28 protein-coding genes and 2 pseudogenes are annotated in these 43,623 nt (G+C 63.5%); 16 read left to right on the forward strand and 14 right to left on the reverse strand.

Annotation, left to right across the window (positions count from 1 at the left end):
• A pseudogene (locus HEP69_RS22165) lies at window positions 1-134 on the reverse strand (IS3 family transposase); the annotation flags it as partial.
• 180 nt (window positions 135-314) lie between these two features.
• On the opposite strand from HEP69_RS22165, the gene HEP69_RS22170 reads away from it, so the two are divergent.
• Complete coding sequence (locus HEP69_RS22170) at window positions 315-1,289, forward strand: MBL fold metallo-hydrolase (RefSeq protein WP_290560696.1); 975 nt, start codon at window positions 315-317, stop codon at window positions 1,287-1,289.
• A gap of 155 nt (window positions 1,290-1,444) precedes the next feature.
• A pseudogene (locus HEP69_RS22175) lies at window positions 1,445-1,735 on the forward strand (integrase core domain-containing protein); the annotation flags it as partial.
• A 196-nt stretch (window positions 1,736-1,931) separates the two neighbouring features.
• On the opposite strand, the gene gyrA reads toward HEP69_RS22175, so the two are convergent.
• Window positions 1,932-4,670: a DNA gyrase subunit A gene (gene gyrA, locus HEP69_RS22180; protein ID WP_290560697.1), complete on the reverse strand. Its 2,739-nt coding sequence runs from the start codon at window positions 4,668-4,670 to the stop codon at window positions 1,932-1,934.
• Between the two features lie 196 nt (window positions 4,671-4,866).
• Here gyrA and HEP69_RS22185 point away from each other — a divergent pair, with 196 nt between their 5' ends.
• Window positions 4,867-5,136, forward strand: coding sequence for an usg protein (locus HEP69_RS22185; protein WP_290560698.1), 270 nt, complete (start codon window positions 4,867-4,869; stop codon window positions 5,134-5,136).
• A gap of 201 nt (window positions 5,137-5,337) precedes the next feature.
• On the opposite strand, the gene HEP69_RS22190 is transcribed toward HEP69_RS22185, so the two are convergent.
• Window positions 5,338-6,285 (reverse strand): radical SAM protein, encoded by a 948-nt coding sequence (locus HEP69_RS22190; protein ID WP_290560699.1) that lies wholly within the window; start codon window positions 6,283-6,285, stop codon window positions 5,338-5,340.
• Window positions 6,286-6,459: 174 nt separating this feature from the next.
• On the opposite strand from HEP69_RS22190, the gene zwf reads away from it, so the two are divergent.
• Genes zwf through HEP69_RS22210 form a run of 4 tightly spaced genes read left to right on the forward strand, consistent with a single transcriptional unit; the run spans window position 6,460 to window position 10,601 of the window.
• Window positions 6,460-7,914 (forward strand): glucose-6-phosphate dehydrogenase, encoded by a 1,455-nt coding sequence (gene zwf / locus HEP69_RS22195; RefSeq protein WP_290560700.1) that lies wholly within the window; start codon window positions 6,460-6,462, stop codon window positions 7,912-7,914.
• Window positions 7,911-8,582 (forward strand): 6-phosphogluconolactonase, encoded by a 672-nt coding sequence (gene pgl / locus HEP69_RS22200; protein ID WP_290560701.1) that lies wholly within the window; start codon window positions 7,911-7,913, stop codon window positions 8,580-8,582. Before zwf ends, pgl begins: the two co-directional genes overlap by 4 nt.
• 3 nt (window positions 8,583-8,585) lie before the next feature.
• A complete protein-coding gene (pgi, locus tag HEP69_RS22205) occupies window positions 8,586-10,190 on the forward strand; it encodes a glucose-6-phosphate isomerase (protein ID WP_290560702.1) in 1,605 nt (534 codons plus the stop codon).
• Window positions 10,191-10,193: 3 nt separating this feature from the next.
• Window positions 10,194-10,601 carry a GFA family protein gene (locus HEP69_RS22210; protein ID WP_290560703.1) on the forward strand — a complete coding sequence of 136 codons (408 nt, stop codon included), beginning with the start codon at window positions 10,194-10,196 and terminating at the stop codon, window positions 10,599-10,601.
• Window positions 10,602-10,830: 229 nt separating this feature from the next.
• Here the strand turns inward: HEP69_RS22210 and HEP69_RS22215 are convergent, their stop codons facing one another.
• Window positions 10,831-11,310 (reverse strand): thioesterase family protein, encoded by a 480-nt coding sequence (locus tag HEP69_RS22215; RefSeq protein ID WP_290560704.1) that lies wholly within the window; start codon window positions 11,308-11,310, stop codon window positions 10,831-10,833.
• Between the two features lie 173 nt (window positions 11,311-11,483).
• Between HEP69_RS22215 and HEP69_RS22220 the strand changes: the two genes are divergently transcribed.
• The 7 genes from HEP69_RS22220 to HEP69_RS22250 all read left to right on the forward strand — a co-directional run bounded on the left by HEP69_RS22220 (window position 11,484) and on the right by HEP69_RS22250 (window position 20,180).
• Entirely contained in the window at window positions 11,484-13,103 is a 1,620-nt protein-coding gene (locus HEP69_RS22220; protein WP_290560705.1) for a long-chain-fatty-acid--CoA ligase, read from the forward strand.
• Between the two features lie 244 nt (window positions 13,104-13,347).
• Entirely contained in the window at window positions 13,348-13,521 is a 174-nt protein-coding gene (locus HEP69_RS22225) for a hemin uptake protein HemP (RefSeq protein WP_290560706.1), read from the forward strand.
• A gap of 63 nt (window positions 13,522-13,584) precedes the next feature.
• Window positions 13,585-15,363, forward strand: coding sequence for a gamma-glutamyltransferase family protein (locus HEP69_RS22230; protein WP_290560707.1), 1,779 nt, complete (start codon window positions 13,585-13,587; stop codon window positions 15,361-15,363).
• 66 nt (window positions 15,364-15,429) lie between these two features.
• Window positions 15,430-16,074, forward strand: a complete 645-nt coding sequence (locus tag HEP69_RS22235; RefSeq protein WP_290560708.1) for a glutathione binding-like protein — start codon at window positions 15,430-15,432, stop codon at window positions 16,072-16,074.
• Window positions 16,075-16,659: 585 nt separating this feature from the next.
• The gene (locus HEP69_RS22240; RefSeq protein ID WP_290560709.1) at window positions 16,660-17,412 is read left to right on the forward strand and encodes a sugar transferase; all 753 of its coding nucleotides are present in this window, start codon (window positions 16,660-16,662) and stop codon (window positions 17,410-17,412) included.
• A gap of 146 nt (window positions 17,413-17,558) precedes the next feature.
• Complete coding sequence (locus HEP69_RS22245; protein WP_290560710.1) at window positions 17,559-18,725, forward strand: exopolysaccharide biosynthesis protein; 1,167 nt, start codon at window positions 17,559-17,561, stop codon at window positions 18,723-18,725.
• 141 nt (window positions 18,726-18,866) lie between these two features.
• The gene (locus HEP69_RS22250; protein ID WP_290560711.1) at window positions 18,867-20,180 is read left to right on the forward strand and encodes a Wzz/FepE/Etk N-terminal domain-containing protein; all 1,314 of its coding nucleotides are present in this window, start codon (window positions 18,867-18,869) and stop codon (window positions 20,178-20,180) included.
• Between the two features lie 214 nt (window positions 20,181-20,394).
• On the opposite strand, the gene HEP69_RS22255 is transcribed toward HEP69_RS22250, so the two are convergent.
• Complete coding sequence (locus HEP69_RS22255; RefSeq protein ID WP_290560712.1) at window positions 20,395-21,753, reverse strand: oligosaccharide flippase family protein; 1,359 nt, start codon at window positions 21,751-21,753, stop codon at window positions 20,395-20,397.
• A gap of 235 nt (window positions 21,754-21,988) precedes the next feature.
• Between HEP69_RS22255 and HEP69_RS22260 the strand changes: the two genes are divergently transcribed.
• Window positions 21,989-23,203 carry a glycosyltransferase family 4 protein gene (locus HEP69_RS22260; RefSeq protein WP_290560713.1) on the forward strand — a complete coding sequence of 405 codons (1,215 nt, stop codon included), beginning with the start codon at window positions 21,989-21,991 and terminating at the stop codon, window positions 23,201-23,203.
• On the opposite strand, the gene HEP69_RS22265 is transcribed toward HEP69_RS22260, so the two are convergent.
• From HEP69_RS22265 to HEP69_RS22300, 8 genes are all read right to left on the reverse strand, one after another.
• Window positions 23,200-24,045: a glycosyltransferase gene (locus HEP69_RS22265; protein WP_290560714.1), complete on the reverse strand. Its 846-nt coding sequence runs from the start codon at window positions 24,043-24,045 to the stop codon at window positions 23,200-23,202. The two genes, HEP69_RS22260 and HEP69_RS22265, sit on opposite strands and share 4 nt — an antisense overlap.
• Window positions 24,042-25,775, reverse strand: a complete 1,734-nt coding sequence (locus tag HEP69_RS22270) for a hypothetical protein (RefSeq protein WP_290560715.1) — start codon at window positions 25,773-25,775, stop codon at window positions 24,042-24,044. The genes HEP69_RS22265 and HEP69_RS22270 overlap by 4 nt, the downstream gene beginning before the upstream one ends.
• Window positions 25,772-26,725 (reverse strand): hypothetical protein, encoded by a 954-nt coding sequence (locus HEP69_RS22275; RefSeq protein WP_290560716.1) that lies wholly within the window; start codon window positions 26,723-26,725, stop codon window positions 25,772-25,774. Before HEP69_RS22275 ends, HEP69_RS22270 begins: the two co-directional genes overlap by 4 nt.
• 19 nt (window positions 26,726-26,744) lie before the next feature.
• Window positions 26,745-27,356, reverse strand: a complete 612-nt coding sequence (locus HEP69_RS22280) for a 4'-phosphopantetheinyl transferase superfamily protein (RefSeq protein ID WP_290560717.1) — start codon at window positions 27,354-27,356, stop codon at window positions 26,745-26,747.
• Between the two features lie 83 nt (window positions 27,357-27,439).
• A complete protein-coding gene (locus HEP69_RS22285; RefSeq protein WP_290560718.1) occupies window positions 27,440-31,987 on the reverse strand; it encodes a MupA/Atu3671 family FMN-dependent luciferase-like monooxygenase in 4,548 nt (1,515 codons plus the stop codon).
• Entirely contained in the window at window positions 31,984-33,009 is a 1,026-nt protein-coding gene (locus HEP69_RS22290) for a glycosyltransferase family 2 protein (protein ID WP_290560719.1), read from the reverse strand. The genes HEP69_RS22285 and HEP69_RS22290 overlap by 4 nt, the downstream gene beginning before the upstream one ends.
• Before the next feature lie 3 nt (window positions 33,010-33,012).
• Window positions 33,013-39,429, reverse strand: a complete 6,417-nt coding sequence (locus HEP69_RS22295) for a type I polyketide synthase (RefSeq protein WP_290560720.1) — start codon at window positions 39,427-39,429, stop codon at window positions 33,013-33,015.
• 298 nt (window positions 39,430-39,727) lie between these two features.
• Entirely contained in the window at window positions 39,728-41,182 is a 1,455-nt protein-coding gene (locus tag HEP69_RS22300; protein ID WP_290560721.1) for a hypothetical protein, read from the reverse strand.
• Between the two features lie 240 nt (window positions 41,183-41,422).
• Between HEP69_RS22300 and HEP69_RS22305 the strand changes: the two genes are divergently transcribed.
• Window positions 41,423-42,172, forward strand: a complete 750-nt coding sequence (locus HEP69_RS22305) for a WecB/TagA/CpsF family glycosyltransferase (RefSeq protein ID WP_290560722.1) — start codon at window positions 41,423-41,425, stop codon at window positions 42,170-42,172.
• 3 nt (window positions 42,173-42,175) lie between these two features.
• Here the strand turns inward: HEP69_RS22305 and HEP69_RS22310 are convergent, their stop codons facing one another.
• Window positions 42,176-43,144 (reverse strand): glycosyltransferase, encoded by a 969-nt coding sequence (locus HEP69_RS22310; protein ID WP_290560723.1) that lies wholly within the window; start codon window positions 43,142-43,144, stop codon window positions 42,176-42,178.
• Window positions 43,145-43,623: the final 479 nt, after the last annotated feature.

Genomic DNA, 43,623 nt, shown 5'->3' on the forward strand with positions numbered 1-43,623 from the left:
CCTCCCCCCCCCCGGCGTAGCCCCCGTGCATGCACCATCCAGTCCTTGGATGCCTGCCCCCCCCTCACACCGCGAGCAGTTACAAGCTGTGCTGCCTCGCGCTTATACTCTCGACTGTAAACTCTTCTCGTCATTGCTGTTCTCCAATCCCATAAACACCCTATCTCGGTGTCCACGAAACCGGCAGCAGCTCAGCAGTTGCAACCGCGTTGATCGATTTTTTTGAAAACAGGCTGAGCGTTGAGTGAAACCGGCCCGGGCACCAGCAATCTTGCGTGTAACTTCGATATCTAGAATCTGGAAGGTGGATTGTCATGCTCAGGTTTGATTCCCTAATGGCCGCGTTGTTTTTTACCGTCTTTTCTGCCGGTCTGATTAACAATGCGCACGCTGAAGAGCGCGCTTTGCACCAGATACAAACGGACGACGTCGAAATTCCCGCCAACGGATATCTTGTCGAGGAGATCGGCGACCGCCTGTTCTGGTTTTCGGACGGTTTTCAGCAAAGTTTCTTCATGACAACAGGCGAAGGCGTCATCGTGGTCGATGCGCCCCCCTCCATGATCGACAAATATCTTGACGCCATCGCCCAGACAACGCGCGAGCCGATCACCCATGTCATCTACTCCCATGCTCATACCGACCATATCGGTGCTGCCGACCGCATGCCGCAAGACGCAATACGCATTGCGCATCAGCTCACCCATGAGTCGCTGGCCCGAGCAAATGATCCACGGCGTCCGTTGCCCACCCAGACCTTTGTTGACCGCATGGTGCTGACCATTGGCAACCAGGTTTTGGAACTCAGCTATGAAGGGCCAAACCATCTCTCGGGCAACGTCATCCTCTATGCACCCCGTCAGAAGGTCCTCTCGTTGATGGACTTTCTGTTTACCGGGTCATCTCCATTTCCCTATCTCGGGCATGCGGAAGACATTCCCGGCCTGATGCGCCACCACGACATTTTGCTCGGCTATGATTTTGATGTGTTCGTCAGTGGCCATATCGCCCGGGCGGCGACGCGCGCCGACATTGAGCTTCAGCGGCAATATCTGCACGACCTCCGCGACCACACGGACGCCGTTCTGGCCGAAACATCGGTCTTCGATACGTTCCAGCGGCTTGGCCCCGAGACGGCGATGATGTCCGCAATGTCGATGTGGCTCGACGAGATGGCTGAGGAGGTTTCGAACCGCATGCTCGAAACCTGGGCGGGGAGAATGCCGGGTATAGAAACGACCACCAGATACAATGCCGTCCCCATGATACAAAGCAGGCGCGTCGATTGAATGTCGAGGTCCAATGGACCTGTCGCGGTTTGATGCCGCTCCTTTGAGAGCGTTTACTGCAACAAAGGAGACTGACTATGGGACTGAAACGGACGGACGCATTCCGCAAGGATGCGGTGCGTAGTGCACTGACCAGCGGGCCTGCGCGCAAGCAGGTGGCTGGTGCGCCGTATCATCCGCAAACCCAAGGCAAGATCGAAAGATGGCACCAACTCTTGCAGAACCGCATCTTGCTGGAAAACTACTTCCTGCCTGGTGCCCTCGAAGCGCAGACCGCAGCCTTCATCGATCACGACAATCACCAGCGTTACCACGAGAGCCTGAACAACGTCACACCTGCCGACGTCTGCTTCGGCCGTGGTAAAGCCATTCTAAAAAGCAGGGAAAGGATCAACCCAAAAACGTTCAAAGCGCGATGCTTGCAGCACAGCAAACACGCCGCATAATCAAACCAGCCAGACCCTCAGTTAGCTTAGGACCCCACCTGTCCCAAAATTCCTGACAACGGACCGTCGCTCAATCTGCTTCAGCACAAACGCCATCTGCGCCTCTGTAAACTTGCCTTTCTTCATGGAACCCTGCGGGGCCCTAAATGGACACCTCCAGCCCCGATCGGTCCGGCTCTGCGGAACAAGGTTAAATTCAGGTGTCTTCCTCAGCTTCCCCCTGATCGGCGATCCAGGCGACGCTCACCACCTCTTCACCTTTGCCGGTATCGAACACCTTCACGCCGCCCGCACTGCGCGAGCGGAACGAGATCCCCTCGACCGGCACCCGGATCGATTGCCCCTTCGAGGTGGCGAGCATGATCTGATCGTCCATCTCCACCGGGAAGGAGGCCACCAGCGCACCGCCGCGCATCGCCTTGTCCATCGCCGCGACACCCATACCGCCACGCCCCCGCACGGGATAGTCATGCGATGAGCTGAGCTTGCCTGCGCCATTCGCCGTGATGGTCAGGATCAGGTTTTCGGCTGCCGACATCTCGGCATAGCGCTGCTGGGAGATCGTCGCGTTCGCGTCGGTTTCCTCTTCATCCGTTGTCTCGCCATCGTCCACCAGACCGGCCACCGCGCGGCGCATCTTGAGATACGCGGCGCGTTCATCGGCGGTGGCATCGAAATGCCGGATGATCGACATCGACACCACGCGGTTGCCATCGTTGAGCTTGATCCCCCGGACGCCCACGGAAGCGCGGGAGTTGAACACCCGTACATCCGTGGCCGGAAAGCGGATTGCGCGGCCCGAATTGGTCACCAGCATCACATCGTCATCGTTTGACGCGATCCGCGCATTGATCAGCGTGGTGTCGGCATGCTCATCCTCGAACTTCATCGCGATCTTGCCATTGGATTTCACATTGGTGAAATCGCTGAGCTTGTTGCGCCGCACGGTGCCGGCCGATGTGGCAAAGACCACTTGCAGATCGTCCCAGTCCTTTTCATCGCGATCCACCGGCATGATCGCGGCAATCGACACACCCGGCGGGATCGGCAGGATGTTCACGATCGCCTTACCCTTGGATGTGCGTCCGCCCAACGGCAAACGCCAGGTTTTCAGCTTATAGACCATCCCATCGGTGGTGAAGAAGAGAAGCTGCGTATGGGTGTTGGCCACGAAAAGCGTGGTGACCACATCCTCTTCCTTGGTGGCCATGCCCGACAGCCCTTTGCCGCCGCGTTTTTGCGCGCGAAAATCCGAGAGCGCCGTGCGTTTGATATAGCCGCCGGAGGTGACGGTGACGACCATATCCTCCCGCTCGATCAGGTCCTCGTCTTCCATGTCGCCGGACCAGTCGACAATCTCGGTGCGGCGCGGCACCGCGAACTGGTCGCGCACCTCGCGCAGCTCATCGGCGATGATGCCCATGATACGGTCGCGGCTTCCCAGGATTTCCAGGTATTCGGTGATCTTGCCGGCCAGCTCTTCGAGCTCGTCTGTGACCTCCTTGACGCCGATCTGGGTCAGGCGTTGCAGGCGCAGATCCAGGATCGCGCGGGCCTGCGTCTCGCTCAGGTTATAGGAGCCGTCCTCATTCGCGGTATGGGTCGGATCGTCGATCAACGCGATATAGGGCAGGATGTCCTGCGCGGGCCAACGCCGCGTCATCAGTTTTTGGCGCGCCTCGGCGGCATCCGCCGACTGGCGGATTGTGGTGACAACCTCGTCGATATTGCTGACCGCGACGGCCAGACCACACAGGATGTGGCTGCGTTCGCGGGCCTTGCGGAGCTCAAACGCGGTGCGCCGGGCCACCACTTCCTCGCGGAAGTCGATGAAGGAGGTCAGGAACCGACGCAGGGTGAGCTGCTCGGGCCGCCCGCCATTCAGCGCCAGCATATTGCAGCCGAAATAGGTCTGCATCGGGGTAAAGCGGAACAGCTGGTTCAGCACGACTTCGGCCGTGGCGTCGCGCTTGAGCTCAACCACCACGCGCACGCCGTCGCGATCCGACTGATCCTCGACATTTGAAATGCCCTCGATGCGCTTTTCACGCACGGCGTCGGCGATCTTTTCGATCATCGAGGCCTTGTTCACCTGATAGGGAATTTCATTCAGGATGATGGCATAGCGGTCCTTGCGCACCTCTTCGATGCGGGTCTTGGCGCGCACGATCACGCTGCCGCGCCCCTCAAGATAGGCTTTGCGCGCCCCCGACCGGCCCAGCATGATGCCGCCGGTGGGAAAATCGGGGCCGGGGACATACTCGATCAGCTTTTCGGAGCTGAGATCGGGATTGTCGATCAGCGCCAGCGTGGCATCCACGACCTCGCCCAGGTTATGGGGCGGGATGTTGGTCGCCATGCCGACCGCGATACCGCCCGCCCCGTTGACCAGCATATTGGGAAAGCGCGCGGGCAGCACCGTCGGCTCACGGTCTTTCCCGTCGTAATTGTCCTGAAAATCGACCGTGTCCTTGTCGATATCGGCCAGGATATAGGCGGCGGGCTTGTCCATCCGCACTTCAGTATAGCGCATCGCGGCGGGGTTATCGCCGTCCATCGAGCCGAAATTGCCTTGCCCATCCAAAAGCGGCAGCGACATCGAGAAATCCTGCGCCATCCGCACCAGCGCATCGTAAATCGCACCATCGCCATGCGGGTGGTACTTACCCATCACGTCTCCCACCGGCCGCGCCGATTTGCGATAGGATTTGTCATGCGTGTTGCCGGTTTCCGACATCGCATAGAGGATACGCCGATGCACCGGTTTCAGCCCGTCGCGCAGATCTGGGATCGCGCGGCTGACGATGACCGACATCGCATAATCCAGATAGGATGTGCGCATCTCATGCTCGATCGAGACGCTGGGCCCGTCATAGGCGGGGCGCTCGGGCGGCATTTGTTCTTCGTTCTCAGGGGGTTCCGGCGTATCGTTCACTTGTCGTGCCCAATCATTCAGCAGGGTCTATATTTTGTGTCCGTACTCTATCAGAACCCGCATATAAGGTGCAATGCCTGAGGCTGCCTGCGATTGGCAGCCACCCGCAGGATTTGCTAACACACTGTTTTTATTGAAATGTTCATGAATTGGAGGGATCATCGGTCTGAGCGAGCAAAAAAAGGGAAAAAGAGACATGCAAATGACCGAGACCGAAATGATGCTGAAGGGCTATGGGTTGACCACTGCGGAACTCTATTATCGCATGCCCGATTACACCCATGTGCTGAACACCTTCATCTGGCAGGATTACGATCTGGCGCCGGATCATCCCAAGCTGTTTGAGTTCATCGGGTTTTGGCAGGAAGAAATCGACGGACCGCTGCATTCGGTCCGCTTTGCCCATCGCAAGATGATCTCGCCGGGCGAATGGCAAAACTCGGTTGGGGAATTTCGGGTTCACTGACGGCGGGCCGACGCGGACCTGGCGGTATTGCTTGGTGGCAGGCCGATATGAAATGGCCCTTGCGGGCCATGCCTCCGGCGGGCGTATTTTGAGCAAGAAGAAGATGCGAGCGATGCGCAGTCAGAGCCTGCTGTCACCTGGCTTTGACGCCGTGCCTGCGCTGAGGAGCCTGGCGGACAGATGTACCTCCGGGCGACGGCTTCAAGCCGAACAGCTCGCTCCGCCCAGCACGCAGAATTTCGCGCAATGGGGGTGGTTGAGCTGCACGTCCCGCTCGGCTTGGGCCAGGGTCTCGCCCAGCTCGAATTGCGGATCATAGGGCAGGAGGGTGCAGGCCAGAACCGCCGGTTTTTCGGCCCCCTTGCGTTTGACCACCATGCGCGAGGAGGAACACATCACCGCATCGGGCGATTTGCCCAGAATACCCCAACACGCGGTCGTGATCTCGGGCACCTCGACGCTCATGTCCATCTCGGGGAAAATCACCGTCTCGCCGGGGTTACGCGCGTCGATCTCAAAGCCATGCCGGGCATAGAGGGCGGCAAACCCTGCACGGGCCTCGGCGTCGCTTTCGTCCCACATGCTGCGGCCCGCCACGGCCATGCGAATGCCATTGTCGCGCAGCCATTCCATGCCTTCAATCGTCTTGGCGAAACTGCCGACGCCGCGTTCGGCATCGTGATGGGCGGCGGTGTAGTGATCGACCGAAATCCGCAGCGTCAGCTTGTCGCCATAGGAGGCGTGCAACTCCAACAGCCCCTCGCGCATGGATTTGCGCATCATCGGGCGCATCGCGTTGGTCAGGATCAGCACCTCATACCCGCGCGCCAGCGCCGCACGTGTCATCCCGATCATCTGGGGGTTCATGAACGGCTCGCCGCCGGTGAAGCCGATCTCGCGCACGTTCCAGCGCCGCGCCTCAAGCTGGTCGAGATACGCCATGACCTCGGTCTCGGTGATATAGACCAGCGCGTCGTTGCTCGGGCTCGATTCGATATAGCAATTGATGCACTCGATGTTGCAGAGCGTACCGGTGTTGAACCACAAGGTCTCGGGCTTGGTCAGGCTGACACGGGCGCGCTCGTGCCCATCCGCCGTCACAAAGGGGTCGCGGAACTTGCCGATATTGGCGCGGGCGGTGTCTTTCATGGACCTGTCACATTCTTGCTGGCGTCTGGCGGGGCAAGACCCCCGGTCTTTGCCTTAAATCAGAGCGGGCAGGCGGGGAAAACCCGGCATCGCCGCTTTGACACAGTTGTGAAGCGCCGCCATCCTGATAGGCTGCGGCGCGAGCGGCCCCGGTCGCATCAGAAAGGCCCCGTCATGGTATCGCGCATCATCCCTGTGGATCCGTTCGATCTGGTCGTCTTTGGCGGCACCGGCGATCTGGCCCGGCGCAAGATTATCCCGGCGCTGTTCCGGCGGTACTGCGCGGGACAGATGCGGACAGGCTCTCACCTGATCGGGGTGGCCCGCTCCGCGCTTGAGACCGCCAGCTATCGCCAGCTTGTCGCCGAGGCGATTCGCGAGTTCAGCGGCGGGCGCGCCTGCGAGGACGGCACGCTGGAGCGGTTCTTGGAATTTGTCGAGTATATTCAGCTTGATGCGCAGGGCGAACAGGGTTGGCCGGCACTTGGTGAGCTGTTGCAGGGCGACCGTACCCGGGCGTTCTATATGTCCGTTGGGCCGTCGCTTTTTGGGGATATTGCCGGGCGGATCCGGGTCAACGGTCTGGTCAACGACGCCACGCGTATCGTTGTGGAAAAGCCCTTTGGCCACGATCTGGAGAGCGCGCGCGCGCTCAACGCCACGCTGGCCGAGCATTTCGGCGAAGCGCAGATTTACCGGATCGACCATTACTTGGGCAAGGAGACGGTGCAGAACCTGATGGCCGTCCGGTTCGGCAATGTGCTTTTTGAACCGTTGTGGAACTCGCAATATGTCGATCACATCCAGATCACAGTTGCTGAAACCGTAGGCATCGGCGGGCGGGGCGCGTATTACGATAGCGCAGGTGCGATGCGGGATATGATGCAGAACCATCTGATGCAGCTTTTGTGCCTGATCGCGATGGAGCCGCCGGCGCGGTTTGAGCCCGATGCGGTGCGCGATGAAAAGCTCAAGGTCATCCGCGCGCTCGACCCGGTGGAGCCGCATCACATCGTGCGGGGCCAGTTCGCGGCCGAGGGGGATACACCGGGCTATCGCGATGAAGTGGGCGCGCCGCGCTCGACCACAGAAAGCTATGTCGCGCTCAAGGCGCATGTGTCGAACTGGCGCTGGTCGGGCACGCCGTTCTATCTGCGGACGGGCAAACGATTGGTGGCGCGGTCTTCGGTGATCAATGTTGTCTTCAAGGACGCGCCGCATTCGATTTTCGGCGCCGAGGCAGGCCAGCATTCCAACATCCTGTCGATCCGGCTTCAGCCCAACGAAGGCATCACCATGCATGTGACAATCAAGGAGCCGGGCCCGGGCGGCATGCGGCTGATCGACGTACCGCTCGATATGTCCTTTGCCGAGGCTTTGGGACCGGACGGCCAAGATCCGCCCGATGCCTATGAGCGGCTGATCATGGATGTGATCCGTGGCAATCAGACCCTGTTCATGCGCGGCGATGAGGTCGAGGCGGCCTGGGCCTGGACCGATCCGATCATTGCAGGCTGGCAGGCGCGCGGCGAAGTGCCCAAACCCTATGACGCCTTCGGCAAGGGACCCGAGGATGCAGATCATCTGATGCGCCGCGACAAACGGGACTGGCGGGGGATCAAACCGTGACCTTTAAGGAATACCCCGATCGCGATCTTCTGGCCATTGATCTGGCCAATGCGCTTGCAGGCGAGCTGGAGAATTGCCTCCTTCGACACGAGCATGCGTCCTTCGCGGTGCCGGGCGGCACCTCGCCTGGGCCGGTTTTCGACGTGCTTTGTGCCGCCGATCTGGATTGGGGACGGGTCCATGTGATGCTGACCGATGAACGCTGGGTGCCTCAGGATCACGCCCGGTCCAACGCGCGCCTGATCCAGGACCGGCTGCTGACCGATCGTGCCGCGCGTGCCGTGTTTTTGCCGTTCTATGCTCCGGCTGAAGATCCCGAGGCGGTGCTGGCCGAAGTGACCGCGCCGCTGGTGCCGGAGCTGCCGCTCTCGGTGCTGTTGATGGGGATGGGGACGGATATGCATGTGGCCTCGCTTTTCCCCGGCGCACCGGGGATTGAGGCCGCACTGGCGCCGGACGCTCCGATCCTGGTGGCGCAGAGCCCGCCGACCCAGCCCGAGGCCCGTGTCAGCCTCAGCGCCCGCGTTCTGGACGGCGCGCTGTCAAAACACCTGCTGATTACCGGAGAGGAGAAGCGCGCCGCCCTTGAGCGGGCCATGGCATTGCCTCCGGAGGAAGCGCCGATTAACGCCGTTCTGTCAGAAACAACAATACATTGGGCCCCATAATTCATGTTCGACGACCTCCATGGCCACCACGCAAGGCTGAGCGAGACACGGATCACCGATCTTTTTGCCGCCGATCCCCGGCGCGCGCAGGTTTTTCGCGCCCAGGCCGGTGATGTACTCTTTGATTATTCCAAGACATGCCTGGACGCACCCGCCCGTGCCGCGCTGCTGGCGCTGTGCGACAGCGCGCGCCTTGCCGAGAAACGCGCGGCCATGTTCCGTGGCGACCGGCTGAACAGCACCGAGGGGCGCGCGGTTCTGCACACCGCGCTGCGCAACCTCGACGGCGGTCCGGTTGAGGTGGACGGTGCCGATGTGATGCCCGCCATCCTCGACACGCTGAGCGCGATGGAGGTGTTCTCGGACGCGGTGCGGGACGGGCGCCATGACGGTGCCGGGGGGGCCATCACCGATGTGGTCAATATCGGGATCGGTGGCTCGGATCTGGGTCCGGCCATGGCAACGGCGGCCCTTGCGCCTTATCACGACGGTCCGCGGTGCCATTTCGTCTCCAACGTCGATGGCGCGCATATCGCCGATACGCTGCGCCCCCTCGATCCGGCCCGGACGCTGATCATCGTGGCCTCCAAGACGTTCACCACCATCGAGACCATGACCAATGCCCGCACCGCGCGCGCCTGGATGCGCGACGGGGGCGGCGATCCGGTTCGGCAGATCGCGGCGGTGTCCACCGCGCCGGATAAAACGACCGCCTTCGGGATCCCGGACACCCAGGTCTTTGGCTTTGCCGACTGGGTCGGCGGGCGCTATTCGGTCTGGGGGCCGATCGGGCTGCCTGTGATGCTGGCGGTTGGCGGTGCCGCGTTCCGCGCGTTTCTGCGCGGGGCTCAGGCGATGGATGTGCATTTTCAGTCGGCGGGCTGGGCCGACAACCTGCCGGTCATGCTGGCTTTGCACGGCATCTGGCACCACCAGATCTGCGGCTATCCCACCCGTGCGGTGCTGCCCTATGATCAGCGGCTGAACCAGCTTCCGGCCTATCTCCAGCAGCTTGAGATGGAGAGCAACGGCAAAGGCGTCGCTGTTACGGGAGAGGCTCTCCCGCAGCCGGCAGGACCGGTGATCTGGGGGGCTGCCGGTACAAACGGTCAGCACGCCTTTTACCAACTGATCCATCAGGGCCAGCAGGTCATACCTTGCGAGTTCCTGCTGGCGGCGCAGGGGCATGAGGATGATCTTGCGCATCATCACCGCTTGCTGGTTGCCAATTGTCTCGCCCAATCCGAGGCGCTGATGCGGGGGCAGGACCTTGCCGCAGCGCGCGCCAAGATACAGGATCGCTATGATGACGCCGAGCTGGAACGCCAGGCGCGCCACCGTGTCTTTCCCGGCAACCGACCGTCTACGACGCTGATCTACCCGCAGCTTACCCCCTTCACGCTGGGTCAGATTATCGCCGCGTACGAACATCGGGTTTTCGTCGAAGGGGCGATCATGAATATCAACTCCTACGACCAATGGGGGGTTGAGTTGGGCAAGGAGCTGGCGACGGCCCTGGGCCCCATTGTCGATGGCGCGCAAGACGCGAAGACCAAGGATGGGTCCACCCGCGCCCTCGTCGATTATGTCCTCAAACACAGGAGCTGAGATATGCAAGGTGGGTGTTACTGCGGCGCGCTGCGCTATCAGGCCAAGGGCGCGCCGTTCATGGTCGCGCAATGCCATTGCCGCGAATGCCAGTACATTTCGGGCGGCGGGCCGAATTACTTCATGGTCATGCCGGGCGATGGGTTCAGCTTTACCAAGGGCGCCCCGGAACGATTTGCGCGCAGCGATCTCGACACACCGGTCACGCGCGAATTCTGTTCCACCTGCGGCACCCATATCCTGACCCGCCGCAGCGACACGCCGCATGTGATCCTCAAGGTCGGTACGCTGGACGATCCGGCGGCTAACTATCCGGGCCCGGCGTCGGCGATCTACACCAAGGATCAGCAACCCTTTCACGTCATCCCCGAAGGCCTGCCCTGTTTCGAAGGGCTTCCGCCAAGGCGCTAGCTCAGAGCGCCCGCATCCCAGCTGCCGAGCCTGACGGGAGTTTCATCTAAGACCCCCACCGCCGCAAAAGGCGGTCGCGCGCCTCTGCGCCACAGAGATGGCATTGAAGGTGCGGCATCCCCCGTTCCTGGCGTTAAGCCCCGCGTTCTTCTCGCCAAAAATACGAAGGGGGTTTGGGGGTGAAACCCCCAAGAAAACCAAAACCTCGCGCCAAAGGCGCCCATCCGGATCACGCTTCCGCCCGGGCGCCATCGATGTCGGCAAAGCGCGCGCGCAACGCCGCGGGGAGGGGATAGCGCCCCGATCCATCCGGCCATAACGTCACGATCACACAATCGAAACTGGCCCGCAGCCGCCCTGCGGCCCACAACTCCTGATGCATGCTGTAGGAGGTGGTCCGAAACGCGCGCACGCCCGCGGTGGTGACGTAATCCTCGCCCATCAGCATTTCTTCGACATAGCGCACCTCGCCGGATCGGATCACGATCCGCGGCATCGGGCCCTCTTGATAATGGGGCAGTCCGTAGAGATCCATATAAGCCACCCGCAACGTTTCGAACCAGGTCATGTATGCCTTGTTGTTGACATGGCGCAGCACGTCCAGCTCGGCGAAACGCACCTTGTCGGCCATGGCAAGCGGTTGCGGCGTCGCAAGGCCCAGGGCCCGTTGCTCATCCGCGCTCAGCGGGGTGTGATATCTGATCGTCATGGCCCTGGGGCTACGCCCCGGGACCGCTCACCGCAAGTCTCTTTGTGATCGTCGGATGCGCGCGCCGCCTGCCCAAAATAAGCAGGGGACGCAGCGTTCGGCTGCGTGCTCTTCGGTTGCATAGCGGCGTGTGATTTGGCAGCAAGACACAAATCATATTGGGAGGATTGCGTATGTTGGGCCAGATGATGACGGCGCCGCTTTTGATATCGTCGCTGATCGACCATGCCGCGAGATATCACGGCGGCACGTCGATTGTGTCGGTCAACACCACCGGCGGCATTGAACACACCACCTGGGCCGAGGTCGCCCGGAACGCCCGCCGCCTGGGCTCGGCGCTGACCAAACTGGGGCTGGAGCCCCAGGCGCGCTGCGCCACCATCGCCTGGAACAACCGGCGGCATCTGGAGATCTATTTCGGCACATCGGGCGCGGGCTTTGTCTGCCACACGATCAATCCGCGGCTTTTTCCAGAACAGCTTGTCTATATCATCAACCACGCCGAGGATCGCGTCCTGTTTATCGACGAGACATTCGTGCCGCTGGTGGCAGCGATCCGCGATCAGCTCCCCGCGCTCGACCATATCGTGATAATGGGGCCGCGCAGCGAGGCAGCGGTCGAAAAACTGCCCGGGATCACCTTCTATGACGAGCTGATCGCAGGCGGAGACCCGGATTTCGACTGGCCCAGCTTTGACGAAAACACCGCCTCCAGCCTGTGTTACACCTCGGGGACCACGGGCAACCCCAAAGGCGTGCTCTATTCACACCGCTCGACCCTGCTGCATTCCTTTGCGGGCAATACCGCCGATGCATTGGCGATCACCGCGCGCGACGTGGTGCTGCCGGTGGTGCCGATGTTCCATGTCAATGCCTGGGGCGTGCCCTATTGCGCGGCGATGGTGGGCGCACAGATGGTGATGCCGGGTCCGGGGCTCGATGGCGAAAGCCTGGTGGGGCTAATCGACACCTATGGCGTGACCCTCGCGCTGGGGGTGCCCACGATCTGGTTGGGCCTTTTGGGACACGCCAAGGCCGTCGGCAGCAGCCTGACCAGCCTCGAACGCACGGTCGTGGGGGGCTCGGCCTGTCCGCCATCCATGATCACCCAGTTCCGCGAGGAATACGGCGTGGACACGATCCACGCCTGGGGCATGTCTGAGATGAGCCCGCTTGGATCGGTCAACATGCCGCTGGCCAAGCACCGCGATCTGCCCATCGACCAACAGCACAGGCTGCGCGAAAATCAGGGGCGTCCCCCCTTTGGGGTGGAACTGAAGATCATTGATGAAGACGGCGCCGATCTGCCCTGGGACGGCGAAGCCCAGGGCGATCTTCTGGTGCGCGGTCATTGGGTGCTCGACAGCTATTTTCACATCTCGGATGAGGGTCTGCTTCAGGACGGCTGGTTCGCCACCGGCGATGTCGCGACCATCGATCCCGATGGCTATATGACCATCAAAGACCGGTCCAAGGACATCATCAAGTCGGGCGGGGAATGGATCAGTTCGGTTGAGTTGGAGAACATCGCCATTGCCCATCCCGCCTTGCAAGACGCCGCCGTTGTCGGGGTGGCGCATGCGAAATGGGACGAACGGCCGATCCTGATCGCGGTTCCGGTCGAAGGGCAAACCCCCTCCGAAGACGAGCTCTTGGCGTTTTTCGAGGGTAAGATCGCCACCTGGCAGGTCCCCGACAAGGTTGTCTTCAAGGACGTTCTGCCCCGTAACGCCACCGGCAAGGTGCTCAAACGCACCCTGCGCGAGGAGTTCGGGCAGGTTCTGACCGGTTAAGGAGACGCGACTACAAAACCCGTTGACATGCCTGATTGAAATAGTCAGGTATGGGGCAGCTACACCGCGCCGGGCGGTCAGCCATTCAACCACCGATGGAGGTTTTCATGACTGACCGCGCCCTGCGGACACGTGCGTCCCGTATGATCTGCCCAATCACCCAGCCGCAAGGCCGGGCCTCTCTTCTGTGCGATCGCGCATCGGGCACGGCCCTGTTGCACCGGCCCACATGGAGGAGGGGGCAATGAACCAGATGACGACAGTGATCCGCTCCGGCGAGGATGACGCCCCCAAACGCCCCCCCATCCACCGGGCCGAGGTCCTGACGGGCGGTGGCCAGACCGCGCGCATCTTGCTGGGCGATCAGGTCTATCAGCTGCGTATCACCAAACTGGGCAAGCTGATCTTAACAAAATAGGGCGTATTCAGGGTTAGGCGGGGCGCCATGTGGAGTCCGACCGCCTGACAGGAGCGCCGGATCATGCCCTTTACAACACGACCCGACATCACCGGCACGTTTGGTGTTGTTACTTCCACCCATTGGATTGCCAGCGCGGTCGGGATGCGGATACTGGAACGCGGCGGCAACGCATTCGACGCGGCGGTGGCCACCGGATTTGTTTTGCAGGTGGTCGAGCCGCATCTGAACGGCCCCGGCGGGGAATTTCCGGCGATTTTTCAAAAGCCTGGTCAGACGCCTCAGGTGCTCTGCGCGCAGGGCTGTGCCCCGGCGGGTGCCAGCATCGCGCATTACCGCGATCAGGGCCTGACCGAAGTGCCCGGTTCTGGCCTTTTGGCAACGGTGATTCCAGGGGCGTTCGACGGCTGGATGCTGATGCTGCGCGATCATGGCACCAAACGGCTGCGCGAGGTGTTGGAGCCTGCGCTTTACTATGCCCGGCACGGCCACACGATTCTGCCGCGCGTATCCGCCACGATCGAGGGGCTGGCGGAGTTCTTTCGCAGCGAATGGCCCGGATCGGCGCAGATCTGGCTGCCCGGCGACCAGGTGCCCAGGGCGGGTACGCTGTTTGCCAACCCGACCCTTGCCGACACCTGGGACAGGCTCCTGTCCGAGGCCGAGCGTGCCAAAAGCCGAACGGCCCAGATCAATGCCGCGCGCCGGATCTGGCGCGACGGGTTCGTGGCCGAAGCGGTGGACCGCTTTATGCGCGACACAAGCGCCATGGATGCCTCGGGCGGGCGCCACAAGGGCGTTCTCACCGGGCAGGATATGGCCGGGTGGCAGGCCGGGTATGAGGCGCCCGCGCGGTTCAATTATGAGGGGTGGGACATTTTCAAGACGGGTCCGTGGGGGCAGGGGCCTGTGCTTTTGCAATCTCTGTCGTTGCTGGGATATCACGACATCGCCGCGCGCGATCCCAACAGTGCCGATTTTGCCCATCTGGTGATCGAGGCGATGAAGCTCGCCTATGCCGACCGCGACGCGTATTACGGCGATGGCGCCGATGTTCCGCTGGATCTGTTGCTGGATCCGGCTCACACGGCGGCAAGGGCACGCATGGTGGGTCCTCGCGCCGCGCTGGAGCAGCGGCCCAGCCGGATCCCGGGGCTTGAGCATCTGGCCGACGCGGCCATTGCGCGGGCGGCGCCCCCGTCGGCCTCGGGCGGGATCGATGCGGGAGAGCCGACGCTGGCCGCCCTCGGAGACCGGCGCGGCGATACCGTGCATCTGGATGTGATCGACCGCTGGGGGAACATGGTTGCGGTGACGCCGTCGGGCGGGTGGCTGCAATCGAGCCCGGTGATCCCGGAACTGGGCTTTTGCCTGAACACGCGCGCACAGATGTTCTGGCTTGAGGAGGGGGCGTCGCAGTCGCTGGCCCCGGGCAAGCGGCCGCGTACGACTCTGTCGCCCAGTCTTGCCCAAGGGCCGGAGGGAGAGGCGTTGGTGTTCGGCTCGCCCGGCGGCGATCAGCAGGACCAGTGGCAGCTTATCTGGTTCCTGCGCATGGCCCATCATCGCATGGGACTGCAGGAGGCCATCGACTCCCCGCTCTTTCACACCAGCCATTTCACCAGTTCCTTTGCCCCGCGGCGTGCCGATCCCGGCGCTGTGATGATCGAGCCGGGCTTTGGCGCGGATGTGATCGCGGATCTCAGGACCATGGGCCACCGGGTCACCGTGGCCGAGCCGTGGACCGTGGGCCGTTTGACGGCGGCGCGCCGGACCCACGACGGGGTGCTGACTGCGGCGGCCACCCCGCGTCTGATGCAAGCCTATGCGGTCGGTCGTTAAGCGACGGGACTTGTAGCCGGGCGCGCTTTGCCGCCTTACTGGGTCCTCTCAAGGGAGGGCAGGATTATGATTACGCAGTATAACTGGAACACCTCGAACGGTTACAAGATCGCCATCGCGCTCGAAGAGCTGGGGCTGACCAACACCATTCACCCCGTTGATATCGGTGCGGACGAACAGTTCTCCGAAATGTTCACAGGCCTCACGCCCAATGCAAAAATCCCGGTGATCACCGATGCGCAGGGACCGGGTGGTCATCCGATCACAGTGTTTGAGAGTGCGGCGATCTTGATCTATCTTGCTGAAAAGACGGGCCGTTTATGGCCGACCGAGCCCAGGGCCCGTCAGGAAGCGCTGCAATGGATGTTCTGGCAGGCGGCCGGGCTGGGACCGAATTTCGGGCAGTTGCACCATTTCAACCGCGTGGCGCCGGCCGATCAGGACTATGCGCGCGCGCGGTTCACGACCGAAACGCGCAGGCTCTATCGGGTGCTTGACGCAAGGCTGGCCGATCGGGCCTGGGTGTTGGGCGCGCAGTACAGCATCGTCGATATCAACATCTGGCCCTGGGTGGCGCGACATGGCTGGCAAAAGATGGACCTGGCCGACGTCCCGCATGTGCAGCGGTGGTTCGACACGATTGCCGCGCGGCCTGCGGTCCGGTCCGCCCGCGCCGCGCTCGACACGGCCTGTCTCGCGCAAAAGATCTGATCCGCCCATTCGCGTTTCGCGGATCTTCGCCCATTGCGCCGATCAGGACCCGATCTGCTGGACAGCGGGGCCGCGCGCAACTGCGACAGAGAATCACCTCCGCCCCCCTGATGCCCTCAATGCGCCACTTTTCCCGTAAAAGCCGAGCAAATGAGGCAAAACTCGTCCAATAGAGCGACTTACGCGTGTCACATTTATGCCAAGCTGGCTTGCGGCAAACGCGTGTTCCTCACAGATATGATACAGGATTGGCGCAATAATGGCGACAATGATCCGCAAATTCCTTGGTTGTGACAGGAAACAGGCGGTTTTCGTGCAGTTATTAACCCAGCATCGGAAACACTTTGTTTTGCCACAAAGTCCTCTAAAAAACTGAGAACATGTTAAAGTGATCGTGGCGAAACTGTGTCGTGTTTCAGACGGGTTTGCCGGCCAGGGTCCGCAGGATGGAAGGCGGAGATTTGGCGTAGTGAGTGTCGGCAGATTGCTCTGCCGTTGTTTGTGGATAGGTCCGCCGTATCGCGCTGGTGTTCGCGATTTCCGATAGTTCGGCACGGCTGCTGACCATTGCTTTGGGGGGCAATGATGAAGGATTTTGCGCGCGAGCACGCGATTGCGTCTCGTTTTCCTGACGTAGGCGTACCGTCGTCGGTAGGCGTAGCGGGCCTGAGCGCCGTCGGGCTTGGTGCGGTTCCGTTTCGCCCTGCCTTACTGCCCGACCGCTACCAGGGGCGCTACCGGGGCTGGGGCAAACGCGTATTGGATGTGGCCATCGTCGTATTCAGCCTGCCGGTCACGCTCTTTGTCGTAGCTGTCTGTGCCATCGCCCTCTGGATCGAAGGAGGGCAACCCTTTTACACCCAAGATCGTCTGGGCCGGAACGGCAAACGGTTCAAGATCCTCAAACTGCGCACGATGGTGCGCGATGCCGATACACTCCTCGAAACCTGCCTGGCCGCTGACCCGCAGCTGCGGCAGGAATGGAACATCACCCAAAAACTCAAGCAAGATCCGCGTGTTACCCGGTTGGGAGCGGTTTTGCGCGCGACGTCTCTGGATGAGCTGCCCCAGCTTTGGAACGTATTGACTGGCGAGATGAGCCTGGTCGGACCGCGTCCCATGATGCCCGACCAATTGTCGATTTATGGCGATCCGCGTGCCTATTTCGCCTTGCGCCCCGGCGTCACCGGCGCCTGGCAGGTCAGCGCCCGCAACGAGCGTGGCTTTGAGACCCGCGCGCCGATTGATGCCGATTACCACACCTATGTCAGCCTGCGCGAGGATCTGTTGATCCTCTTGCGTACGATTGGCGTTGTTCTGCGCCGTACTGGCTACTGATAACCCGACCGAAACCCGATCCAGGACATGGTTGAACCAAAGGACCGATGCAGCGACCCACAAAACCCACGCACCCCGATCATCGCGATGATGATCCTACGCGTCAGGCGGATCCGCTGCACAGCACAAGAAAGGCTGAGAGAGCCATGAAAGACACATTTTCGCATCAGTCCGACGTTGAGTTCGATCAAGATCTTGCAGCGGACGAGGATTGGGTCGTGATCCGCCGTCGCAACTCCCCGATCGACATGTCTGATGTCCTCCCCGCCCAGGCGCCTCTTGACGACATTCAGATGGAAGAGCCCGCCCCAGATGTGGACGGGCAGGGCGATGTCGACCCCATGTCGGCAGAGGCCGCAATCGACGCGGACCGCATCTCTGAGCCTGTCGCGTCCGGCAGCCCCGATGAGGGCGATCTGGAGGACATGGCGCCCGCAGCCGATCCCGAACCCGTCCCGGTGGAGGCAAAGGGCTCGGTGGAGATGCCCGCGGATCACGCGCCTGAAAAGGCCGCTGAACCCGCCGAGGCGACACTCTCTCTGGGCGCACGCTATGCTCTTCCGGTCACGACGATCCCGCATCGCACCGGTGCCCATGTCTGGGCCGATCTGCCACGCATTTCGATTGGGGCCCAGGTCGAGGGCAAGCTGGCGCGCCGCGCCGTGCCGTCCCTGATCGAATACTTCCGTGCCGACCCGATTGCCAAGGGGTTCGACCTGCTCAGAACCCGCCTGGTGCGCACCATCCGGGCCTATGGCTGGCGCCGCATCGCCGTTGTCGCCCCCGGCACCCAGAGCGGCGCGACCTTTACCGCCGTCAATCTCGCGCTCAGCCTGTCTCGGGTGCCCGGCAGCCGCACGGTCCTGATGGACATGAACCAGCGCGCCCCCGGTGTGGCGGACGCATTGGGTGTGCGCAATCCCGGACGCCTGGACAGCTTTCTGAGCGCCGAAACCCCGTTGGAGGATTATCTGGTGCGCGTCGGCGACACGCTGGCCCTGGGACTGGCCGATGCGCCCTGCGACTATGCGGCGGAAATGCTGCACGATCCGCTGTCGGGTGAAGTGCTCGATGACATGATCGAGACATTGGACCCCGATCTGGTGATCTATGACATGCCGCCGATGCTGGCCTATGACGATCTGGCGGCCTTCCTGCCGCAGGTCGATGCGGTGTTGTTGGTGACCGACGGAACCCAGACCACGCCCGAGCATATATCGGCCTGCGAGCGTATCCTCGAAGGGCAGAGCCAGCTCTTGGGTGTGGTGCTGAACCGGGCGCGCGCCTCGGCTGATATGGATGGCGTCGCCTAAGTCCTGCCGATTATGCCGCACGGTTTTTTCTGATTTGTCATAGTTTCGCCCGTTTGTTTTACTACCCATCCCGAAACGCCATTTGATCAACACGTGGTTTCGGGCAGGCAAAACGCCGCAAAGGCTGTTAGGGTAAGGCGCATGGGGCCGATTTACTCATTGGAAGATGTCATCGACATGGTGCGGCGCCGCATCATGATCATTTTTGCGGTGACCGTTCTGGGCGCGTTGGCGGGTGTTTTTTTCGCGCTGTCGCAGCCGCATGCTTATGAAACCGCCGAAGTGATCCAGATCGAGCGGGCCAAGATCGCCGACGATCTGGCGCCGTCAACTGTCGAGGGATCCTCGGCGCGCCGGTTGCAGGCGGTCCAACAGCAGCTGACCACCCGGGGCGTGATGCTGGAGATCATCGACAAGCACCAGATCTTCGCCGATCTTCCGGGGCTGAGCGCGATGGAAAAGGCGCAGATGCTGCGTGAGGCGATCAGCATCGACGGGGTCGCCGCCGCCCGCGAAGGGTTTGCCGATGACGGTGAGATCTCGGCGCTGACCATTTCCGTGCGCCTGGCCACGGCCGAGCAGGCGCATATCGTGGCGCGGGAGCTGTCGGCCCGCACGATCGAGCTTTATGCCACCCGTCGGATCGACGAGGCGCGCACGACCCTGCAGTTCTTTACCGAACAGCAGGATCAGATCATTGCCCTGGTGCAGGCCCTTGAGGATGAGATCACCGGCTATCGCGCCAGCCATGAGTTGAGCGTCGCAGGCAGTCTGGAGTTCCAGCGCTCGCAGATGGCTGCCCTCAGTTCGGCGATTCTGGATATCGAGCGGGAACAGATCTCGGCGCAGCGCGCGTTGGACCAGGTCAATCGCGACGGTCAGCGCCAGGCCACGCGCGAGCGCGAATTGACCGCGCTGCGGACCCAGTTGGACAGTCTCGATGCGCAGCGCAGACTTTTGCAGTCGCGTCTGGAAAGGTTGTCGGCCAGCATCGAGACCTCGCCCGAGGTCGAGCGGCAGCTTGGAGCCTATGACCGCGAAATGGACCAGCTGCGCGAACAGCTTTCGGTGATCAACACCCGCCGGGCGGAGGCCGAGGTGGGCCTGCGTCTGGAGACCGAGCGCAAGGCCGAGCGGTTGACCGTTCTGGAGCCCGCGGCCCTGCCGCTCTATCCTGTGACGCCCAGCCGGAAGCGGACTGTGATCCTGGCAACGGCGGGATCGGCCCTGCTGGGGTTCGTGATCGCCTTTGTGATGGAGCTGCGCAACCCGGTGATCCGCACCGCCCAGCAGATGGAGCGGGAGGTGGGCATCGCGCCGGTCATCACGCTGCCCAACGTGACCGTTCACCGCCGCAAGCCCGGTCGCCTGACCCGCCTGATCGCCTGGTTCAATGGCCAGGTCCCGGTCGAGACGACAACGGACAAGCCACGCAAGTTGCAGCGCCACTCCTGAGCTCTCCCACCGGAGGCCGGGGATGGTCCGGGCGATGGGTTCAAGAGGCTGTTGCCGGGATAGGGGCAAAGCGCCAGACCGGGCCGGGCCGTGCAAGCCGCAAAGCAAAGCGACGTGAGACGCAGCAAGATCCGCCCCTCCCACGACTGCCGGTCCTCTGTCGAACGGCGCATGCCACCGGCTTTACAGGAAGCGCCTAAGCGTAAGGCCCTGATTAGATCATTTGCTCCAACGCGCGGATGGCACCGCCATTCAACCACAGCACCGCCGTCGCGAGGCAAATCAAGATCCCGAACCAGATCAGGTCATGTTTGGGATCCCAGGCGCGGTGTTTGCGTGACAGCCAGATCAACACAGGATGGGTCAGCATCGCGGCACAGGCCAATCCGATCAACGCCCCGATCAGGCCGAAATTGATCACACCGATCAGCAGAAAGGTCACCTGAAAGGTCGCACGGCTGGCCGTATAGACAAAGAACGCGCGCGAATTGCCCGCGGCGAGCGCCGTGTTGTCGTAGGTCAGCCCGATGGACTGGATCATCTTGGCCATGGAGATCAGAACCACGATGCCGCCTGCCAGCGCATAACGGTCATCGTAAAGCACGCCGATCAGCCACGGACCGCTCAGTGCCATCACCGCCAGCATCCCCATGATCAGCAGGGTAATCAGATGCCGCATGCGCGATATCTTGGCCGCGTTCTCCGCGCTCTCCCAGGGGGGACACTCGCGATAGATCGGGATCAACAGCTTGTGTGTCAGGTTCATCCCCAAAGCGAGGGGAAAGTTGGCCAGGAAAAAGCCGATATTATAGATCCCCAGGCTGGAAAGGCTGAGATATTTGCCCAGGATCGCCTTGTCGCCCTGCGAACTGAGGAAAAAGAACGCGGTGGACAGAAAGATCCACTTGCCGAACCCGATCAACTCCTGTCCTGAGCTCTTGTCCCAGCGCAGGCGGTTGCGGTGACCGGGCAGGTATCTGCTGGTCAGGATCAGCCGCACAATGGTCTGCACCACGGTTCCCAAGACCAGCGCAAACACCGACCCTGTCAGCAGCGCCAGCCCGATCATGACAGCCAGGCCGATCACCTGCGCGGTCAGATCCAGTCCCGTCAGACGCCCCAGCATCAGATGCCGGGTTGCCGTCTCGACCCGCGTGGGAATGAATCCCGCAACAAGGAGCGACAACCCAGCCACCGGCAAATAGGTGGCCAAGAGCGGCTCGTCATAAAACTCGGCCATCGGTCGGGCGAGGAGGAAGGTGATCACCGTCAGGATCACACCCCGGATCACCTGAATGGTCCAGGCCGTGTCCAGAAACTCCGGATCGTCGCCGCGCTTGCTCTGCGAGATCGACGGGCTGATCCCAACGTCCGAGAACAGCGAAAGGCCGATCGTCACCACCGTGATCAGCGCCATCAGGCCAAACGCTTCGGGAAAGAGGATGCGCGCCAGGATCAGGTTCGACGCAAGCCGGAGCGCCTGGCTGGTGCCATAACCGACAATCACCCATGAGGCGCTGCGCATAATCCGCGCCATCAGCCGATTGCCGTGAATAAGCTGTGTCAGCTGCACATTCTTGTCCCTTACCCTGATTGATCGGGACGCTATTGGCGCAAGGGGAACGCGTCAATCATGGCCATGGAAAAGGGGGGCTTTGTGTCTTTCGGGTCGGCCTTGGCATCGGTTCGTCGGGCGAGGTGAAACAGTAGAGGGTGGGATGGCGGATTGGTGCCCGCACGCGCCATGAGTCTTTCCACACGCGTCCGCACCCGCTAGGACTGGGGCTGCAACGAACGGACACGCCCCGGTGAAGCTCGCCTATATTCTGAACACCTATCCGCAACCCTCCCACAGTTTCATCCGCCGCGAACTGGCCGCGATCGAGGCTGAGGGCACGCCTGTTTTGCGGCTGGCGATGCGCCGCGCCTCGGTTCCATTGGTCGATCCGCTGGATCACGCAGAAGCGGAGCGCACCGGCTATATCCTGGATGCCGGCGCATTTGGGCTGACGAGCGGCCTTCTCAGGCAGGCCCTCAAGGCACCGCGTGTCTTTGGCGCGGCGCTGCGCCTGGCCCTGCGGTTGGGCGCCAGATCCGAAGCGGGGCGGTTGCGCCATCTGATTTATCTGGCCGAGGCCTGTCTGGTCGCGCGTGCCGCGCGCGAGGCGGGGATTGACCATATGCATGCGCATTTCGGCACCAATGCCGCGGCGGTGGCCTGCCTGACCCAGGCTCTGGGCGGTCCCGGTTACAGCTTTACCGTACACGGGCCGGAAGAGTTCGACGCGCCCCGCGCGCTGTCGCTGGGGACCAAGATAGAGCATGCAGCCTTTACCGTTGCGGTCAGCGAATTCGGCCGCAGCCAGCTGTGCCGCTGGGTCGAGGCCACGCATTGGCCGCGCCTGCATGTGGTTCATTGCGGGATCGAGACCGCGCGTTTCACCGAGCCGACACCGGTGCCGGAGGGGCCTGTTCGGCTCGTCTCGATCGGGCGGTTTTCGGAACAGAAGGGCCAGCTTGTGCTGATCGCCGCCATGGCGCGTCTGCGCGCCAAGGGGCTTGATGTGTCATTGCATCTGGTGGGTGACGGGGAGATGCGCGGCGTGCTGGAGGCGGCAATTGCCGAGGCCGGTTTGAACGATCACGTGACGCTTACCGGCTGGTTGGACGAGGCAGGCGTGCGGGCCGAACTGGACGCCGCCACGGCGCTGGTGATGCCCAGTTTCGCCGAAGGCCTGCCGATGGTCATCATGGAGGCGATGGCCGCCGCCCGGCCCGTGATCGCGACCTATATCGCGGGCATTCCGGAGCTGGTGCAGCCGGGAAAGACCGGGTGGCTGGTGCCCGCGGGCGATGACGCGGCGCTGGCGCAGGCGGTCGCAGATATGGCGCGCGTGCCGATCTCGACCCTGCGGGAGATGGGGCAGGCGGGGCGCGACCGCGCAATGCTGCGCCATGACAGTGCGCGCGAGGCAGGCAAGCTCTTGCGTTATATGCAGGCGGTGTCCGGACCTGCCGGTTAACGCCCGCGGGCCCAGCGATGGGCGCTGGAGAAAAGCGGGCTGCGTACGCCCAGTCTGACCCCGGCATAGACCCCGAACCCCAGTGGATCGTTGAGGGCAAGCCGCGCCAGTTCGCCCATACCGGGGCCGGTCGTGTCCTCATTGCGCATCAGTTCGGGATAGGCGCGCGCCAGTTCGGCATTGCCTGCGTTCTGCCTGCGCCGCACCCGGATCAGATTGCCGAACCCTTCGACCGGAGGCCAGTCATAGCGGGCGCTCACACGCATGCGCTCATCGGGCGTGAAATTCAGCCGCGCGAACATATCGTCGGCGATGATATCGGGCCATTCCTGCCATCGGGCGCGTCCCGCTGCATTGACGGCAAAAAGACCAAATCCCGGCGCTCCGCTTCTGACAAAAGGCAGGCGTTCCCAGAACCGCGCGTAGGCGCGGCTGATCCTGCTGGCGGCGCGCGCGATCCGCGGGCTGCCGGTGGCATAGCGGGGCAGATCTGTGGTCAGCACCCCGGCCAGTTCCGCGACAAGGCCGGGTCCCACCAGAACATCGGCGTCGAGATACACCCGGATGTCGCCAAGCGCGGCGCTGTCGCCAAGATTGAGCGCGTTGAGCTTGCCCGGCGTGTCGGTCTGGATCACGTTCAGGATCCACCCCGCGACGTCCAGTGCGGGGCGCATGGCAAGAGCCTGGTCGGCGGTGCGGTCACGGCAGGCATTGGCAATCACGATGATCTCGCGGGCCGGCAGATCGCCCTGTGAATGCGCCACGGCGTCAAGACATCGTGGGATCCAGCCCGCCTCGTCATGGGCCGGGATCAGCACGCTGAGGACTGGTTTCTGGCTCATCCGTCCGGGCCCTTCAGGAAAAGCTGGATCGCGTCCCATCTGGGGTTTTCATCCGTCAGATGCCGCAGGGCACCCCAACTGCCCCATTTCAGCGGGCGATAGACATCGTTGTAGATATTGAACGGACCATCCGTGTTGGCCGCCCAACCGGCCAGCAGATGGGTATAAAGCGCGCCCATCTCCTCGCTGTAATTGAACGCGCGAAAGAACGCGTCGATTTCGGTGTCGTCCATGACCGGACCCAGACCCACGATATGGGTGCCGCCCTCATACATGATCAGCTCCATCCCGTAGCGATCCGCGATCTCGCGGTGATAGGGCAGCACCCGGGTCACCAGATCCTGGATCGAATTCTCAGGGTTACCGCTGATGCTGCCATCCAGCATCTCGGCGCCCGCCAGCGCAAAGGCGAGGTCATAGCGATGCGTGTCGATAAAACGGGTGCGCGCCGCCCCGGTCAAACCTTCGGCATCTGCGGCGGCTTCGGCCCGCGCGGCACTTTCGTCCAGCCACTCATGCACCATGGGTGCGCCCTGCTCGGTCCCGATATTGCCGGAGAAATAGCCGGTGATCGCATAGGCATCGAAGAACCCGTGGGGCGGGCGGTTGTCGGGGCTTTCGCTGAGCCAATGCTCGGCTCTCAGCGCCTGATCCTCCAGCCCCAGCCAGGCGGCTTGGACGGCCATCACGGTGACCAGCCGGTCCGGCGCGTCGGCAAAAACCTCGCGCCAGATCTGCGCCATTTCCATGGCGCGCATGCCGTAGAAATTCAACCAGCGATGCTCGATCCCCCAACGTGCGCGGGCCTGCTCCTCGGCCCAGTGGGCCTGCTGAAACGACCAGTTCCAGACCTCGTTGGAATATTCCACATAGACCGGCAGATCCGGGTCCAGCTGTGCCGCGATCAGTTCGGCCATGCCGCGGAAATAGCCGTCATCAGCCAGATGCGGCAGCGTCACCCAAGGCATGGTGCCGGTTCGGTTCGACAGCTCGATAACGATCTCGGCGGGGATACCGCGCCAGACATAGGTGTAATCGCCCGGGCGGGGGCGCTCGGCCCACTCCGACAGGGTGGAGTTGTTGGTGTGCATCCAGTCCATGTATCGCAGGCCCTCGAACCCGTCGATCACCGCCAGGAAATCGGGGTTGAAGATCGCGCCCTGATCGAAGGTCTCCACCCGGTCCTCGCGCACCACGGTGATGTTGCGGACATAGTCGCCGTTGCGCGCCCGGTCCGAACGCTGGATCTTGACCTCCACCCCGCCGGGGCCGGGGGTGAAATCGAACGACACCTGGTTTTTGCCATAACGTTGATTGCTGGCCCGCCCGCCTGCCTCGACAATGCCGTCGCCCTCGAACCGCAGCACATAGCGACCGGCAAGCGAGGTGGCCTCGGCCGGCAGATCGACCATGATCAGCGTCGCAACCGAGGTCACATCATGCGGCACCTGGGTGGGCCAGCCATCGGCATCGAGCAGACCGCGGGCAGCCAGATCGTCGTGGGTGACACCGCCCCAGCGGCGCGGCAGATGCCCGATCCAGGGGCGCGCCACCTTCATGCGGTCCATGAAGGGTTGCTGCACCCCCCAATCGGCGAGCGGCGCCAGGTTGACCATCATCGGGACCGCTGCCTGAGGGCTGACGGGCGTGACCGGCTCAAACCCATCGGCGCGGGCCACGCCCCCTGCAACAAATAGCGCAAGCCCCATCGACCGGAGCCAGCCCCTCATGACCCAACCCCAGTTTCTGGCAAGCGCCGCACGACGCGCCAAACGATTTCCTGCATCAGCCGCGCCGCCTCGGGAGAGGGGGCGTCGGCGGGCAAGCCATCGGCGCGGCTGAGCTGGGCGGGCAATCCGAGGGGCGAGCGCTTGTAAAGCACCGCATAATGGGTGAGGGCGACCAGGTATTTGCCCGGATCGCTCAGATGGATCATGTCCTGTTCTCCATTCGCATCGCGCGCAAAAAGCGCCGTGCGGTCGCCGATATTGCCGACACCGCCTTGGCTCTCGATGGCACGCACGAACTCGGCCATGACCTGCCCGGCGGGGATGATACGTGTCGCGCGTTCGGTGCCCGAGGCGGTGATATCGCCGGCCAGCAATTCACCTCGCCAGAGCGCGTCGAAATCCTGATCCAGCCGGTCGAGCCAGCCGTCGGGATCATCCAGCCTGTGCCAGGTCTCATAGAGGTAAACCCGCGTATCGGGCGAGGCGGCACGCGCCAAATCGGCCCAGATATGCTTGTAGGTCGGGCTGTCATGGTAACGGATCGCATCGCGCAGCTCGACCATCTCGGTCAGGATCACCGCGTCATACTCGCCCGATCCGACAGCGTCGCGCGCGGGGCGAAAATGGTCGTGATCGTTTTCCTGTTCAAACCCGTTGACCGGCTGATCGGGGTACCAATGTTCGCGCAGGGACGTACCCCAGCCCAACTGGCTTGCGTGGGTATGGCCGGGGCCCGCAAGCTGTTCCAGCATCGCGGGCATGTCTCGGCCCACCAGCGAATGGCCCAGATGAAAGACCCGCATCGGCTCCAGCGGCGGCGTCAATGAGGTCGCATGCGCGGCCTCCAGCAGTGCCTGACGCTGGTGCTGTGTCCAGGTCTGATAGACAAGAACGCCGGTCAGCAGAACAACCATCGCTGCCGCCACTGTCGTGAGCCGAATTGGAGCCATACGCGTTACCCCCTCTGTGTCACGCCGGTATCCGCGTGGCCGTGACAATGTGACCTGCCACCCGATCCATCCGGCCGTGGATCCGGTCTCCGACCGTGAAACTGGCCACGGGCTGACGGATGGTGGCAAAAAACCGTTTACCATCTGCAAACGTGATCTCGAAGGCGTCAAAATCAAGCAGCACGCCAGTGAGGGCGTATTGACACTTATAGGCGGCCTCTTTGGCACAGAAGATCTGCTTGGCCAGAACACCGCGCTCGGCCTCGGGCTGCGCTGCCAGCCAGCCCCGCTCGGCCCGGGTGCAAACGGTGGGCCACAGCCCACGATCAAGCGGTGTGGCAGGCTCCAGATCCAGGCCAAGCCCGACCGTGGTCTCAAGCCGGTCTGCCACAGCAACGCACAGCGTCCGGCTGTGCGACAGGCTGGCGCAGATGCCCACAGGCAGATCCGGGGCGCGATCGGCGCGGATTGGTATCGGCTGCGGCGCCCATCCCAGACCGGCGATCGCACGGTGCAACGCCGCGCGACCGGCCAGAAACTCATGCCTGCGCGCTTCGCGCATCTGGGGCAAATGCGCCGCCTCCTGCGGGAACGCGGCGGGGCGCGGCTGGGTCGGATCAGTCGCCGCCACCGACACAGAGCGCGGAAAGAGCGCACATATACGCGTTTCCAGATCAGAAAGGCATTTAGTGACAGGGCTTTGCAGCGGCATCATCATCCTGTTCGGGCGCCACGATTTGCGCGCATTGCCTTGCGTTTCGACATCACATCACCGCGCGATGGCATCGTGATGGCAGGCGCGGCCTCCTCCGCGGCATCAGCTCCGTCGATATGCTGGACCAAACCGCTCAGAGTGGGAAAGCGGAAGATGTCGGTGATCGAAATGTCCGACCGGCCCAGCCCCGCCTTGATCTCGCGATGCGCCTGGACAGCCAGCAGCGAATGACCGCCCAGAGCAAAGAAATTGTCATCCGGCGCGATCTGGGGCACGCCGAGGATCCGCGTCCAGATCTCGGCGATTTGACGGGCGGTGCCGACCGGATTGGCCACAGCAGCGGGAGTGGCCATTGGCATTGGTCGTGCGGGCTGCGGATCGGGCAGGGCCTTGCGGTCGACCTTGCGATTGGGGGTCAGCGGAAACTGCGCAAGCTGGGTCAGGGTCGTGGGCACCATGATCTGGGGCAGGCATGCGGTGAGGTGATCGCGCAGCGCGGCCTCCTCCGTTGGACCCGAAGCCGTGAAATAGGCGGCCAGGGCGGTATCTCCGGTGGGTGTTTTTCTATCCACAACAATGGCCTGAGTGACAAAGCTCATCTCGGTCATCACGGCCTCGATTTCCCCCAGCTCGATCCGCTGGCCGCGGATCTTGACCTGGTTGTCATTGCGCCCAAGGAAACTGAGACCACCGTCGGCGTCCCGACAGACCAGATCGCCCGTGCGATAGAGCCGCTCGGCGCCGAAGGCGATGAACCGTTCCGCGGTCAGATCGGCGCGCTGCCAATAGCCCGGCGTGACCCCGTCGCCACCGATGCACAGCTCACCCGGCACGCCGATGGGTGCGGGATGCGCGTCGGCATCCAGGACATGCAGGGTCGTGTTGGCAATCGGTGTGCCGATGGGAATGACCGCGGGGCTGTCATCGCTCACCCGTTCGACCGATGACCAGATCGTGGTTTCGGTGGGTCCGTACATATTGGTGATCCCGGCCCGTGTCGCGCGGCGCAGATCGCGCACCAACGCTCCGGGCAGCGCCTCGCCTCCGATCATCATCTGCTTGACCCCCGAAATCGCGAGCCGCGCCTCGTCGTTCATCGCAATGATCTGCGCCATCGACGGGGTACATTGCAGATGGCTGACATGGTGGCGAATGATCTGGGCCGCGAGCGAAAAGTCATCCTCTGCCAGCTCAACCGGCGCGTTGGCGGCCTTGAGCACCCGTGCCAGCGGTTTGAGCCCCTCCATCACCTGCGCAACGGGGATGCCATAATCAATCAGGCAGGCCACTTCGGTCACGCCGATGCGCTTGACCTGCTCGACCCGTGCGAGGGCGTCCTCGACCATGCCGAAGAGGCCCGAATCCTCGAAATACCGCTCAAAGGCGAAATCGAGGATCGCTTCGAGCTCGTCACCGTCCAGAGAGCCGAGATCCATATCGAACGCATTGTTCACGCCCTGGGGCCGTTTGAAGGCCGGAAAGGCCCAGGCATATTGCTTGATCAGCCCGGCAGCCGAGCGCAGGTAGTCCTTCATTGGCTCGCGCGCCACATCGCGCGCGGCCTCACGGTCTGCCGCCAGATAGGTATGCAGCATCAGCGTGACCTGGAAGTCATCCGGATCATGGCCCGCGCCGCGCAACGCGTCGTGATAGATCGCGATCTTGTCGGCCACCTCGTCGATGCTTTGGCCCAGCAGGTGGGTCAGGACGTTGGCACCGATCTCCCCGGCCTCGCGCCAGGTGGCGGGGTTGCCTGCGGTCGTCACCCAGATCGGCAGGTCCGAGGATACCGGGCGCGGCTGCGTCAGCACGGCATGCGGCGTGCCGTCGGCCTTGGGGAACTCCACCGTTTCACCGCGCCAGAGCCTGCGCAGATCCTCGATCGCGCGGTACATGGCGGGTTTGTTCTGGGGGGGCGTGTTTTCGGGGCGCAGCACGAAATCATCCGGCTGCCAGCCGCTGGCGATGGCCAGGCCCGCGCGCCCGTTGGTCAGGTTGTCGATCACGGCCCATTCCTCGGCGATGCGCGCGGTGTGGTGCAGCGGGGCCACACAGCTGCCCGCCCGTACGCTGAGATTGCGGGTCACGGCGGCGACCGCAGCGCCCGTCACCGACGGGTTGGGGTAGGGGCCGCCAAAGGCGTGAAAATGCCGTTCCGGTGTCCAGACCGCGTTGAACCCATGGGCATCGGCGAATTTCGCGCCCTCCAGCAGCAGCGTATACTTGTCCCGGCCAACACCATCGTCATTGCCCCAGTAAAAGAGGTTGAAGTCGATCTTCCTGCCCGGCAGACGGATCGGCCCGTTTGACACGGCGGCGCGGTTCTCATCGCCCATCAGCACCACTTTGAAGCCGCGCGCGAGGGTGTAGAAGAGCTCCAGCACCGAGATGTCGAACGCCATCGAGGTCACGGCGCCCCAGGTCGTGCCCAGAGCCGGATCGACCTCCGCATCCATGCCGGCAAAGAAATTGATCACGTTACGATGCGAGACCATCACCCCTTTGGGCAACCCCGTAGAGCCCGAGGTATAGATCAGATAGGCGATGTCCTCCGGATCCGGTTGTGGTGTCGAAGCTGTCCCCGCGGTCGGAACCTGATCGAGGATCAGGTGCTGCGCATCCGCGCGGGGCAGGTCCGGCGCGATGTCGGCTTGGGTCACGATGACGCGGGTCTCGCTGTCGCGGATGTAATGCGCGATGCGGTCTGCGGGATAGCCGGGATCAAGCGGGACATAGGCGGCACCCGCCTTCATGATGCCGATTGCCGCGGCAACCATGTCGATGCAGCGCTGACTGTAGAGGCCCACATGCGCGCCGGGTCTTACGCCCATGCGCGCCAGCTCGGCGGCGATGGCATCGGCCCGCGCGTTCAGCGCCGCATAGGTTATCGATTGATCTTCAAAGACGATTGCGGTCGCATCCGGTGTACGCGCCACCTGCGCCGCAATTGCTGCGGGCACGGTCAGGGAGCGGTCATACTCGGTTTCGGTCGCGTTCCAGCTGTCCAGCAGGGCACGTTCGGCCTTGGGGAGCGGGCAGCCGCTCAGCGCGGCGTCATCCGGGGCATCGGCGAGCCATAACGCGATATGGGTCAGCCGATCCGCGAGGAGTTTTGCAAATCCGGCGTCGATACGGGTGCCATCGTAATGCAGAACACCAGTATCGGGGGTCAGCGTCAGCACCGTGCCCTCAATCGGGCTATCGCCTGCGGCAAGGCCGATATCCGGGACCTCCAGCGCGCTCAGCGCGGGGTCACGCAGCACGAGGTCGCGGGCAAAGCTCTGGCGATTTGCGATGATCTCCAGCCGGTCGGTGGTCTGTGTCAACAGATCGCCGCGGGTTGCCGCGACCGACGGCAGGCCCAGCGGAACCCAGTCCGCAAAATGCCCCGGCGCTGTGCGACAGGCCTCCTGCAAGGTGATAGGGGCTACGGCCAGTGTGCTGTGCGCCTCTCTCCCGGTGCTGATCCGGGCCCAAAGCAGGGTCGCGGCCAGCGCGTTATCGCTCAAATCGACGGGCAGGCTGGACCATTCCGGTGCCTCATTGCCCGGGCCCGCGGCCTGCAACCGGAGCGGCGCGCATTCGGCCAGATGTCCGCGCCAGAACGGATCATGCGGTGCGATGGCCTGATAGGCGTCTCGCAATGCCGCGTCCTGCTGCGGCGAAAACACCGGCAGAGCCGCCCCAATCGGCGGCAGGTCTGCTGCTTGACCGTCAAGATCGGTCAGTCCGCCAAGGCGCAGCACGCCATCGGCGCAGGCGACATCGACCGTCCCATCCCCGACCGCCAGAACGGTTCCAGGGGCGGCGTCGGTTGCGTCCAGCGCTTTGGCGTCGCGGATTGCCAGAAGGGTGGTGCCGGTATCCAGCTTGGGCCGAACCATGGGGTTCCAGTAGGTTCCGAAATCCATCGCGCGGATCAGTGCCAGTATCCTGGCGGAGGGCGCGCCGAGGTTCAGCCGACCCCCGGCCTCGGGCCTGTCATCCCGCGCGCAGTAACTGCGCTGGCCGAAATCCTGTGGCTGCGCATCGGGCGTGCCGGTCTCGATCCCGTGCAGCACGGTCTCAAAGCTTTCGATGCCCGCGGCATAGCATTTGGCGTTGAGCGAGAAGGCGGTGTCATCCGCTGCGATCTCGACCTGATGCTGTGCCAGCAGATCGCCCCGATCCACGCCGGGTTCCATCACATGCCAGCTCACCCCGAACTGGGTTTCACCGTTCACGATTGCCCATACAGGTGCGTTGAGCCCGGCATAGGCAGGCAGCGGTCCGTCGTGGAAATTCACCGCGCCTTGGCGTCCCAACGCCAGAATGGGCTCGGGGATCAGTTGAAGGTTGGCAATGGAAAAGAGCCAGTCCGCGGCATGGGCCTGGGTCAGATCGCCGAGCTTTTGCAGCACTTCGACCCCGTGACGAGTGGCCCAACCGGCAATCTCGGCATCTTGGGTCACCACCGCTGTGAGGGTATGGCCCTGAGCAAGCCAAATCTCGCTACAGCTGACCAGAAGGGATTCGTCCCCGATGACAATCGCTGAAAAGGTCTTCATTTAATGTCCTTCGCTAAATTCTGATGCGGTGCCTGAGAATAGGTCGCTGGAACCTGGCTGTGCCGCCCGGGCAGATGCGCGCGGATCGCATGGGCGATCAGATCGCGCAGAAACCGCTCCGGTTCAGCCAAGGGACGGGGCGAGACCAGCCGCCGCGCGCGCCAGATCAGACCGCCCGCCACACGCGCCAGTGTGGCCAGCGCCAGATAGGCGCGCCCGTGGTTTTTCAGGAAATAATGACGGCGGCTGTCGAACCAGTACGTCGGAGCGCGGCCCCAGTCTTTCATCCCGGTCGAGACCGAGCCGATATGCACCGTGCGGCTGCACGGGACGAACCAGGTCTGCCAGCCCGCGCGCGCGGCCCGCAGGCAAAGGTCGGTTTCCTCAAAGTAAAGGAAATACGTCTCGTCAAATAGCCCGATCTGGTCCAGCACCTCGCGCCGGATCAGCATCGAGGCGCCTGCCACCCAATCGGCCCGCACCGGCCCGTCCGAGGGCGGCATGGGGATCGTGGCGTGACGCAACAGGCGCGAGATGACGCCCAGCTTGGCGGCCTGCTCCAGCTCTCCGGCGATGGTGGGGAAGCGGAAATGCGTGGTGTGATAGACGTCATCCTCACCGCGCACGTGACTGCCCGCAAAACCCGCCAAAGGCCTTTCGGCCATAAAAGCCATCAGATGCCGGATCGCCCCGGGATCGAGGAACGCGTCGGAGTTCAGAAGGTACACGAAATCCGGCGCGCGGCCATCGCTGAGCCCATGGCGCATGGCAAAGTTGTTGCCCGCGCCAAAGCCGCCATTGTGACCCGAGGCCAGAACGCGCACCCGGTTGTCTTCGGTCCAGCCGCGCGCGGCGGCCTCCTGGCCGAGCATCTCGAAACTGCCGTCCTGGCTGTCATTGTCGACGATGATCATCTCACCCGCGATGCCCGCCATCTCGCGCAGGCCCGCCTCTGCCGCCTTGAGCGTCATCTGCGGCGTGCGGTAATTCAGCACGATGGTCAGAAGCGTGGGCTGGGTCATGCTCTATTCCGCCGCACTCATGCGCGATGCAGGGCGCGCGGCCTCGGCGGCGGCGATTTCCGCGGCCAGACGCGCGGCCAGCACGCGCACATTGGGGGCCAGCACCATGCTGTCGTGATCGCCCGGCACCTCGATCACGCGGGTGTTCGGGACGAACCGCGTCCAGTCATTGTCAGGCAGCACATATTCGCGCGCCGCACTCACATACTGCCCGCCAGAGACCTTCCAATGCAGATCCAGCGGGGGCCGGAAAAGCACCAGATTGCCGTCCCAGCCGCGCAGCTCATACGCAGCGACGGCGGCGCGGAAGGCCATCTCGATCTTGTCGTTGTTGAACTCCGATCCTTCGGGCTCTGCGCCCTCGGCTTCCCGCCTGCGCGCAATCTCCCAGGCGACGCGGTTGGTGGCCCATTCGCCGAGATAGCCCAGACCCTTGCGGCGGAACTCCTGAAGCTTGATCAGCGCCTTGTCCTGCCGCGTGAGGTACGGGCGCACCGGCAGCGGCGTGTCGAGCATGGCCAGCAGGGACACGGTTTCGCCTTCGGCCTCCAGTTGCTGGGCGATCTCATAGGCGGTGATGCCGCCCCCCGAAAAGCCCGACAGAATGTAGGGGCCCTGCGGCTGCACCTGGCGCATCTCGGCGATATAATCTGCGGCGGCCTCGGCAATCGTTTCATGCGGGGCGTCCGATCCGATCAGCCCGCGCGCCTGCAAGCCGAAGACCGGGCGGTCGCGGCCGATCTGCACCGCAAGCTGGCGCAGGTTCAGCACATTGCCGAACATGCCCGCCACGATGAAAAGCGGCGTGCCGCCGTCGCCCTTTTGCAGCGGCACCAGATGCACGAAACCCGGCGTATCTGGTTTCGCGACCGGCGTCTTTGGCGCGTCGCCATCCAGGCTGCGGCCGGTCGCCTCGGCGATCCGGGTGGCGATATCGGCGATTGTGGGCGCCTCGAACAAAAGCGAGATCGGGAATTCGGCATCGAATGCGCGCTTGATCATCGCAAAGAGCCGCACCGCGATCAGGGAATGCCCGCCCAGATCGAAGAAGCTGTCGGCGATGCCGACCTGGTCGAGGCCCAGAAGCTTGCGCCAGAACCCAGCGAGCGCCTCTTCGACGTCGTTGCGCGGTGCGATGAAATCGCTGTCGAGGTCGGGGCGTTCGAAACTGGCGCTATCCTCGCCGGTGGCGGCCATGCTGCGCCCGGCCTCGTCGATCAGCGCGGGCAACGGCAGGGAGGAGACGACCACATCCGCCCGACCCAGCGCCAGCGCGCGGCGCAGCGCCTCGGCCCCCTCCTCGGGGCGGATACCTTGAGCGATATTGTGCATCAGCCGCTCTTCCTCGGGCGATAGCGGGGCGGTGGCGGCGCTGTCTTCAAAGCGAATCTCGGCCTCTGTCAAGGGGGCCGTGGCAAAGCCGTCGGCGGCCTCGATGCGCTGCATGGTAAAGCTCTCGATTTCGACGATCACGGCGCCATTGGCATCGCACAGCGTGATGTCGAACCGGACCTGACCGGTGTCCGAGCTGCCGGAGACAAGCCGCGCCCAGCTGAGAATTTCGGCAGGCAACGTGCGGTGAACCCGGATGCGCCCATAGCTGAGCGGCACCCAGAGATGTCCGCCGGTATAGCCCGGGATCAGCCCCATCGCCCAACCGGTCGCCAGATCCATCAGCGCGGGATGCAGCACATAGCCCTGGTCCAGATCGCCACGGGCGGCCTCCGGCAGGGTCAACCTTGCAAGACCTTCACCTGTCCCAAGGGCGGTCGATTGAAGCACATGCCAGCGTGGACCAAAGGCCAGATGCGCCTCCTGCGGAGAGGTCAGGCGGTGACCGCCCGAGCCGGTCTCGGTCCGGGTGCAGCGTTTGGCAATCGCGCGCGGGTCGATATGGGCCACCGGCGTGGCCTTGGGGACCGGCATCAGCGTGGCTTGCGCGTTAAGCTGAGTGCCCCTGCGCCCGCCAAGCTGTGCATCGCTGCGGATCTCCAGCAGGGTGGCGGGGCCGTCGCGGTCAACCGAGACGGTGATCTCGCGCGGCTGGTCCTGCGCCTCGACGGGACGGAAGAAATAAAGATCGGCGATCTCGAACGGCATCGCGTGCCCCGTTTCGCGCGCGGCCTCGGCAGCCAGCTCGATAAAACCGGTGCCCGGCAGCAGCGCTTGTCCGGATTTGGTGCGGTGCTCGTCAAAGATCCAGTGGCTGTCGGCGAGGCTGGTATGCAGACCATGCGCTCCGTCCGCCTCTTGCAGAAGCGGGCCGGAGATCAGGCTGCGTGCAACCTCCACCGGGCCACCGGTGCGGCGGGCCATGGCGTCGGCGGCCATGCCGACTTCGGCCCAGACGCCCCAGTTGATCGCAAAGACCCGCGTCTTGCCACCCTTGCGCGCTTGCGCGGCGGCATTGAGCCAGGCATTGGCGGCCACGTAATCGACCTGGCCCGCAGGCCGCGTCGCGGTGGAGGAGGACGAAAAGAGCACCAACATCTCGAGCGTGCCGTCGGGAAACACCTCCTCAAGCACCTTCAGCCCGTGCAGCTTGGGGGCAAAGACGGCCTCGATATCGGCCACCTCCTTGGTCAGGATCGGCGCGTCGTCGATATGGCCCGCCGCATGCAGAACACCGGTGACGGGGCCATAAAGTGCCTCGATCTGCGACCGCACGCGGCGCATCTGGTCGATATTGGCCACATCCGCGGCCATCGCGGTGACCTGACCGCCATGTGCGTCGAGCGCTTGCAGCGCGCGGATGCGGCGCGCGGTCGGGCCGTTGCCCTTGGCACGCGCCTCCCACTGGTCGCGGGGCGGCAGGTCGTGACGTCCCAGCAGGACGACATTGGCGTTGTGGGCGCCCAAAAGCTCGGTCGCCAGCGCCTGACCGATGCCGCCAAAACCGCCGGTGATCAGATACGTGCCACCGTCGCGGAAGGCGGGCCGGGTGGTCTCGGTCAGAGCTGCGGGCGCATAGCGCTGCTGATAGCGTTTGCCGCCGCGCCACGCGGCGATGGTGGCGCCGGGCTCGGCCAGCACCTCTTCGAGGATCGTCTGCGTCAGCGCAGGCTCTTCGGGCGTGTCGTGCTTGCGGGCAAAAAGACCCTTGGGCGCCGGGCTCGGCGCCAGCTCGATATCGAGCGTCGCCATCGTCAGGCCCGGAAACTCGCGCGGGGCCACGCCGACGGGGCCTGCGATCATCGCCTTTTCGGGATAGGGCAGCGCCTCTGCCGCGACCTGCGCGGCACCCGAGGTCAGCACAGTGATCTGTGCCGCCTCCGCCCCCGCATCGCCCAGCGCCTGTGTCAGATGCAGCAGGCTGTAAAATCCCTGCTGGATGTTGCGGTCGAAAAAGCTCGACCCGGGGCGGTGTGTCTCGTCGCGGGTGATCAGCCAGCCATGCACGATCCGGTCGGGCAGGGGGCCATCCTGGCCCAGCGCGTCGATCAGCGCGTCATAACCCGCGCGCCCCTCTTCGGGGGCGAGGGTAATGCGGTCGTCGGGCAATTGGGCAAAGCTGTCGCCCGCGCGCACAATGCGCAGGCGGTGACCTGCGGCCTCCAGCCGGTCGATGACCGGGGCCAGCACGCCCGCGTCATCCTCGAAGATCAGCCAGTTGCCGGGCGCCGTGCCCAAACCAGTCGTCACATCCACATCGCAGGCCGCATAGCTGGGCCGCCAGACCGGGGCATAGCCCCAATCGGCCATCTCGGGCTGGCGCATCAGCGCCTGGGGCGCATCGGCGGCCACCTGTCCGGGTTCGATGAAATAGCGGCTGCGCTGGAAGGCATAGCCGGGCAGGGGCACGCGGCAGCGCCGCGCCTCGCCCCAGATCTGGGTCCAGTCGGCCTCCACCCCGCAGGCCCAGAGACGACCGATCACGGTCAGAAACCACAGATCGTCGGCGACCGCCTGATCGGGATGGCGCAGTGTCGGCAGCACCTGCGCGGATTTCACGCCGGGCGCCATCTGCGCGAGCGAACTGAGCGCGCGGCCCGGGCCGACCTCCAGATAGACGCGGTTGGGCGCGTGCGACAGCGTCTCGATCCCGCGGGCAAAAAGCACCGTGTTGCGCAGCTGTTCGACCCAATAGTCGGGATCGGTGGCTTGCGCATCGGTGAGCGGCGCCCCGGTGCGGTTGGAGATGACGGGGATCTTGGGCGCCTGTAGGTCGAGGCGTTGCAGAAACGCCCGGAACTCCGGCAGGATCGCATCGAGCATGCGCGAATGCGCCGCGATATCGATCTGCACCCGCTGGTGATCCACCCCGCGTCCGGTCAGATCCGCCGAAAGGCGATCCAGCGCCGCCTGCGGCCCCGACACCGCGCACAGCCCCGGCGCATTCACGCTGGCGATATCCAGATCGGCCCCCAGAATCGGGCGCAGATCCTCCTCGGCCAGCGACACGCTGAGCATGCCGCCCCGCGGCACGGTGTCAAAGAGCCGCCCGCGCAGCAGCACCAGGTCAATGCAATCCTCAAACCGCATCACTCCGGCCAGACAGGCGGCCGTGTTCTCGCCCATGGAATGCCCGATAAGCGCGGCAGGCCGCACCCCCCAGCTGAGCCAGAGCTGCGCCAGCGCATATTCCACGATCATGATCAGCGGCAATTGCGCGGAGGGCTTTTGCAAGGCCCGGGCCGCGGCCTCTGCCGCCTCGGGTGCGGGCATCCAGAGCGCGCGGATGTCATAGTCAAGCTGCGCTTGCAGGTGATCCAGGCCCCGGTCCATCCATTCGGCAAAGACCGGTTCGGTCTCGTAAAGATCCTGCGCCATGCCGGGATGCTGCGCGCCGCCGCCGGGGAACATGAAGACAACCTCGGGCGTGTCGCCCAAACGGTCATGGGTAAAGACGCGGTGTGGATCGCCGCCCTCCAGCAGGGTGGCGGCCTCGTCGTGGGTTTCGGCGACCACGATGCGGCGCTTGTCGAACCCGCGCCGACCGTTCTTCAAGGTATGGGCTACATCGGCGAGCGGTTGATCGGGATGCGCGCGCAGATGCGCGGCCAGAGCGGCGGTGTTGGCCTCAAGCGCGGCTTTGCTCCGCCCCGAGACGGCGATCACGTGAAAGGGCCAGTCGCTCTCCTCCGAAGGCGGGCTGACGGGCGCCTCCTCCAGAATGGCATGAGCGTTGGTGCCGCCCACGCCCAGCGCGTTCACGCCCGCGCGGCGCGGGCCTTTTGCCGAGGTCCAGTCGGTCAGCCGGTCGTTCACCAGAAAAGGGCTGGTGTCGAAATCAATCGCGGGGTTGGGCGCCTCGTATCCCAGTGAGGGCGGGATCTGCCCATGTTTTAGCGCCAGCGCGGTCTTGATCAGACCGGCCACGCCGGCGGCTGTATCCAGATGCCCGATATTGGTCTTGACCGAGCCCAGACGGCAATACCCCTCCTCATTGGTCTCGGCGCGATAGGCTTGCGTCAGGGCCGACACCTCGATCGGGTCGCCCAGATAGGTGCCGGTGCCGTGGCATTCGACATAATCGATTGTGTCGGCGGGTACTTTGGCGGCATTCAGGGCTGCGCGCACGGCTGCGGCCTGCCCATCGACAGACGGCGCGAGATATCCCGCCTTGGCAGCACCATCGTTGTTGACCGCACTGCCCTTGAGCACGGCATAGATGTGATCGCCATCGGCCACCGCGTCGCCCAGACGGCGCAGCACCACAGCCCCCGCGCCCGAGCCAAAGACCGTGCCTTGCGCCCGGTGATCGAAGGCATGGCAATGACCGTCGGGCGACAGGATCTCGTTTTCCTTATAGAGATAGCCGCGCCCCTGCGGCAGCTCGATGGTCACACCGCCCGCCAGCGCCATGTCGCAATCGCCCTCGCGCAGCGCGCGTGCCGCGTAATGCAGCGCCACCAGAGAGGTGGAACAGGCGGTCTGGATATTCACCGACGGCCCGTTCAGGTCGAACACATGGCTGACCCGGGTGCAGAGGAAATCCTTGTCATTGCCGGTATGGCGCAACAGGAACATGCCCACATCACGCACCAGATCGGGGTTCGAGCAGATGTTGAAATAGAAATAGCTGCCCATCCCGCAGCCTGCATACACACCGATATCGCCACTGAACTCTTCGGGGACGTGGCCTGCATTTTCCATCGCCTGCCAGCAGATCTCCAGAAACTTGCGGTGCTGCGGATCCAGGATCGCGGCCTCTTTCGGTGAAAACCCGAAAAACTCCGCATCGAACATGTCGAACCCGTCCATCGGCGCGGAGGAGGGGACATAGTTGGGTCTGGAGACCAGATCCGCGCGCTCGCCGGCAGCCAAGAGCGCCTCTTCGTCCAGCACCTTGATGGATTCGACACCGTCTCGCAGATTGCGCCAGAATGCCAGCGCGTCCTCGGCGCCGGGCACATGGGCGGCAAGGCCGACGATGGCGATGTCATCATCCTGGACGGAAAGACGATCTGTGTGAGGCATGGCGGATCCGTTCATTTGACCAGTTCGGTCCCGTGACCCCCGAAGGGATCACAGGGCCAAAGGTTACTCATACATATCAACCACCACCGGCGATGGTCATAGCTCAGCAGCGCCCCAACTTCATGATCAGATCGGACCCTTTTTAAGGCATTTTTGTGACATGTTGCCAAAAACCGAACAATACCGGGTCTTACGCCTAGGACTGTAGTGTAATCAGAACCATTGCGACAGGCTCGCGGGCGGATTACCGCCGGAAAACGGGCCGGAATGGGGCGTCTTTGGGTCCATCCGCTTGGCATCACAGCACCGTGCGTCGATCAGGCTTGTGCCTGCGGTTGATGGCCGGCCCTTCTGGGAAAGGGCGCTTCTTGCCGGGCCGCTCGGGCGCGAACCGTTCGGCATAGCCCAGAATGGCGCCCACCAGCAGCCAGGTCATCGGCACCAGCGTGTCGTTCAGCAGCATGTCCATCATTGTGATGCCCAGCATCAGGCAGAGCGGCGCGATCAGCGGCGACATCTGGACTGTCGGCAGCTTGCGCTTGTACCAGGCCACCAGAGCGATGGGCAGGGCCACAAGCCCCATCTGCGCGATATATCCCATCCAGCCGAAGGTGCCAAAGACGATGATCCAGCGCCCGTCGGGTATGGTGGCGATCTCTCCTGTATGGGGATCCCGCTCAAGGTTGCGGCCCCAGCCGCCCCAGCCAAAGGCCGGTTTCTCGGCCGCGCGCGCCAACAGCTGTTCCTCATTCCAGAACCGGTATTCCAGGGATTGAGCGCGGGCGGGGTCCAGTGCCTGGGCCTTGGCCAGGATCAGGTCCAGCGGCACGAGGCCAAGGCCCCGGAGCATCGGATAGATCACCGCGATCAGCGCACAGACGACCGCAACCCGGATCTGCCATGTCGCCGACCCAAACAGGATCAGCGGCAGCAGGAGCAGGGCATAAAGCTGTGACGCCTGGCTTTTGGAAAGGTAGAGAACCACCACCAGGTAAAAGGTCGCCAGCAGATAGCGCCAGCGATGTTTCGGTTCCGCCGCCCGCACGAGCGCCGCTCCGGCCGAGAGCGCCATCACGAAAAAGAGCGCCAGCCACAGCGCATGCGGCATGAAGACAATCGGGCGAAACCCGCCCTCGCGCATCATCTGGAGGAAATTGTGCTGGAAAAAGCCATAGACCCAGGTGTTGATCTGCGGGCTGAGCCGGATCTCGATCAAGGCGGGGATGGTATAGATCAGCCCCGCCAGCAGGATCGCAAACATCAGCTCGCGCAGGCCCTTGTCGGTCGACAGATATGCCCGCGCCAGAAAGAACGGAATCAGCATGATGATCTGCGAGGACAGGACAGACAAAGTGTCCAGGACCCGCAGCCCGGGCAATTGACCATAGCTGAATTCGATTGGCAGCGCATCGGTGCGCACCAGGAACTTGATCGGGTCGGAATTTGTCAGGACGGTGATCACCGTGCCCAGCAGGATCGCGGCAACCAGCAGCTTGGTGATGCCATGGCGCGGAATGAAGGACGGGCGCAACCCCAAGAACGCCACGATAATCAGCAGCACCGCGACATTGGGAATGGAAAACTTGTCCATGTCGGGGACCAGCGGCAGGTCGAACTCGGTAATCGGGGGCAGCAGCATATAGGCGCCGATGATCGACCAAATCAGCGCACGCTCCAGACTGAGCCGCGCAAAGAACGCGACACAGACCGCCGGCCAGATCGCCAGCATCAGATATGCAAGTCCGTTGCCCATGGTTCGCGGGGCGCTCCCCGGTATCCTTTTCGTGTTCCGTCACGCCCGTCCGGTTAGGTCCGGGTGGTGGCGCCTGCCGTTTTTTGCCTCGCCAAGGAAGGTGGCAACAAAAGGCGGCGACATAATGGCACAGTTACAACGCTTTGCGCCATTCTTGACGTCATTTTGATGGCGGGCGCGGGCAAGACTGGCCTGAGCCCATCGCGGGCTCTAAGACAGGCGCAGCACGCAGGAGCAAGAATGCAGTTCAGTTTCGGCACAGATGTGATCGGGGTCAATGTGCCCGATTGGCCCAGCCTAAGAGCCGAGGTGACCCGCCGGTTTCGCGCAGGCGAAGGGTTCGCGCTGGCTACGATCAATCTGGATCATCTGGTCAAGATGGCGGGCGATGCCGGTTTTGCGTCGATCTATGCCCAGCAGGATCTGATTGTCGCGGATGGACGGCCAATTGTATGGCTCTCGCGGTTGGCGGGCAGACCGGTCGGGCTGGTGCCAGGATCCGACAGTGTGATGCCGCTGGCCCAACTGGCAGCCCAGGAGGGTGTCGCGGTCGCGCTTGTGGGCAGCACAGAGGCCGCGTTGGCGGATGCCGCCGAGGCTCTGTGCCGCGCCGCGCCGGGCCTTCGGATTGTGATGCAGCGATCGCCCGCGTTCGGGTTCGATGCCCAGAGCCAGGAAGCGACGGCCATTCTGTCGGATCTTACGACCCGTGATGTCGGATTGTGTTTTCTGGCGCTGGGAGCACCCCGGCAGGAGGCGTTGGCCGCGCGCGGACGGGTGCTTGCACCCTCGGTCGGGTTTGCCTCGATCGGCGCGGGTCTGGATTTTCTGGGTGGCCATCAGCGCCGGGCGCCGCAGGCGATGCGGCGGTTGGGGCTGGAGTGGCTCTGGCGCGCATTGACCGATCCACTGCGGCTGGGCCCACGTTATGCGCGGTGTATCGCAATCCTGCCGGGGCAGGTCTGGGCCGCGTGGCGGTTGCGGCGCTGAGGCTCACTTGTATTCAATGATCCTCCCGTGCTGACCGCGCAGACGCTTTTGCCAATAGTCGACAACGCCAAACGCCTCGGCGAATTTGCCAAGCACCGAGAACAGCGCCTGCTCCCAGCCCGCGCGGGAAATCCGCTTTCTGGCGGCCAGCCGCAGTACCTGCGCCGGGTAGATCAGCAAAAGTACAAGCGCCCCGGGCCAGATCACGGCGCCCAGCAGCACCGCCACCGGCAGAACCAGCCCCCAGATCAGCGCCCTGCGGGTTTCGGTGACCCAATGCCGTTCCGGCGGTGCCCCATGCAGCGCGGCGCCTTCGGCAAACGCATGGCCCGCCCGCCAGGCCCGACGCCACCATTGGGGGAACCGGGTCATCGCCGCATCATGCCAGGTCATTTCATGGTCCAGCCGGTAGACAACCCAACCGGCTTGCCGCAGTCGGACGCACAGTTCTGGCTCCTCTCCGGCGATCAGATCGTCGCGATACCCGCCCACCGCACGCAAGGCGCCAAGCCGCATCAACGCATCCCCACCGCAGGCGCGCGCGGGACCGATGGGCGTGTCCCATTCGGCATCGCACAGCCGGTTATAGAGGCTGGCCTCGGGATGCCGCTCACGCCGGCGGCCGCAGACAACCGCGGTCTGGGGGTTGTCCCTCAGATATCGGGATGCCGCCGCGATCCAGCCGCGCCGCAGCGCACAATCGCCATCGACCAATTGCACGAAATCGGTGGTGCCATCGAGGCGCGCAAGGCCCGCATTGCGCGCCCGGGCTGCCGTAAACGGTCGGGCTGGGTCCAGCTCCACCACCTCGGCGCCCAGGGCCCGAGCAGCCTCCACGCTGCCATCCTCTGATCCGGAATCGACATAGATCATGCGGCGCACATCATCCCTCATGCTTTCCAGACAGGCGATCAGCCGTGCTCCTTCGTTGCGTCCGATCACGACCGCATCAAGGGCCGGAGGGGCGGTCATCGGTGGATCTGTGGTTTCAGAACACATGAGCTTTGGATCTTAAGAATTTGCTTAAAAACATAAAAATCATCTAGAGGTCACTCATGACACCAAGAACTGCACCATGACGCGCGCCTGGGCTTGGGGAAATGGCCCTGGCTCCGGCACCTGGGTCAACGCGGCCCGGATCCGGCGGTGGATGTCTAAATCGGTCATGGAGCGCTTTCAGTCTCAGCGGTGTTTCGGCGCAGCCTAGCGCGCTCTGCGATCAATGCAACGGGCAGGCGGCCTTCTAGGGTCTGTTGAGATTCAGGATTCCCTAACAGCTTAAGTTCTGATTCAAGCTCCCAAAAGGGAGGTCTGAATGGACACGAGCAGGTTTGTCATCCGAGATCATCAATGGGCGAAGATGGAGCCGCATTGCCTTGGGCTGAAGGCGCTCCGGGGGGCACCGGGAGGGGTGCCCGGGTTTTTTATGGGGGGGGGTTTTGGGTTGGGGG

Origin of the sequence: Aestuariivita sp., from assembly GCF_021404545.1 — a bacterium.
In the GTDB taxonomy this organism is placed as follows: domain Bacteria; phylum Pseudomonadota; class Alphaproteobacteria; order Rhodobacterales; family Rhodobacteraceae; genus Aestuariivita.

What these genes read in the sequence shown, in the direction of transcription:
- HEP69_RS22170 (WP_290560696.1), top strand. Translation starts at nt 315, where the DNA reads ATGCTCAGGTTTGATTCCCTAATGGCCGCGTTGTTTTTTACCGTCTTT.
- HEP69_RS22185 (WP_290560698.1), top strand. Translation starts at nt 4,867, where the DNA reads ATGCAAATGACCGAGACCGAAATGATGCTGAAGGGCTATGGGTTGACC.
- HEP69_RS22190 (WP_290560699.1), bottom strand. Translation starts at nt 6,285, where the DNA reads ATGAAAGACACCGCCCGCGCCAATATCGGCAAGTTCCGCGACCCCTTT.
- zwf (WP_290560700.1), top strand. Translation starts at nt 6,460, where the DNA reads ATGGTATCGCGCATCATCCCTGTGGATCCGTTCGATCTGGTCGTCTTT.
- pgi (WP_290560702.1), top strand. Translation starts at nt 8,586, where the DNA reads ATGTTCGACGACCTCCATGGCCACCACGCAAGGCTGAGCGAGACACGG.
- HEP69_RS22210 (WP_290560703.1), top strand. Translation starts at nt 10,194, where the DNA reads ATGCAAGGTGGGTGTTACTGCGGCGCGCTGCGCTATCAGGCCAAGGGC.
- HEP69_RS22215 (WP_290560704.1), bottom strand. Translation starts at nt 11,310, where the DNA reads ATGACGATCAGATATCACACCCCGCTGAGCGCGGATGAGCAACGGGCC.
- HEP69_RS22220 (WP_290560705.1), top strand. Translation starts at nt 11,484, where the DNA reads ATGTTGGGCCAGATGATGACGGCGCCGCTTTTGATATCGTCGCTGATC.
- HEP69_RS22225 (WP_290560706.1), top strand. Translation starts at nt 13,348, where the DNA reads ATGAACCAGATGACGACAGTGATCCGCTCCGGCGAGGATGACGCCCCC.
- HEP69_RS22230 (WP_290560707.1), top strand. Translation starts at nt 13,585, where the DNA reads ATGCCCTTTACAACACGACCCGACATCACCGGCACGTTTGGTGTTGTT.
- HEP69_RS22235 (WP_290560708.1), top strand. Translation starts at nt 15,430, where the DNA reads ATGATTACGCAGTATAACTGGAACACCTCGAACGGTTACAAGATCGCC.
- HEP69_RS22240 (WP_290560709.1), top strand. Translation starts at nt 16,660, where the DNA reads ATGAAGGATTTTGCGCGCGAGCACGCGATTGCGTCTCGTTTTCCTGAC.
- HEP69_RS22245 (WP_290560710.1), top strand. Translation starts at nt 17,559, where the DNA reads ATGAAAGACACATTTTCGCATCAGTCCGACGTTGAGTTCGATCAAGAT.
- HEP69_RS22250 (WP_290560711.1), top strand. Translation starts at nt 18,867, where the DNA reads ATGGGGCCGATTTACTCATTGGAAGATGTCATCGACATGGTGCGGCGC.
- HEP69_RS22265 (WP_290560714.1), bottom strand. Translation starts at nt 24,045, where the DNA reads ATGAGCCAGAAACCAGTCCTCAGCGTGCTGATCCCGGCCCATGACGAG.
- HEP69_RS22270 (WP_290560715.1), bottom strand. Translation starts at nt 25,775, where the DNA reads ATGAGGGGCTGGCTCCGGTCGATGGGGCTTGCGCTATTTGTTGCAGGG.
- HEP69_RS22275 (WP_290560716.1), bottom strand. Translation starts at nt 26,725, where the DNA reads ATGGCTCCAATTCGGCTCACGACAGTGGCGGCAGCGATGGTTGTTCTG.
- HEP69_RS22285 (WP_290560718.1), bottom strand. Translation starts at nt 31,987, where the DNA reads ATGAAGACCTTTTCAGCGATTGTCATCGGGGACGAATCCCTTCTGGTC.
- HEP69_RS22290 (WP_290560719.1), bottom strand. Translation starts at nt 33,009, where the DNA reads ATGACCCAGCCCACGCTTCTGACCATCGTGCTGAATTACCGCACGCCG.
- HEP69_RS22295 (WP_290560720.1), bottom strand. Translation starts at nt 39,429, where the DNA reads ATGCCTCACACAGATCGTCTTTCCGTCCAGGATGATGACATCGCCATC.
- HEP69_RS22300 (WP_290560721.1), bottom strand. Translation starts at nt 41,182, where the DNA reads ATGGGCAACGGACTTGCATATCTGATGCTGGCGATCTGGCCGGCGGTC.
- HEP69_RS22305 (WP_290560722.1), top strand. Translation starts at nt 41,423, where the DNA reads ATGCAGTTCAGTTTCGGCACAGATGTGATCGGGGTCAATGTGCCCGAT.
- HEP69_RS22310 (WP_290560723.1), bottom strand. Translation starts at nt 43,144, where the DNA reads ATGACCGCCCCTCCGGCCCTTGATGCGGTCGTGATCGGACGCAACGAA.